At 68.9% G+C, this 55,644-nt stretch carries 54 protein-coding genes (2 of these 54 running past the window's edge); 17 read left to right on the plus strand and 37 right to left on the minus strand.

What is annotated here, in order from left to right:
* The 4 genes in view from RTA_RS15825 to RTA_RS15840 are tightly spaced (at most 29 nt apart) and all read left to right on the plus strand, a layout consistent with a single transcriptional unit that may run on beyond the window.
* A protein-coding gene (locus RTA_RS15825; RefSeq protein WP_013902435.1) for a Bug family tripartite tricarboxylate transporter substrate binding protein crosses the window boundary here: on the plus strand, positions 1-55 show its end. 902 nt of this gene lie to the left of the window's left edge; only the last 55 of its 957 coding nucleotides appear in the window; its start codon lies off the left edge, out of view; its stop codon occupies positions 53-55.
* 19 nt (positions 56-74) lie between these two features.
* Positions 75-1,061, plus strand: a complete 987-nt coding sequence (locus tag RTA_RS15830) for a Bug family tripartite tricarboxylate transporter substrate binding protein (protein ID WP_013902436.1) — start codon at positions 75-77, stop codon at positions 1,059-1,061.
* Between the two features lie 29 nt (positions 1,062-1,090).
* The gene (locus RTA_RS15835; protein WP_013902437.1) at positions 1,091-2,050 is read left to right on the plus strand and encodes a Bug family tripartite tricarboxylate transporter substrate binding protein; all 960 of its coding nucleotides are present in this window, start codon (positions 1,091-1,093) and stop codon (positions 2,048-2,050) included.
* Positions 2,047-3,366: a sulfatase family protein gene (locus tag RTA_RS15840; protein ID WP_013902438.1), complete on the plus strand. Its 1,320-nt coding sequence runs from the start codon at positions 2,047-2,049 to the stop codon at positions 3,364-3,366. The genes RTA_RS15835 and RTA_RS15840 overlap by 4 nt, the downstream gene beginning before the upstream one ends.
* A 24-nt stretch (positions 3,367-3,390) precedes the next feature.
* Here RTA_RS15840 and RTA_RS15845 read toward each other — a convergent pair whose 3' ends face one another.
* Entirely contained in the window at positions 3,391-4,305 is a 915-nt protein-coding gene (locus tag RTA_RS15845; RefSeq protein WP_013902439.1) for an AraC family transcriptional regulator, read from the minus strand.
* Positions 4,306-4,406: 101 nt separating this feature from the next.
* On the opposite strand from RTA_RS15845, the gene RTA_RS15850 reads away from it, so the two are divergent.
* Positions 4,407-5,156, plus strand: coding sequence for an SDR family oxidoreductase (locus tag RTA_RS15850; protein WP_013902440.1), 750 nt, complete (start codon positions 4,407-4,409; stop codon positions 5,154-5,156).
* A gap of 81 nt (positions 5,157-5,237) precedes the next feature.
* Positions 5,238-6,893: a SulP family inorganic anion transporter gene (locus RTA_RS15855; RefSeq protein WP_013902441.1), complete on the plus strand. Its 1,656-nt coding sequence runs from the start codon at positions 5,238-5,240 to the stop codon at positions 6,891-6,893.
* A 10-nt stretch (positions 6,894-6,903) separates the two neighbouring features.
* On the opposite strand, the gene RTA_RS15860 is transcribed toward RTA_RS15855, so the two are convergent.
* The 26 genes from RTA_RS15860 to RTA_RS15985 all read right to left on the minus strand — a co-directional run bounded on the left by RTA_RS15860 (position 6,904) and on the right by RTA_RS15985 (position 33,898).
* Complete coding sequence (locus RTA_RS15860) at positions 6,904-8,505, minus strand: hybrid sensor histidine kinase/response regulator (protein ID WP_013902442.1); 1,602 nt, start codon at positions 8,503-8,505, stop codon at positions 6,904-6,906.
* A complete protein-coding gene (locus RTA_RS15865) occupies positions 8,502-8,954 on the minus strand; it encodes a response regulator (protein ID WP_013902443.1) in 453 nt (150 codons plus the stop codon). The genes RTA_RS15860 and RTA_RS15865 overlap by 4 nt, the downstream gene beginning before the upstream one ends.
* The gene (locus RTA_RS19930; RefSeq protein WP_081466300.1) at positions 8,951-11,134 is read right to left on the minus strand and encodes a sensor histidine kinase; all 2,184 of its coding nucleotides are present in this window, start codon (positions 11,132-11,134) and stop codon (positions 8,951-8,953) included. Before RTA_RS19930 ends, RTA_RS15865 begins: the two co-directional genes overlap by 4 nt.
* A gap of 133 nt (positions 11,135-11,267) precedes the next feature.
* The gene (locus RTA_RS15875) at positions 11,268-12,104 is read right to left on the minus strand and encodes a DUF429 domain-containing protein (RefSeq protein WP_041675663.1); all 837 of its coding nucleotides are present in this window, start codon (positions 12,102-12,104) and stop codon (positions 11,268-11,270) included.
* A complete protein-coding gene (locus RTA_RS15880) occupies positions 12,101-12,982 on the minus strand; it encodes an EamA family transporter (RefSeq protein ID WP_013902446.1) in 882 nt (293 codons plus the stop codon). The genes RTA_RS15875 and RTA_RS15880 overlap by 4 nt, the downstream gene beginning before the upstream one ends.
* A gap of 18 nt (positions 12,983-13,000) precedes the next feature.
* Complete coding sequence (locus RTA_RS15885; protein ID WP_013902447.1) at positions 13,001-13,423, minus strand: BLUF domain-containing protein; 423 nt, start codon at positions 13,421-13,423, stop codon at positions 13,001-13,003.
* Between the two features lie 11 nt (positions 13,424-13,434).
* Complete coding sequence (gene folE, locus RTA_RS15890; RefSeq protein ID WP_438865674.1) at positions 13,435-14,157, minus strand: GTP cyclohydrolase I; 723 nt, start codon at positions 14,155-14,157, stop codon at positions 13,435-13,437.
* A gap of 81 nt (positions 14,158-14,238) precedes the next feature.
* Entirely contained in the window at positions 14,239-16,011 is a 1,773-nt protein-coding gene (locus RTA_RS15895; protein WP_013902449.1) for an ATP-dependent DNA ligase, read from the minus strand.
* Positions 16,008-16,487 carry a DUF2269 family protein gene (locus tag RTA_RS15900; RefSeq protein WP_013902450.1) on the minus strand — a complete coding sequence of 160 codons (480 nt, stop codon included), beginning with the start codon at positions 16,485-16,487 and terminating at the stop codon, positions 16,008-16,010. The genes RTA_RS15895 and RTA_RS15900 overlap by 4 nt, the downstream gene beginning before the upstream one ends.
* Positions 16,484-17,518, minus strand: coding sequence for a ligase-associated DNA damage response exonuclease (locus tag RTA_RS15905; protein ID WP_013902451.1), 1,035 nt, complete (start codon positions 17,516-17,518; stop codon positions 16,484-16,486). The genes RTA_RS15900 and RTA_RS15905 overlap by 4 nt, the downstream gene beginning before the upstream one ends.
* Positions 17,515-18,729: a cardiolipin synthase ClsB gene (gene clsB / locus RTA_RS15910; RefSeq protein WP_013902452.1), complete on the minus strand. Its 1,215-nt coding sequence runs from the start codon at positions 18,727-18,729 to the stop codon at positions 17,515-17,517. Before clsB ends, RTA_RS15905 begins: the two co-directional genes overlap by 4 nt.
* 1 nt (position 18,730) lies before the next feature.
* Positions 18,731-19,456: an endonuclease/exonuclease/phosphatase family protein gene (locus RTA_RS15915; RefSeq protein WP_013902453.1), complete on the minus strand. Its 726-nt coding sequence runs from the start codon at positions 19,454-19,456 to the stop codon at positions 18,731-18,733.
* A gap of 3 nt (positions 19,457-19,459) precedes the next feature.
* Positions 19,460-19,942: a dihydroneopterin triphosphate diphosphatase gene (nudB, locus tag RTA_RS15920; protein ID WP_013902454.1), complete on the minus strand. Its 483-nt coding sequence runs from the start codon at positions 19,940-19,942 to the stop codon at positions 19,460-19,462.
* Positions 19,942-20,262 carry a CcdB family protein gene (locus tag RTA_RS15925; RefSeq protein ID WP_013902455.1) on the minus strand — a complete coding sequence of 107 codons (321 nt, stop codon included), beginning with the start codon at positions 20,260-20,262 and terminating at the stop codon, positions 19,942-19,944. Before RTA_RS15925 ends, nudB begins: the two co-directional genes overlap by 1 nt.
* 9 nt (positions 20,263-20,271) lie before the next feature.
* A complete protein-coding gene (locus tag RTA_RS15930) occupies positions 20,272-20,541 on the minus strand; it encodes a type II toxin-antitoxin system Phd/YefM family antitoxin (RefSeq protein WP_013902456.1) in 270 nt (89 codons plus the stop codon).
* Positions 20,542-20,611: 70 nt separating this feature from the next.
* The gene (gene aspS / locus RTA_RS15935; protein WP_013902457.1) at positions 20,612-22,414 is read right to left on the minus strand and encodes an aspartate--tRNA ligase; all 1,803 of its coding nucleotides are present in this window, start codon (positions 22,412-22,414) and stop codon (positions 20,612-20,614) included.
* A 43-nt stretch (positions 22,415-22,457) separates the two neighbouring features.
* Positions 22,458-23,078 (minus strand): DUF502 domain-containing protein, encoded by a 621-nt coding sequence (locus RTA_RS15940; RefSeq protein ID WP_013902458.1) that lies wholly within the window; start codon positions 23,076-23,078, stop codon positions 22,458-22,460.
* Positions 23,079-23,090: 12 nt separating this feature from the next.
* Positions 23,091-23,432, minus strand: a complete 342-nt coding sequence (locus tag RTA_RS15945; RefSeq protein WP_041675665.1) for an FmdB family zinc ribbon protein — start codon at positions 23,430-23,432, stop codon at positions 23,091-23,093.
* 100 nt (positions 23,433-23,532) lie between these two features.
* Positions 23,533-24,990: a high affinity choline transporter 1 gene (locus tag RTA_RS15950; protein WP_013902460.1), complete on the minus strand. Its 1,458-nt coding sequence runs from the start codon at positions 24,988-24,990 to the stop codon at positions 23,533-23,535.
* A 55-nt stretch (positions 24,991-25,045) separates the two neighbouring features.
* A complete protein-coding gene (gene ubiB / locus RTA_RS15955; protein WP_013902461.1) occupies positions 25,046-26,614 on the minus strand; it encodes a ubiquinone biosynthesis regulatory protein kinase UbiB in 1,569 nt (522 codons plus the stop codon).
* Positions 26,611-27,168 carry a hypothetical protein gene (locus tag RTA_RS15960; protein WP_013902462.1) on the minus strand — a complete coding sequence of 186 codons (558 nt, stop codon included), beginning with the start codon at positions 27,166-27,168 and terminating at the stop codon, positions 26,611-26,613. The genes ubiB and RTA_RS15960 overlap by 4 nt, the downstream gene beginning before the upstream one ends.
* 66 nt (positions 27,169-27,234) lie before the next feature.
* Positions 27,235-28,269, minus strand: coding sequence for a Tim44 domain-containing protein (locus RTA_RS15965; protein ID WP_041675666.1), 1,035 nt, complete (start codon positions 28,267-28,269; stop codon positions 27,235-27,237).
* Positions 28,270-28,297: 28 nt separating this feature from the next.
* Complete coding sequence (gene ubiE, locus RTA_RS15970; RefSeq protein WP_041675667.1) at positions 28,298-29,029, minus strand: bifunctional demethylmenaquinone methyltransferase/2-methoxy-6-polyprenyl-1,4-benzoquinol methylase UbiE; 732 nt, start codon at positions 29,027-29,029, stop codon at positions 28,298-28,300.
* 90 nt (positions 29,030-29,119) lie between these two features.
* Positions 29,120-29,530 (minus strand): gamma-butyrobetaine hydroxylase family protein, encoded by a 411-nt coding sequence (locus RTA_RS15975; protein ID WP_013902465.1) that lies wholly within the window; start codon positions 29,528-29,530, stop codon positions 29,120-29,122.
* Between the two features lie 25 nt (positions 29,531-29,555).
* Entirely contained in the window at positions 29,556-29,984 is a 429-nt protein-coding gene (locus RTA_RS15980) for an HIT family protein (RefSeq protein WP_013902466.1), read from the minus strand.
* A 2-nt stretch (positions 29,985-29,986) separates the two neighbouring features.
* Positions 29,987-33,898 carry a DUF3683 domain-containing protein gene (locus RTA_RS15985; RefSeq protein ID WP_013902467.1) on the minus strand — a complete coding sequence of 1,304 codons (3,912 nt, stop codon included), beginning with the start codon at positions 33,896-33,898 and terminating at the stop codon, positions 29,987-29,989.
* Between the two features lie 207 nt (positions 33,899-34,105).
* Between RTA_RS15985 and ugpB the strand changes: the two genes are divergently transcribed.
* The 9 genes from ugpB (at position 34,106) to RTA_RS16030 (ending at position 44,719) form a co-directional block, all read left to right on the plus strand.
* A complete protein-coding gene (gene ugpB / locus RTA_RS15990; protein ID WP_013902468.1) occupies positions 34,106-35,410 on the plus strand; it encodes a sn-glycerol-3-phosphate ABC transporter substrate-binding protein UgpB in 1,305 nt (434 codons plus the stop codon).
* Between the two features lie 56 nt (positions 35,411-35,466).
* Positions 35,467-36,351: a sn-glycerol-3-phosphate ABC transporter permease UgpA gene (ugpA, locus tag RTA_RS15995; protein WP_013902469.1), complete on the plus strand. Its 885-nt coding sequence runs from the start codon at positions 35,467-35,469 to the stop codon at positions 36,349-36,351.
* 14 nt (positions 36,352-36,365) lie between these two features.
* Positions 36,366-37,220, plus strand: coding sequence for a sn-glycerol-3-phosphate ABC transporter permease UgpE (gene ugpE, locus RTA_RS16000; protein ID WP_013902470.1), 855 nt, complete (start codon positions 36,366-36,368; stop codon positions 37,218-37,220).
* A 27-nt stretch (positions 37,221-37,247) separates the two neighbouring features.
* The gene (locus RTA_RS16005; protein WP_013902471.1) at positions 37,248-38,258 is read left to right on the plus strand and encodes a sn-glycerol-3-phosphate import ATP-binding protein UgpC; all 1,011 of its coding nucleotides are present in this window, start codon (positions 37,248-37,250) and stop codon (positions 38,256-38,258) included.
* Positions 38,259-38,341: 83 nt separating this feature from the next.
* Positions 38,342-39,103: a glycerophosphodiester phosphodiesterase gene (gene ugpQ, locus RTA_RS16010; RefSeq protein ID WP_013902472.1), complete on the plus strand. Its 762-nt coding sequence runs from the start codon at positions 38,342-38,344 to the stop codon at positions 39,101-39,103.
* 78 nt (positions 39,104-39,181) lie between these two features.
* A complete protein-coding gene (locus tag RTA_RS16015) occupies positions 39,182-39,799 on the plus strand; it encodes a VOC family protein (RefSeq protein ID WP_013902473.1) in 618 nt (205 codons plus the stop codon).
* A gap of 27 nt (positions 39,800-39,826) precedes the next feature.
* The gene (locus RTA_RS16020; RefSeq protein WP_013902474.1) at positions 39,827-41,569 is read left to right on the plus strand and encodes an FAD-dependent oxidoreductase; all 1,743 of its coding nucleotides are present in this window, start codon (positions 39,827-39,829) and stop codon (positions 41,567-41,569) included.
* The gene (locus RTA_RS16025) at positions 41,566-41,766 is read left to right on the plus strand and encodes a DUF2783 domain-containing protein (protein WP_013902475.1); all 201 of its coding nucleotides are present in this window, start codon (positions 41,566-41,568) and stop codon (positions 41,764-41,766) included. The genes RTA_RS16020 and RTA_RS16025 overlap by 4 nt, the downstream gene beginning before the upstream one ends.
* 58 nt (positions 41,767-41,824) lie before the next feature.
* Entirely contained in the window at positions 41,825-44,719 is a 2,895-nt protein-coding gene (locus tag RTA_RS16030) for a valine--tRNA ligase (protein ID WP_013902476.1), read from the plus strand.
* 15 nt (positions 44,720-44,734) lie between these two features.
* Here the strand turns inward: RTA_RS16030 and RTA_RS16035 are convergent, their stop codons facing one another.
* The 9 genes from RTA_RS16035 to RTA_RS16075 are packed head-to-tail and all read right to left on the minus strand — an operon-like array spanning position 44,735 to position 52,999.
* Positions 44,735-45,910: a PLP-dependent transferase gene (locus RTA_RS16035; protein ID WP_013902477.1), complete on the minus strand. Its 1,176-nt coding sequence runs from the start codon at positions 45,908-45,910 to the stop codon at positions 44,735-44,737.
* A gap of 32 nt (positions 45,911-45,942) precedes the next feature.
* The gene (locus tag RTA_RS16040; protein WP_041675668.1) at positions 45,943-46,782 is read right to left on the minus strand and encodes an EamA family transporter; all 840 of its coding nucleotides are present in this window, start codon (positions 46,780-46,782) and stop codon (positions 45,943-45,945) included.
* A gap of 3 nt (positions 46,783-46,785) precedes the next feature.
* Complete coding sequence (locus RTA_RS16045) at positions 46,786-47,538, minus strand: SDR family oxidoreductase (RefSeq protein WP_013902479.1); 753 nt, start codon at positions 47,536-47,538, stop codon at positions 46,786-46,788.
* Positions 47,539-47,543: 5 nt separating this feature from the next.
* On the minus strand, positions 47,544-48,350 hold the full coding sequence (locus tag RTA_RS16050; protein ID WP_013902480.1) for a gamma-glutamyl-gamma-aminobutyrate hydrolase family protein: 807 nt from the start codon (positions 48,348-48,350) through the stop codon (positions 47,544-47,546).
* A complete protein-coding gene (locus RTA_RS16055; protein WP_013902481.1) occupies positions 48,347-49,381 on the minus strand; it encodes a hypothetical protein in 1,035 nt (344 codons plus the stop codon). The genes RTA_RS16050 and RTA_RS16055 overlap by 4 nt, the downstream gene beginning before the upstream one ends.
* Positions 49,374-50,369, minus strand: a complete 996-nt coding sequence (locus RTA_RS19935) for a nucleoside-diphosphate kinase (protein WP_013902482.1) — start codon at positions 50,367-50,369, stop codon at positions 49,374-49,376. Before RTA_RS19935 ends, RTA_RS16055 begins: the two co-directional genes overlap by 8 nt.
* Complete coding sequence (locus RTA_RS16065; RefSeq protein ID WP_013902483.1) at positions 50,366-51,133, minus strand: guanylate kinase; 768 nt, start codon at positions 51,131-51,133, stop codon at positions 50,366-50,368. Before RTA_RS16065 ends, RTA_RS19935 begins: the two co-directional genes overlap by 4 nt.
* Positions 51,126-52,094 carry a transketolase family protein gene (locus RTA_RS16070; protein WP_013902484.1) on the minus strand — a complete coding sequence of 323 codons (969 nt, stop codon included), beginning with the start codon at positions 52,092-52,094 and terminating at the stop codon, positions 51,126-51,128. The genes RTA_RS16065 and RTA_RS16070 overlap by 8 nt, the downstream gene beginning before the upstream one ends.
* Positions 52,091-52,999, minus strand: a complete 909-nt coding sequence (locus RTA_RS16075; protein WP_013902485.1) for a transketolase — start codon at positions 52,997-52,999, stop codon at positions 52,091-52,093. Before RTA_RS16075 ends, RTA_RS16070 begins: the two co-directional genes overlap by 4 nt.
* Positions 53,000-53,180: 181 nt before the next feature.
* Here RTA_RS16075 and RTA_RS20425 point away from each other — a divergent pair, with 181 nt between their 5' ends.
* A complete protein-coding gene (locus RTA_RS20425; protein ID WP_013902486.1) occupies positions 53,181-53,762 on the plus strand; it encodes a class I SAM-dependent methyltransferase in 582 nt (193 codons plus the stop codon).
* 303 nt (positions 53,763-54,065) lie between these two features.
* Here RTA_RS20425 and RTA_RS16080 read toward each other — a convergent pair whose 3' ends face one another.
* Positions 54,066-55,061, minus strand: coding sequence for an NAD(P)-dependent oxidoreductase (locus RTA_RS16080; protein ID WP_013902487.1), 996 nt, complete (start codon positions 55,059-55,061; stop codon positions 54,066-54,068).
* A gap of 105 nt (positions 55,062-55,166) precedes the next feature.
* Here RTA_RS16080 and galU point away from each other — a divergent pair, with 105 nt between their 5' ends.
* Positions 55,167-55,644 carry the 5' portion of a UTP--glucose-1-phosphate uridylyltransferase GalU gene (galU, locus tag RTA_RS16085; RefSeq protein ID WP_041675669.1) on the plus strand. The gene runs 410 nt beyond the window's last position, so 478 of the gene's 888 nt are visible here — the first part of the coding sequence; it begins with the start codon at positions 55,167-55,169; its stop codon lies off the right edge, out of view.

Raw genomic sequence — 55,644 nt, forward strand, 5'->3', positions numbered from 1 at the left:
CGACCTCGCGCGCTGGGAAAAGCCCATCAAGGCCACTGGCGTGAGCCTCGATTGACCGCATGACGGAGAACCCCATGTCCGCAAGTCCCCTCACCCGCGGGCGCCTCGGCGTCCTGGCCGCCACGATGATGGCCCTGGCGGGAAGCGCCCTGGCCCAGGCACCGTCCTGGCCCACCAAGCCCGTGAAGATCCTGGTCGGCTCGCCGCCGGGCGGGCCGTCCGACATCACCGCGCGGGTGTTCGCCGAGCAGCTCGGCAAGCGCTACAGCCAGCCGGTGGTCGTCGAGAACCGCCCGGGCGCCGGCAACAACCTCGCGGCCGGCGTCGCCGCGAAGGCCGAACCGGACGGCCACACGCTGGTGCTCAGCCCCGACACGGTGCTGACCGTGAACCCGCTGGTCTATGGCAGCCAGAACTTCGATGCGCGCGCCGACCTGGTGTCGGTGTCCGTGCTGAGCAGCTTCACGCAGATGCTGGTGTGCCACCCCTCGACGGGCGCGAAGACCGTGCCGGAGCTGGTCGCCAGGGCACGCAATGCGAACCTCACCTACGCCTCGGGCGGGCCGGGCGTGCCGGGGCACCTGGCGTCGGAGATGTTCCTGCAGGGCGCGGGCATCAGGATGCAGCACATTCCCTACCGCGGGCCGGCGCCGGCGACGCAGGCGGTGCTGGCCGCCGAGGTGAACTGCGGCTTCCTGGCCACGCCGACCGTGCTGCCGCACGTGAAGGCCGGCACGCTGCTAGCCCTGGCCGTGTCCTCGGCCGCGCCGTCGCCGCTGGCGCCCGACGTGCCCACGCTGGCCACCGCCCTCCGGCAGCCCGGGCTGGACGCGAGCTTCCGGCTGGTGCTGCAGGCGCCCAAGGACACGCCGGCGGCCGTGGTGCGCGAACTCGAGCGCGCTGCCGCGGAGATCATGAAGGACCCGGCCGTGCGCACCCGCCTGCAGGGTGCCGATCTGCTGGCCCAGGGCACGACCAGTGCGCAGGCGCGGGAGCTGATGCAAACCGAGATGGCCCGCTGGGAGCCGCTGGTGCGGCGCCTGGGTCTGAAGGCCGATTGATGCCGTCGCCATCGACCAGGAGGACCCCCATGCAACGCCGCCTCGTGGCCACGGCACTCGCCCTTTGCGCCGCCTGCGCGCCCGCGCTGGCGCAGGACGCCTGGCCCGCGCGGCCGGTCCGCTTCGTCGTCAACTTCCCGGCGGGCGGGCCGCTGGACCTGCTGGCCCGCGCCGTCGGGGACACGCTGCAGCGCGAACTGAAGCAGCCCTTCGTCGTGGAGAACAGGCCCGGCGCCGCCGGCAACATCGGCGCGGATGCCGTCGCCAAGGCTGCGGCGGACGGCCACACCGTGCTGTTCACCATCGACTCGACCTCCACCGTCAACCCGCACATCTACCAGGGCATGCCGTTCAAGCCGGCCGACCTGCAGCCGCTGGTGATCATGGGCTCCTCGGGACTGCTGGTGGGCGTGCATCCGTCCAATGGCTTCAAGACCCTGGCCGACCTCGTCGCCGCCGGGAAAACCAGGGGCGTCACCTTCAGCAGCGCCGGCAACGGCAGCCCGGGCCACCTGGCCGCGGAGATGGCCACGCAAGCGACGGGCATCAGGATCACGCACGTGCCCTACAAGGGCAATGCGCCGGCGGTGCAGGCCGTGCTGTCCGGCGAGGTGACCGGCGGCGTGCTCGCCACGCCCGGCATGCTGCCGCACGTGAAGGCCGGCAAGATGACGGCGCTGGCCGTCACCAGCAGCAGGCGCTCGACGCTGGCGCCCGAGGTGCCCACGGTGCGGGAAGCGGGCATGCCGCAGCTGGAGCAGGAGGTGCTGTACCTGGCGATGGTGCCGGCCGCCACGCCGGCGCCCGTCGCGCAGGCCATCCAGAACGCCATCGAGGGCGCCCTGGCGCGCCAGGAGATCCGGTCACGGCTGGGCAGCCTGGATATGCATCACGAAGGCACGGCCGGCACCGCCGCGGCCAGGCGGTTGGCGAACCTGTCCGAACGCTACGGCCAGGTGATCCGCGCCACCGGGATGAAGGTCGAATGAACGGGCGCCCCAACGTCGTCTTCATCGTCGCCGACGACCTCGGCTTCGCCGACCTGGGTTGCTATGGCGGGCGCGAGGCCGGGTTCAGCCGCGTGTCGCCGGTCCTGGACGGCCTGGCCGCCAAGGGCCTGCGGTTCACGCAGGGCTACGCCAATTCGCCGGTGTGCTCGCCCACCCGCTTCGCCCTGATGACGGCGCGCTACCAGTACCGGCTGCGCGGCGCGGCCGAGGAGCCCATCAACAGCCGCAGCCGCGGCAGCACCACCCTGGGCCTGCCGCCCGAGCATCCCACCGTGCCGTCGCTGCTCAAGGCGGCGGGCTACCGCACGGCCCTGATCGGCAAATGGCATCTGGGCTACCCGCCGGCCTTCGGTCCGCTGCGCTCGGGCTACGAGGAGTTCTTCGGGCCGATGTCGGGCGGCGTCGACTACTTCAGCCACTGCAGCTCCAACGGACAGCACGACCTGTGGCTGGGCGAGCAGGAGCGCGCCGAGGAGGGCTACCTCACCGACCTGCTGTCGCGCCGGGCCGTCGACTACGTCGCCCGCATGGCGCGGCAGGACGCGCCCTTCTTCCTCAGCCTGCACTACACCGCGCCGCACTGGCCCTGGGAGACGCGCGAGGACGCCGGCAAGGTGGCCGAGGTGAAGGACAACCTGTTCCACCTGCACGGCGGCAACGTCGAAACCTACCGCCGCATGATCCACCACATGGACGAGGGCATCGGCTGGGTGATGGACGCGCTGCGGCGGCACGGCCTGGAGCGCGACACCCTGGTCGTCTTCACCAGCGACAACGGCGGCGAGCGCTTCTCGGACAACTGGCCGCTGGTGGGCGGCAAGATGGACCTGACCGAGGGCGGCATCCGGGTGCCCTGGATCGCGCACTGGCCCGCCGTCATCGCGCCCGGCGGCGCCAGCGCCCAGCCCTGCATGACCATGGACTGGTCGGCCACGGTGCTGGATGCCGCCGGCGCGGCGGCCGACCCGGCCTACCCGCTGGACGGCGTCTCGCTGCTGCCGGTGCTGCGCGATGCCTCGCGCCGCTTCGCCCGCCCCATGCACTGGCGCATGAACCACCGCGGCCAGCGCGCCACCCGCGACGGCGACTGGAAGTACCTGCGGGTGGACGGGCACGACTACCTGTTCGACATCCCGGCCGACGAGCGCGAACGCGCCAACCTGGCCGGCCGCGACCCGCGGCGCCTGGCGCGCATGCGCGAGGCCTGGGAGGAATGGAACGCCGGCATGCCGGCCATCCCGCCCGACGCCACCGTCAGCCTGGGCTATGGCGCCAAGGACATGCCGCAGCGCTAGGGGCGCGGCGGCAATTGCGCGGGCTCATGCGGCGTTCGCGGCTGCCTGCTCGCGCGCGTATCGCGTCGGCGACCGGCCGACGTGCCGCGCGAAGGCGGTGCTGAACGTGCTGGCGGAGTTGTAGCCGACGCGCTCCGCGATCTCGGCGACGCCGCCCGCGTTGCGGCGCAGCAGGTCCTTCGCGAGTGCCATGCGCCAGGCAAGCAGGTACTCCATCGGCGCGACCCCCACCGTGCGGCCGAAGCGCTCGAAGAAGGTCGAGCGCGAGAGCGCGGCCTCGTTGGCGAGCTCGGCCACCGTCCAGTCGTACATCGGGCGTTCGTGCATCCCGCGGATCGCGGCCGCGAGACGGCCGTCGGCAAGCCCGCGCACGAGACCCGGCGACGCGTTCGTGCCTGCGGCGGATCGCAGCGCCTCGATGAGCAGCACCTCCAGCAGCCGCGCGAGCACGACCTCGCGCGCGGGCCGCTGCTCGCGCGACTCCTCGCGCACGAGTTGCACCAGCGTGGCCAGCCGCTGCTCGCCGCGGACATGCACGAGCTGCGGCAGCAGCGAGACCAGCAGGGACGCATCCGGTGAACCGAAGCTGCAGTGGCCCACCAGCATCCGCACGTCGATCGGGCCGTCCTGGGCGCCGACCCTGAATTCGCCGTTGCCCAGCGCGAGGGGCGCCGGCGTCTCGACGCCCGTCGGAGGCGGCTCGAGGCTGGAGACCGTGACGCCATAGGCCGCAGGAACCAGGATGAAGTCTCCCGGAAGGAGCTCGGTCGGCTCATGCCCATCGATCGCGATGCGGCAGCCGCCCTCGAGGACCACGCAATAGAAGGGCTGGCCGGCATCCGAGCGGCTGACGCGCCAGGGGCTGGCGCCGAAGACGAGCTTGGAGAACCGCGCGCTCGGCTGCAGCAGGGTGACCACCTCGGCCAGCGGATCGACCATGATCGGACTATTTCACATGAGAGTCGGACTCCCGATTGTAGTGAGTCCGGCCCGGACGACCTATCGTTTGGCCCCGACCAACCATCCCCCAAGGAGTCCTCATGAAAACCGTTCTGATCACCGGCTGCTCGTCCGGCTTTGGCCTCGAGATCGCCCGCCACTTCCTGGCGCGCGATTGGCAGGTCGTCGCCACCATGCGCACGCCGCGCAACGACGTGCTGCCGCCCTCCGAGCGCCTGCGCGTGCTCGCGCTCGACGTCACCGATCCGCAGAGCATCCGCAAGGCTGTGGAGGCCGCGGGGCCGATCGACGTGCTCGTCAACAACGCCGGCTTCGGCGTCGCGTCCCCGGCCGAACTCACCCCGCTGGCGACGGTGCGCGAGGTCTTCGAGACCAACACCTTCGGCACGATCGCACTGACGCAGGCGGTGCTGCCCCAGTTCCGTCTGCGCGGGGCCGGCGTCGTGGTCAACGTCACGTCGAGCGTGACGCTGAAGGCGCTGCCCTTGATCGCCTCGTACCGCGCGAGCAAGGCGGCGGTGAACGCGTTCACCGAGTCGATGGCGCTCGAGCTCGAACCGTTCGGCGTGCGCGCGCGGCTGGTGCTGCCCGGCCGCTCGCCCGAGACACGCTTCGGCGACAACGCGCGGCCCCGCATGCGCGGCCTCGACCACGAGGCCTATGCAGACCTGGTGAGGAAGGTCTTCGCAGAGTTGCAGGACACGTCAACCCCGACGACCCGGGCTCTGGACGTCGCCGAAGCGGTGTGGCGCGCGGCGACCGATCCGGCGGCCCCGATGCGCATCCCGGCCGGCGCCGATGCCGAGGCCTGGGCGATCGACGCTTCCTGAATTGCCAGAGACGGCACGCTCGGCATCGAAGTGAGGTGCGCCAGGCGGATCGCATCGCGCGCTCTGGCGTAAGCTCGGCCGATGCCCTCCAAGCTCTCCCGCTGGCTCCCCTTCCTCAACTGGCCGCGGCCCGACGCGGCCCTGCTGCGCGGCGAGGTCGCCGCCGCGCTGACGGTGGCCGTGGTGATGATCCCGCAATCGGTGGCCTATGCCGGCCTGGCGGGCATGCCGCTGGTCACGGGCCTGTACGCCACCTTCCTGCCGGCCCTGCTGGCCGTGCTGTTCAGCAGCTCCACCCGGCTGTCGGTCGGGCCCTCGGCGCTGAGCAGCGTGCTGGTGGGCGCCTCGCTGGTGGGCCTGGCCGAGCCGGGCAGCGCGCAATGGGTGGCACTGGCTGTGTGGCTGGCGCTGCTGGCAGGCATGCTGCAGCTGGCGGTGGGCGCCAGTGGCGCGGCCTGGGTGCTCAACCTGGTCAGCTCGCCGGTGCTGACGGGCTTCAGCCAGGCGGCGGCCTTCCTCATCATTGCCTCGCAGTTGCCCGCCCTGCTCGGCCTGCAAGGCCCGCTGTCCGGCCTGCTGGAGGCACCGCGCTTCGACCTGGAAGCCCTGGGCTACGGCCTGGGCGCGCTGGCGCTGTTCGAGCTCGGCAAGCGCCGGCTGCCGCGGCTGCCCATGGTGCTGCTGGTGCTGGCCGCCGCCGCCGCGCTGAGCGCGATCACCGGCTACGCGGCGCGCGGCGCGGTGGTGGGCGCCCTGCCGGTGGGCCTGCCCTCGCCCTACTGGCCCGGGCTGCCGGGGTGGGAGCGCTTCCTGGCCCTGGTGGCGCCGGCGCTGGTGATCGCGCTGGTCAGCTCGCTGGAGATGGCGGCCAGCGCCAAGATCGAGGCGCAGCGCGACGGCCGCCGCTGGGACGCCAACCAGGACCTGATCGGCCAGGGCGTGGGCAAGCTGGCCTCGGCATTCTCGGGCAGCTTTCCCACCAGCACCTCGTTCTCGCGCTCGGCCATCACGCTGTACGCCGGCGCCCGCACCGGCTGGGCCACGGTGGCCACCACGGCGCTGGTGCTGCTGGTGCTGCTGTTCCTCACGCCCGCCCTGTACCACGTGCCCTCGGCGGTGCTGGCCGCCGTGGTGGTGGCCGCGGTGCTGGGCCTGGTCAAGCCGCGCAGCCTGCTGGGGCTGTGGCGCATCCAGCCGATGGAGGCGGTGACCGCCGGCGTCACCTTCGCGGTCACCCTGCTGTCGGCGCCGCGCATCTACTGGGGCGTGCTGGCCGGGGTGGTGCTGGGCCTGGCGCATTTCCTGTACCACCGGCTGCACCCGCGCATCATCGAGGTCGGCCTGCACCCCGACGGCAGCCTGCGCGACCGGCACCTGTGGAAGCTCGCTCCGCTGGCCGACCGCATGTACGCGCTGCGCATGGACGACGAGCTGGATTTCGCCTCGGCCAGCGCCTTCGAGCGCGCCATCGTGGACCACCTGGCGGCCCACCCGGACGTGCAGCACGTGTGCCTGTTCGCCCAACCCATCAACCGCATCGACGCCACCGGCGTGGAGGTGTTCACCCAGCTGCGCAAGACGCTGGAGGCGCGCGGCATCACCCTGCACATCAGCGGCCTCAAGCTGCCGGTGGAACAGGTGCTGCGGCGCGCCGGCGCGCTGCACGACAGCCCGCTGCTGCGCATGTACCGCACCGACGTGGAGGCGCTGCTGGCGTTCGGCCGGCTCAGCCCCTGAGGACGCAGGCTCAGGCGCCGGTGCGGCCCAGCTGGCTGGCGACGGCCACCACCAGCTCGTCGGCCTCCACCGGCTTGGCCAGGTGCAGCTGGAAGCCGGCCAGCAGCGCGCGCCGGCGGTCCTCGGCCCGGGCGAAGGCGGTGAGCGCGATGGCCGGCACGCGCGGCGCGTCGCCTTCGAGCTTGCGCACCTGGCTGATCAGCGCATAGCCGTCCTCGGCCGGCATGCCGATGTCGCAGACCAGGATGTCCGGGCTGGACTCGGCGAACAGCGCCAGCGCCTCGCGGGCCGACGCGGCCACCTGGACCTGGGCGCCGCAGTCCTCCAGCACCTTGCGCAGCAGGTCGCGGGCATCCGGCTCGTCGTCGACGGCCAGCACGCGCACACCCGCCAGCGAGACGCAGCCGACCCCGGCTTCCGCGGACGACGGCTCGGGCGCCACGCGGCGGCGCTCGGCCACCGGCGCCAGCGGCAGGCGGACCACGAAGGATGCGCCCTGCCCGGGACCGGGGCTGTCGCCGTGCACGGTGCCGCCATGCAGCTCCACCAGGTGCTTGACGATGGACAGGCCCAGGCCCAGCCCGCCATGCCGGCGCGTGGTCGAGCCGTCGGCCTGGCGCAGCCGGTCGAACATGTGGGGCAGGAAGTCGGGGGAGATGCCCTCGCCGGTGTCGGTGATGGTGACCTGCGCCATCTCGCCCACCCGCTCGAGGGCCACCCGCACCCGGCCGCCCGAGGGCGTGAACTTGACCGCGTTGACCAGGATGTTCCAGAACACCTGCTGCAGCCGGGTGGCGTCGCCCAGCACCGGCCCGGCGCCGGTGTCCAGCCGGCGCTCCAGGCGCACGCCCTTGGACTGGGCCGTGGGCGCCACCGCCTCCAGCGCGGCCTCGACCACCGGCAGCAGCTCCACCGGCATGGTCTCCAGCCGCAGCTTGCCGGAGATGATGCTGGAGACGTCCAGCAGGTCCTCGATGAGGCGGGCCTGGGTCTTGACGTTGCGCTCGATCACCCGCGCGCCCTGCGCCACGGTCTCGGCGTTCTCGGGCGCACGCTGCAGCACCTGGGTCCAGCCCAGGATGGCGTTGAGCGGCGTGCGCAGCTCGTGCGACAGCGTGGCCAGGAACTCGTCCTTCAGGCGGTCGGCGCGCTCGGCGCGCTCGCGGGCCTCGCGCTCGCTCGCCAGCGCGGCCTGCAGCGCCGCCTGCTGCTCGCGCACCACGCGCCGCGCATTCACCACCGCCAGCCCGGTGCGCACCGCGGCGGGCAGCATGACGTAATGGTTGGCCTTCTTCAGGATGTAGTCGTGCGCGCCCTCGCGCATGGCCGCGGCGCACACCTCCTCGGTGCCGGTGTTGGTGAACATCACCACCGGCACCTCGGGATAGCTGCGGCGTATCGCCTTGAGCACCTGCAGGCCGTCGGACCACTTGAGCTGGTAGTCGGTGACCACCGCGTCGAACCCGCCCTGCGCGAACGCCTGGTGGAAGCCCGATTCCGTGCCCACTTCCAGGTAGCGCGCCTCCGGGAACTCGGCGCGCAGCGCCCGCACCGCCAGGGCTCGGTCGTCCGGGTTGTCGTCCAGTACAAGAATGAGCGCCGGCGAGATCATGGTGCTTCCTGTCGTGGAGGATATTCGTTCAAGCCCAGCCAGTACAGGTCCAGCGTCTTGACCATGTCCAGCAGCCGGTCGAACTCGACCGGCTTGACCAGGAAGGAATTGACGCCCAGGGCGTAGGCGCGCTCCAGGTCGCGGCTTTCGCTGGAACTGGTGAGCACCACCACCACCAGCCCGCTGAACGCCGGACGCCCGCGGATCCAGGCCAGCACCTCCAGGCCGGAGCGGCAGGGCAGCTTGAGGTCCAGCAGGACCAGGCGCGGCAAGGGGTGCAGCGAGCGGTCGGCGTACGGGCCCTCGCCGGCCAGGTAGGCCACCGCGGCGTCGCCGTCGCCCACCACCGACAGCGGCGTGGTGATGCCGCTGCGGCGGAAGGCGCGGCGGATCAGCAGCACGTCGTCCGGATTGTCCTCGACCAGCAGGATGGCGGGCGCGCCGGTCATGCCGCGCCCCCCGGCGCCGCGGTCAGCTCGAACCAGAAGCGGCTGCCACCGCCCGGCGCCGACAGCACGCCGCAGCGGCCGCCCATGCGCTCGCAGCCCTTGCGCACGATGGCCAGGCCGACGCCGGTGCCCGGGTAGGACTCCTGGCCGTGCAGGCGCTCGAACACGTGGAAGATGCGCTCCTGGTGCTCGGGCCTGACGCCGATGCCCTGGTCCTCCACCCAGGTGCGCACGCCGTCGCCCAGCCGCTCGGCGCGGATGCGCACCCGCGGCACGGCGCCGGGCGCCACGAACTTGACGGCATTGCCCACCAGGTTGGCCAGCACCTGCATCAGCACGGCGGGGTGGGCCATCACGGCCCGCAGCGGCTCCTGCACCGACACCACGGCGTGGCGCCGCTCGATCTCGGACGCCAGCTGGCCCAGCGCCTCGGCCACGGCGGTGGACAGGTGGACTGGCCGCAGCCGCAGCTCCTCGCGCGCCAGCCGGCCGTAGTCCAGCAGGTCCTGGATCAGGCCCTCCATGCGCCGCGCGGCGGCGATGATGCGGTCCAGGTAGTCGCGGCCCTCGGGGTCCAGCCGCTCGCCGTAATCCTCGTGCACGGCCTGGGCGAAGCCCTGCAGCCCGCGCAGCGGCGCCCGCAGGTCGTGCGAGACGGTGTAGCTGAAGGCCTCCAGCTCCTGGTTGGCCTCGGACAGCTGGCGCGTGCGCTCGGCCACCCGCTGCTCCAGCTGGGTGTTCAGCCGCTGCACCTCGCGCTGCGCGGCCTTGAGCTCGGTCACCTCGGCGGACACGCCGCACACGGCATAGAGGGTGCCGTCGGCCTCGCGCAGCGGGAACTTGCTGGTCAGGTAGGTGCGGCTGCGCCCGGCGATCACCACCACCTCCTCGGTGACCACGGTCTCGCCGGATTCGAGCACCTGCCGGTCGATCTCGCGCAGGCGCTGCGCCACCACGGGGCCGAAGACATGCACGTCGTCGGTGCCCTCGGCCTCCTCGGGGGTCAGGTGCACCAGCGAACGCCAGGCCCGGTTGGTCAGGAAGTAGCGGCCCTGCAGGTCCTTGGCATAGACCAGCGCGTTGGCGCCCTCGATGATGGCCTGGGTCAGCGCCTGGCTGCGGCGCAGCGCGTCCTCCGCCTCCTTGCGCTCGGTGATCTCGTAGCGGATGGAGACGTAGCGCTCGGGCAGGCCGTGGGCATCCAGCAGCGGCACGATGGTGGTGTCCATCCAGTAGAGGCTGCCGTCCTTGCGGCGGTTGTGGATCTCGCCATGCCAGGTGCGGCCTTCGGCGATGGTGGCGTACAGGTCGTCGAAGAAGCGTCCGGGGTGGGCGCCGCTGTTGACCAGGCGGTGGTTGCGGCCCAGCAGTTCGTCCCGGCCGTAACCCGACACCTCGCAGAACTTGTCGTTGACGTAGGTGATGGTGCCCTGGGCATCGGTTACCGCGACCACGGCGGCCTGGTCCAGCGCGTACTTCTGGAAGGCGAGCTCGCGGTTGCTCTGTTCGGCGGCGACCAGGCTGCTTCGCAGCGAGCGCTCACTGGCGCGCACCTTCCGGCCGGCGCGGCGCGCCGTGACGAAGGCCGTGGCCAGCAAGGCCAGCACCAGCCCGGTGGTGAGCACCGCGAAGGTGGCGCTGCGCCGGCTGGCGGCCTTCACCTCGGCCATGCGCAGCGCCAGCAGCCGCTGCTCCTCGGCCTTCATCAGGGCCAGTTCGGCGCGGGCCGCGTCCATCACCTGCTTGCCGCGGCCGGAGTTCACCACCTGCAGCGCCCCGTCGATGTCGCCCGACCGGCGCCGCCGCACCGCTTCCTGGCTCACCGCGACCCGCCGCGCGGCTAGCGTGCGCAGCGTGGCGACGCGTTCCTGCTGCAGCAGGTTGTCCGCGGTGAGCGCCTGCGCGCTGGCTATGCGCGCCTCCAGCTGCGCGCTCGCCTCCAGGTAAGGCTGCAGGTAGGGCTCCTGCCCGGTCAGCAGGTAGCCGCGCTGGCCGGTCTCCACGTCCTTGAGCACCGACAGCACCTCTTCCAGCGCGGCCTGCACCTGGTGGGTGTGCGCCACCCGGGCGGTCGCCCGCGCCACGCCTTGCGTGTTCCAGTAGGCGCCGGCGCCGGTGGCCAGCACCGCCGCCGCAGCAAGTACCAGGGACAGCCCGAGGGGCGAGCGAAGGCCAGCCATTCCAATCAGTGGTTGATGTGTGACGTGCCGCGGATGGCGCGGCAGTGGGACCAGTATGAAGCCGTTCCAGCCCAGCAGTGTAGGACGGCTTCCCTGGGGCAGGTGCGGTGTCCGCCGCGCCGGCAGGGGGCCCTCAGGCCGTCAGGATCCAGCCTTCCAGCGGGTCCAGCGCCTCGGGCAGCCCCCAGCGCGGCGCGCCCTGCCGCTGCGCCCAGGCCGCCTGCACCAGGCACAGCACGGCGTCGAGCCGGTCGCCGCTGCCGTCCGCCGCCAGCGCGTCGCGCTGGGCGTTGCTCAGCTTGAGCCTCAGGCCCAGGCGCGTCTGGCCGTTCTCCAGCGCGGTGACCAGGTCCTTGCGGGCGATCAGCCGCTCGGGCGTGTGCTTGGCCTTGTCGTCGTTCTTGTAGCTGCGCCGGCCGATCAGCTCGCGCGCCAGCAGCCCGGGGTAGGCCTCCAGCGCGACGCGGCGCGGGTCGCCTTCGTGCAGCCCCGGGAAGTGCACGCCGGCGCGCAGCAGCGGCGGCACCGCCGCGTGCAGCATGTAGGCCACCGGTGGATTGACCCACTTCATCGACGGGCTGGAGCCGGCACGCTTGTCGAAGGCGCGGTGCGCGAACTTGGCGCCGGCCGGCCGCACAGCGCAGAACGCGGCGAAGGTGTCGCGGATCTCGCTTCGGGACAGGCGCGCGTAGTGCTCGATGCAGGCGCGCCACTCGCGCGGCCATCCCAGGTGCTCGACCAGCTCGCGCGGCAGGCCGAAGGGGACGTCGAAGCCGCCGAGCCAGTGCCCCGGCGCGGCGGCCCAGCCGGCAAAGGCCTCCAGGGTGTCCAGCGTCTCGATGCGCTCGAGCAGCACGCGGCCCGGGTCCTGGCGGCCCCAGGCCAGCACGATGGGCTTGCGCCGGCTGGGGCTGCTGGAGAAGTCGCAGCCGACCAGCGGCAGCGGAGCGTCCGCGGCCACCGCGTTCATCCCAGCGCCAGCGCCATCACGCCGGTGGCGATGAAGGCCGCTCCCAGCAGGCGCGGCAGCCGGTCGCCCTCGCCCAGCAGCTGGCCGCCGAGCAGGGCGGCGAACAGCATGGAGATCTCGCGCGCCGGCGCCACGTGCGACAGCGGTGCCACCTGCATCGCGTACAGCACCAGCACGTACGACACCGGGCTGACGATGCCGACGAACAGCGCGTAGCGCCGCTGGGCGCGCCACAGGCGGGCGGCCGCGGGCAGGTCGCGCAGCACGGCCGGCGCCAGCACCGCCAGGCGCAGCAGGTTGCCCATGTAGTCGACCAGGATGGGCGACATCAGCAGGAACTTGACGGCGTAGCCGTCGACCACCGTGTAGCCCGCGATGAAGGCGCCGCTGGCCACGCCGTAGGCGATGCCCTTGCGCACCCGTTCGCGCTGCTGCCCGTCGTGCGCGCGGCGCCACAGGCCGGGGCCGCCGGCGATCAGGAACACGCCGACCACCACGCCGGCGATGCCGACAGCGCCCAGCGCCGACAGCTGCTCGCCCAGCAGCAGCACCGCCGCCAGCGACGACAGCAGCGGCCCCGAGCCGCGGGCCAGCGGGTACACGACGGTGAGGTCGGCCTGGCGGTAGCCCCGCAGCAGGATCAGGTAGTAGGCGGTGTGCAGCAGCGCGCTGATGGCGATGAAGCCCCATTCGGTCCAGCCCCAGCCCGGCACCTGCCGCACGCCCAGCCACAGGCCCAGCGGGGCCCAGAACACCATCAGGACAACGGCGGTGAAAGCCGCGAAGCGCCCGTCGCCGCCGGCCTTCTTGGCCGCGATGTTCCAGCTGGCGTGGATCAGGCCGGCCAGGACGACCAGGGCGAAGGCGCCGGCCGGCACGTCAGGCGCGCCGGCCTCTCATGCGCGGCCGCAGATGGCGGCGGTGGCCATCAGGTCCTCCAGCAGCGCCAGCGACACCTTGCCGGAGACGGCGTAGGGGTCGAGCTCGGGCTTCTCGGAGTACTTCAGCAGGAGGGAGTGGTTCAGCTTGTTCAGGTTGACCTGACCCATGGTCCAGCCGCCGAAGCGGCGCTCGAAGATCTCTTCGTAGTGCAGCAGCGCCACGTCCTTGTGGCGCGCATCCTTCTGGATGTGGCCGAACAGCTCGGACACCTGCATGCGGCCGCCCTCGATGGCCTGCAGGAAGATGCCGCCGCCGTAGCACAGGATGCCGGTGATGCCGCTGACGGGATTGTGCTGGCGCGACTGCGCCAGGATGGACTCGATCGCCTCGGGGCTGGGGTCGACGGAGCGGCTGGCGTAGAGGAGGCGGACCAACATGGCGTGCGTGCTCAGTTCTTCGGGATCAGGGCCAGGAATTCGCGGCGCAGCGCGGAGTCCTTGAGGAACACGCCGCGCATGACGGAGTTGATCATCTTGCTGTCCATGTCCTTCACGCCGCGCCAGGCCATGCAGTAGTGGGTGGCCTCCATCACGATGGCCAGGCCGTCGGGCTGCGTCTTCTCCATGATCAGGTCGGCCAGCTGCACCACGGCTTCTTCCTGGATCTGCGGGCGGCCCATCACCCACTCGGCCAGGCGCGCGTACTTGGACAGGCCGATCACGTTGGTGTGCTCGTTGGGCATGACGCCGATCCAGACCTTGCCGATCACCGGGCAGAAGTGGTGGCTGCAGGCCGAGCGCACGGTGATCGGGCCCACGATCATCAGCTCGTTGAGGTGCTCGGCGTTGGGGAACTCGGTGATGCTGGGCGGCTTGACGTAGCGGCCCTTGAACACCTCGTTGAGGTACATCTTGGCCACGCGGCGCGCCGTGTCGCCGGTGTTGTGGTCGCTCTGGGTGTCGATCACCAGGCTGTCGAGCACGCCCTGCATCTTGGTCTCAACCTCGTCCAGCAGCGCCTCGAGCTCGCCGGGCTGCACGAAGTCGGCGATGTTGTCGTTGGCGTGGAAGCGCTTGCGGGCGGCGCGGATGCGCTCGCGGATCTTCACCGACACGGGCGTGCCAGCGTCGGCGTCGGCGGCGGTCATGGGCGGGTCGGCTTTCATGAGCATGCCGCATGCTAACACCGGGCGTTCCCCTGCCGTGTCATGAAGGTTTTTGGCCTCGGGCCGGCACCAATACTTGTCCCGCAGCTACAGATTCAGGAGCGATTCCAGGTCCTGCAGCGTGTTGGCCTCGTGCAGCGGCTTGTCGTGGCGGATGCGCAGCATGCGGGGAAAGCGCACCGCGATGCCGCTCTTGTGGCGCGGGCTGCGGTTGATGCCCTCGAAGCCCAGCTCGAACACCAGGGTGGGCCGGACGCTGCGCACCGGGCCGAACTTCTCGAGCGTGGTGCGGCGGATGACGGCGTCGACCTGGCGGAACTCCTCGTCGGTCAGCCCCGAGTAGGCCTTGGCGAAGGCGACCAGTTTCAGGGCCCCCACGCTCCCCGCTTCGCGTGGTTCGCTGCCCCCCGGGGGGGCCTTCGCGCCTTGGGGCGGCCCGGCGGCGCTCATCGCGGCAATCGCCGCATCGGCCTCGGCCTGGCCCTCGGGCTCGCGGCTCCACACGGCGAAGGTGTAGTCGGTGTAGACCGAGGCGCGCCGCCCGTGGCCGGCCTGCGCGTACACCAGCACGCAGTCGATGGTCATGGGATCGATCTTCCACTTCCACCACAGGCCGTCGGCCTTGGTTCGGCCGGTGCCGTAGGCGGCGTCCAGGCGCTTGAGCATGAAGCCCTCCACGCCGCGCTCGCGCGACTGGCGGCGGCGCTCGGCGTATTCCAGCCAGGAGGACGCGTGCTCGATCGGCGACAGCTTGAACGGGGTGCCGTCCAGCAGGGCCTCCAGCCGCGCGCGGCGCTCGCGCTGCGGCACGGCGCGGATGTCCTGGCCACCCTGCTCCAGCAGGTCGTAGGCCATGAAGGTGACCGGCGCCTCCTGCAGCACCTTCTTGGTCAGGGTCTTGCGGCCGATGCGCTGCTGCAGCAGCGAGAACGGCGCCGGCCGGCCGATCACCGTGCCGGGCGGCTCCACCGGCTCGTCCTTCCACACCATGATCTCGCCATCGAGCACCGTGCCGTCGGGCAGCGGCTGGGCCATCGCCACGATCTCGGGGAAGCGGTCCGTCACCAGCTCCTCGCCGCGCGACCAGAGCCACACGGCGCCGCCGCGCTTGACGATCTGGCCGCGGATGCCGTCGTACTTCCACTCCACCTGCCAGTCGGCCACCGGCCCGAGCTTGGCCTGGAACACCTCGGCCGGCGCGTCCAGCTGGTGCGCCAGGAAGAAGGGGTAGGGCTGGCCCTCGTCGCGCAGCTGCGCCGCGCCCTCCTCGGCCTGGGCGATCAGCGCCAGCAGCCGTTCGGCCGAGGGCTGGGCCCGGCCGTCGGTGTAGCCCATCATGCGCTGGGCCACCTGCTTGGCGTCCACGCCGCCATGGGCCGCCAGCGCCCGCTGCACCAGCAGCTTGCTCACGCCCACGCGGAAGCCGCCGCCCACCAGCTTGGTCAGCAGGAAGCGTCCCTGCGTGTCGAGCTCGGCCCAGTAGCCGCGCACGCGCTGGGCGATCTCCTGCGGCGGCAGGCCGCGCAGGGGCAGCAGCCGCTGCTCCACCCAGTCGGCCAGGCCCAGGTCCGAGGTTTCGCCGCCGCGCGGCAGCACATGGGCGATGGTCTCGGCCAGGTCGCCCACGGCCTGGTAGCACTCGTCGAACAGCCAGGGGGCTATGCGTGCCTCCTGGCAGGCCAGCTCGGCCAGCACGGCCATGGGCGCGACCTGGCGCGGCTTGCCGCCCGCCAGGAAGTACACGGCCCAGGCCGCGTCGCGCGGCGCCGCCTGCGCGAAGTAGCGCTGCAGGGCCTCGACCTTGGCGTTGGTCGAGGTGGTGGCGTCCAGCTCGGCGAACAGGCGCGAGAACAGCTTCATAGAAAAAAACCGCGTCCCAGCATCAGCGCGAACAGCACCAGCACGCCGGCAAAGGCCGGCCAGCCGAGCAGGAACCAGATGCGGAACTGCCGGTGGAAACGCGCGTCCAGCGCCTGCACCGAGGGCGCGGCCCGCGCGCCGTCGCGCAGCTGGATCTGCAGCCACACCACCGGCAGCCAGCACAGGCCCACGAACACGTAGGTGGCGGCCACCCAGGCGATCCAGGGGCTGCGCCAGCTGCCGCCCGCCAGGTGCCACAGCAGCGCACCGGTGACCGGCTGGATCGCCGCCCAGACCGCTGTGAAGACGGTGTCGGCCACCACCGTGAGCGTCAGCACGCCGCGCAGCAGGCCGATGTCCTGGTGGCGCAGCGCCATGCGATAACCGAACCAGGCAAAGAAGGCGATGCCCAGGCCGGTGCCGAACAGGATGGCCGAGCCGATCAGGTGCAGGTACTTGAGGGCCAGGTAGGTCATGCACCCTCCCCCGCCGGCTCGGTGTCGGCCTCGATCCGGTCGTCGCCGTACTCGGTCTGGAACGCCTGCGCCTGCAGGCCCTGCTCGGCCAGGTAGCGCACCATCACCGGCACGCTGCCATGGGTGACGATGACGCGCTGCGCACCGGTGGCGCCGATCGCGTCCAGCAGGCCCGGCCAGTCGGCATGGTCGGACAGCACGAAGCCGCGGTCGTAGCCGCCGCGCCGGCGCGCGCCGCGCAGCTGCATCCAGCCGCTGGCGAAGGCGGTGCTGCATTCCCCGAAGCGGCGCAGCCAGGTGCTGGCCGTCGCGCTGGGCGGGCACAGCACCAGGCAGCGCCGCAGCTCGGCCTTGTCGGCCACCTCGCTGACCAGGCGCGTGGGCGGCAGCTCCACCCCGGCGGCCCGGTAGGCGCGGTTGAGCGGTTCCACCGCGCCGTGCACGATGATCGAACCGATGGACGGGTCCACGCCGCTGAGGATGCGCTGCGCCTTGCCGAAGCTGTAGCAGGCCAGCACGCTGGCGCGGCCCACCGCTGCATTGGCCGCCCACCAGGCGTTGACGTCGGCGAAGAGCTCCTCGTCCGGGCACCAGCGGTAGATCGGCAGGCCGAAGGTCGATTCGGTGATGAAGACGTCGCAGCGCACCGGCTCGAACGGCGCGCAGGTGCGGTCGGGCGCCACCTTGTAGTCGCCGCTGGCCACCCAGACCCGGCCGCCGTGCTCCAGCCGCACCTGGGCCGATCCCAGCACGTGGCCGGCCGGGTGCAGCGACACCGTGACGCCGTGGTGCGTGATGCGCTCGCCGTACGGCAGGGTCATCAGGTCGATCTCGCCCAGCCGCGCGCGCAGCACGCCCTCGGCCGGCGCCGCTGCCAGGTAGCGGCCGTGGCCGACGCGCGCATGGTCGGCATGGGCGTGCGTGACGACGGCGCGCGGCACCGGCCGCCAGGGGTCGATGTAGAAGTCGCCCGGCGGGCAGTACAGCCCCTCGGGCCTTTGCACCACCAGGTCCTGCGCGGCCGCCGTCACAGGTACCTCTTGCCCTGCACCGCCAGCGCCAGCCGCATGACGCCCAGCGCCAAGCCTTCCAGCACGCGCTGGCGCAGCGGCCGGGTGCCGTACTGCGCCGGGTCCATGGCCGCCGCCGGGTCGCCGATGGCCTGCAGCAGGCGCTGGCGCAGCTGCAGCGCGAACGGCGCGTCCTCCACCACCACGTTGGCCTCGCGCGCCAGCAGCAGGCTCAGCGGGTCGAGGTTGGACGAGCCCACGGTGGCCCAGCGGGCGTCGATCACCGCCACCTTGGCATGCAGGAAGCTGGGCGAGTACTCGTGGATGGCCACGCCGGCCTGCAGCAGCGCGCCGTAGATGGGCCGCGCGGCGTAGTACTGCATGAAGTACTCGTAGCGCCCCTGCAGCAGCAGCTTGACCTGCACGCCACGCCGCGCCGCGCTGGCCAACGCCTCGCGCAGCTTGCGGCCGGGCACGAAGTAGGCATTGGCGATGATGATCTCGCTCTGGGCCCGGCCGATGGCGCGGCGGTAGGCGCGCTCGATGCGCGCGCGGTAGCGCAGGTTGTCGCGCAGCAGCAGCGCGGCGCGGGCGCGCTGCTCGGCCGCCGGCGCAGGGTCCTGCGGCCAAGGCGGCACGGCCGTGGGCCGCGGCGGGAACAGCGCGCCGGACAGGGCCTGCCCGCGCAGGCTGTGCCGCGCGCGCAGGCGCTGCCACAGCTGCTGCGTGGCGGCGTGCACCTCGGCCACCAGCGGGCCCGTGACCTGCACCGCGAAGTCGAAGCGCGGGGCCTCCAGCGTGCCGTGGTTGGGGTCGTGCAGGTCGTCCAGGATGTTGATGCCGCCGCAGAAGGCCATCGTGCCGTCCACCACGCACAGCTTGCGGTGCAGGCGGCGCCAGCTGCCGGGCCACAGCACGCCCAGGCTGCCGACCGGGGCGTAGACCTGCCAGGCCACGCCGGCCTGCTCGAAGCGGTGCGCCCAGTCGGGCGGCACCCCGGGCGTGCCGAAGCCGTCCACCACCACCTGCACCGCGACGCCGCGCCGCGCCGCCCGCTCCAGCGCGTAGGCCACCTCGCTGCTGGCGCCGGTGAAGTCGAAGATGTAGGTTTCCAGCCGCACCTCGCGCTTCGCCTGCTCGATCGCGGCGATCAGCGCGGGGAACAGCTCGCGGCTGCCCTCCAGCAGGCGCAGCCCGTGGCCGCCGCGCAGGGGTGGCAGGCGCAGCGGCATGCTAGGCGCGGAACTCCGCGATCAGCGGCAGGTGGTCGGACATCTGGCCCCAGATGCGGCCGCGCGGGGCCTCCAGCCCGACCGGCTTGAGGCCGCGGGCGTACACGTAGTCGAGCTGGGTGAGCGGCAGGCGCGAGGGGTAGGTGCGCACGCGCTCGGCCACGAAGTCGGCCAGGCCCAGCGCGGCCATGGGCTCGCGCAGCTTGCCGCCCCAGTCGTTGAAGTCGCCGGCCACCAACAGCGGCGCCTTGCGCGGGATCTCGCGCTCGATGAAGCGGCCCAGCTGCTCGACCTGCCGCAGCCGGCTGGCCGCGATCAGGCCCAGGTGCACCACGATCACGTGCACGGTGCGCCGCTCCACCTGCACGCACACGTGCAGCAGCCCGCGCTGCTCGAAGCGGTGGTCCGACATGTCCTCATGGCCCTGGGACACCACCGGCCAGCGCGACAGCAGCGCATTGCCGTGCTCGCCGAAGCGCGTGGTGGCGTTGGTCTGGTAGACGGCCTGGTAGCCCATCGGGCACAGGAACTCGGCCTGCGGCAGCTCGGGCCAGCGGGTGAAGTAGCGCTCCTCGCGCCGGTGCAGCTTGCGCACCTCCTGCAGGCAGACGATGTCGGCGTCCAGCTGCTCGACGGCATGGCCGATGTTGTGGATTTCCAGCCGCCGCGCCGGGCCGAAGCCCTGGACGCCTTTGTGGATGTTGTAGGTCGCGACCCGGAGGATCATCGTTCAGCGCTGCGCCCGGCCATCGGCAAATTGTGGCAGCAGAAGGATGGCTTCGGCGTTGGAGGGTGAGAAGCAGGCATCGGCAGCCTCCCGCCAGGGCAGCCAGCGCCAGGCCGTGTGCTCGCACGGGCTCAGCAGCACCGGCGTGGCGGGCGGCACGCGCAGGCCGAACACGTGCTCGGTGTTGCGCGTCACGCCCGGTGCGTAGCGGTGCAGCCAGCGCGGGTAGATGTCGTACACGTTGGCCAGGCCCCAGTCGCGCAGCCCGGCATGCAGGGGCGTGCCGGGGCGGCAGTCGATGCCGGTTTCCTCCAGCACCTCGCGCGCCGCCGTGTCGGCCAGCTCTTCCTCAAAGCTGTCCTTGCTGCCGGTCACCGACTGCCAGAACCCGGGCGCATCGGCCCGGTTGATGAGCAGCACCTCGAGCTCGGCGGTATGGACCACCACCAGCACGGACTCGGGGATCTTGAATGGCTTGGCGGCCATCACACGCCGCTGATGACGGCGTCGAGGGCATCACGCAGCGCGTCTGCCTGCGCCGTGACATTCGCAACCGGCTTCTTGAGCAGCCGTGCAGGCCACGGCGCGCACTGATGCGACGCCAGGAAGAACCGTTCGCCTTCGACCTCCACCGTGAGCGCGAGCCTGCGCGGCACGTTCGCCGGCGGCGTGGCTGACAACCGTTGCAAGGGCATGACCAGCCGCGTCGGTAGATGATCGAGCTGATCGCTTTGGATGACGACGAAATAAGGGAAGCCCTGGGCCTGAGCGACGCTTGGATTGCGAAAAACGTCGAACTGGGCCATCACCACCGACTACCAGGGCCGGAACTCTTCACCGAACACGCCGTAGGTATCGAAGTGGCGGTTCTGTTCGGCAATCCAGTCCTTGTAGGTCTCGTTGAATTCCTTTTGACGCTGTGCCATCGACTTGTTGCCCGCCGCCGCCTTGAGTGCCTGGAACTCTTCGTACGACACGATGACCGAGTCCGGCCGGCCGTCTTTCTCGACGATCACCGGCTCCACTTTGGCTTGGCTGCACAGATAGCCGAACCGGTTCTTTGCTTCAGTCGCCGTGACTTGCATGGGAACTCCTCGAGTTAGTGGCCATTTTAGCCATCGATCCTCAGGATGGAACGAGCGGTTCGGGCGTCTCTCAAGCCGCCTGCGGATTCCTCAGCCGGATGTGCAGCTCGCGCAGCTGCTTCTCGTCCACCGGGCCGGGCGCGCCGGTCAGCAGGTCCTGGGCGCGCTGGGTCTTGGGGAAGGCGATCACGTCGCGCAGGCTTTCGGCGCCGGTCATCAGCATGACGAAGCGGTCCAGGCCGATGGCGATGCCGCCGTGCGGCGGGGCGCCGTACTGCAGCGCGTCCAGCAGGAAGCCGAACTTGAGCTTGGCCTCCTCGGCGTCGATCTTGAGCGCGCGGAACACCTTGCTCTGCACGTCCTCGCGGTGGATACGCACCGAGCCGCCGCCCAGTTCGATGCCGTTGAGCACGGCGTCGTAGGCCTTGGCGACGCAGCGGCCCGGATCGGTCTCCAGCCAGTCCTCGTGGCCGTCCTTGGGCGAGGTGAAGGGGTGGTGCACCGCGTTCCAGCGCTGCGCATCGTCGTCGTACTCGAACATCGGGAAGTCGACCACCCACAGCGGCTTCCACTGGCCCTCGACCAGCCCGCGCGCCTTGCCGAACTCGCTGTGGCCGACCTTGACGCGCAGCGCCCCGATGGCGTCGTTGACCACCTTGGCCTTGTCGGCGCCGAAGAACAGCAGGTCGCCCTGGATGGCGCCGGTGCGCTCCAGGATGGCGGCGACCGCCGCGTCGTGCAGGTTCTTGACGATGGGCGACTGAAGCCCGTCCCTGCCCATGGCGGGATCGTTCACCTTGATCCAGGCCAGGCCCTTGGCGCCGTAGATCTTGACGAACTCGGTGTGCGCGTCGATCTCGCCGCGGCTCATGTCGGCGCCGCCGGGAATGCGCAGCGCCACCACGCGCCCGTCCGGCTGGTTGGCCGGCCCCGAGAACACCTTGAAGTCCACGTCCTTCATCACGTCGGTGAGCTCGGTGAACGCCAGCTTGACGCGCAGGTCCGGCTTGTCCGAGCCGTACAGGCGCATCGCCTCGGCGTGCTTCATCACCGGGAAGGCCGGCAGCTCCACGCCGATGGCGTGGTCGAAGGTGCTGCGGATCATGCCCTCGAACATGGTGCGGATCTCCTCCTCGGTCATGAAGGAGGTCTCGATGTCGATCTGGGTGAACTCGGGCTGGCGGTCGGCGCGCAGGTCCTCGTCGCGGAAGCACTTGGTGATCTGGTAGTAGCGGTCGAAGCCGGCCACCATCAGCAGCTGCTTGAACAGCTGGGGCGACTGCGGCAGCGCGAAGAACATGCCGTCGTGCACGCGGGAGGGCACCAGGTAGTCGCGCGCGCCCTCGGGCGTGCTCTTGGTGAGCATGGGCGTCTCGATGTCGATGAAGCCGTTGGCGTCGAGGAACTTGCGCACCTCCATCGTCACCTTGTAGCGCAGCATCAGGTTGTTCTGCATGTACGGGCGGCGCAGGTCCAGCACGCGGTGCATCAGGCGCGTGGTCTCGGACAGGTTCTCGTCGTCCAGCTGGAACGGCGGGGTCACCGAGGGGTTGAGCACGGTCAGCTCGTGGCACAGCACCTCGATCTTGCCGCTCTTGAGGTTGTCGTTGGTGGTGCCCGCCGGGCGCGCGCGCACCAGGCCCTTGACCTGGATGCAGAACTCGTTGCGCAGGCCCTCGGCCGCCTTGAACATCTCCGGGCGGTCGGGGTCGCACACCACCTGCACGTAGCCCTCGCGGTCGCGCAGGTCCACGAAGATCACCCCGCCGTGGTCGCGCCGGCGGTTCACCCAGCCGCACAGGCTCACGGTCTGGCCCAGCAGGTCCTCGGTCACGAGGCCGCAATAGGTGGTGCGCATCTTTTGAGGGGACATGGCAGTTTCCGAGGGGAGCGCCCGCCGGGGCGGCGGGCGCGGATTACTTGAGGAGGTTGTTGACGGGCCCGCCCGGGACGACCACGCCCATGGAGATCACGTAGCGCAGGGCCTCGTCCACGGTCATGCGCAGCTCGATGCAGTCGGTCCTGCGCAGCATGACGAAGTAGCCGCCCGTGGGGTTGGGCGTGGTGGGCACGTACACGCTCAGGTACTCGCCCTGCAGGTGGTTGGTGACGTCACCGCCCGGGGTGCCCGTAACGAACCCGATGGTCCAGACGTCCGGCCGCGGCCACTGCACCAGCACCGCGGTGCGGAATGCATTGCCCGAGGGCGAGAACAGGGTGTCGGAGACCTGCTTGACGCTGGAGTAGATGGACCGCACCACCGGGATGCGGTTGAGGATGGCATCGCCCCACTCCACCAGCCGCCGGCCGACGATGTTGCTGGTGATGGCGCCCACCGCCAGCAGGATGGCCAGCGCCAGCAGCACGCCCAGGCCGGGCACGTGGTAGCCGATCAGCCGGTCCGGCTGCCAGGCCGCCGGCAGGATCAGCAGCGTCTGGTCCAGCGTGCTGATGATCCATTCGAGCACCCACACCGTGATGGCCAGCGGCACGATCACCAGCAGGCCGGCGAACAGCCATTTGCGCAAGGGGGCCATCACGTCGGCCGCTCAGTGGCAGGCGCAGGCGCTGCCGCAGCCGCCGGCCGATGCGGACGGGGCGTCGGACTTGGGCGCGGCCGCGCCCAAGTCCGGCTTGGATTCGGCCTTGTCGGCCGGCTTGGCGTCGCCGGACTTGGCCGGATCCGATGCGGGGGCGGAAGCGCCGCCGCCGTTGCGGAAGTCGGTCGCGTACCAGCCGGAGCCCTTGAGCTGGAAGCCGGCGGCGGTGATCTGCTTGCCAAAGGCGCTGGCGCCGCAGGCCGGGCACTCGGTCAGCGGGGCGTCCGAGACTTTCTGCAGGACATCCTTGGCATGGCCACAGGAGCCGCATTTGTAGGCGTAGATGGGCATGGCGTCAAAGGAAGTGTGCGGGCGCAAAGCCCGCAATTATAGGCGGCGGGCCCCGACTCAAGCCCTTCAATTGCCGGCGCCGGCCCAAGCCGGCCGGGCCTCAGGCCGTGACGGGGTGCCGGGGCTCGTGGCGGTTGCGCAGCACCTGCGGCGCGAGCGAACCGGCCACCATGCCCACCAGCGCCGCCAGCAGTCCGGCCAGCTGGCCGGGGAAGGCCTCGCCGAGGCCCTCGTTGATCTGCGGGAAGAACAGCACCCAGGTGCCTATGCCCGCCGCGATGGACGCGATGGCGCCCTGCGTGGTGGCCCGCTTCCAGTAGATGCCCATGACCAGCGGCACGAAGGCGCCGACCAGCGTCACCTGGTAGGCGGCCGAGACCAGGTCGTAGATGGGCGTGCCCTTCATCGCGATGGCGTAGGCCAGCACGATGGCGGTGAAGACCACGATGGTGATGCGCATGGCCAGCAGCTGCTGGCGGTCGCTCATGCCCGGGCGCAGGTTCTTCAGGATGTTCTCGACGAAGCTGGTCGACGGCGCCAGCAGCGTGGCGGAGGAGGTGCTCTTGATGGCCGACAGCAGCGCGCCGAAGAACAGGATCTGCATCACCAGCGGCATCTGCGTCAGCACGAAGGTGGGCAGCAGCCGCTGGTAGTCGTTCTTGGCCAGCTCCATGGCGTTGTTGCCCATCACCACCACGGCGCTGGCGACGATGAACATGGGCACGAAGGCGAACAGGATGTAGCTGACGCCGCCGATCACGGCGCCTTTCTGCGCCGTGCCCACGTCCTTGGCCGACATGACGCGCTGGAATACGTCCTGCTGGGGGATGCTGCCCAGCATCATGGTCAGGCCGGCGGCCACGAAGAAGGCGATGTCGGTGAAGGTCGGCGCGGGGAAGAAGTTCCACAGGTTCTGCGAGGTCGCCATCGCGAACACCTGGTCCGAGCCCCCCGCCAGGCTGCTGGCGAACACGGCGATGACCGACAGCCCCACCACCAGCACGATCATCTGGATGAAGTCGGTCCAGGCGATCGCCAGGAAGCCGCCGATCACCACGTAGACCAGCACGGCCAGCGTGCCCACCACCATGCCCGCCGTCTCGGACATCGCGCCGTTGGTCAGCACCGAGAACACCAGGCCCAGGGCCGTGATCTGCGCGGCCACCCAGCCCAGGTAGCTCAGGATGATGGCGACGGAGCAGAACACCTCGACGCCGCGCCCGTAGCGCGCGCGGTAGAAGTCGCCGATGGTCAGCAGGTTCTGCTTGTACAGCTTGGCGGCGAAGAACACGCCCACCAGGATCAGGCAGGTGCCCGCGCCGAACGGGTCTTCCACGACGGCGTTGAGGCCGCCCTGCACGAACTTGGCCGGGATGCCCATCACCGTCTCGGCGCCGAACCAGGTGGCGAAGGTGGTGGTCACCACCATGACGAGCGGCAGGCGCCGGCCGGCGAGCGCGAAGTCCGCCGTGGACTTGACGCGGGTGCCGGCCCAGGCGCCCAGCGCCAGCGTGCCCACCAGGTACAGGACGACAAACGAGATCAGCGTGTAGTTCATCGACGGCCACCATGCCCACCGTGGGCCGGCGCATTATGCCAAGGCACGGCCGCGCTCAGAACAGGCGGACGCGCACCACCAGCTGCATGACCACCAGCCCCAGCACGAAGCCCACGCCGCCGTACACCAGGCCCTGCAGCAACCGGTTGGTGCGGCGCTGCTCGGCCAACATGGTGTCGAGCTTGCGGCCGAGGACGACGCTGGGGTTCTGCCGCAGGAAGTCGTGCGCCAGGCGGGGCAGCTCGGGCAGCATCTTGGCGTAGCGCGGCGCCTGGTCGCGCAGCTCGGCCCACAGCTTCTGCGGGCCGACCTGCTCCAGCATCCAGCGCTCCAGGAAGGGCCGGGCGGTGGCCCACAGGTCCAGGTCGGGGTCGAGCTGCCGGCCCAGCCCCTCGATGTTCAGCAGCGTCTTCTGCAGCAGCACCAGCTGCGGCTGGATCTCGACGTTGAAGCGGCGCGAGGTCTGGAACAGGCGCATCAGCACCATGCCCAGCGAGATCTCGCGCAGCGGCCGGTCGAAGTACGGCTCGCACACGGTGCGCACCGCGCCCTCCAGCTCGTCGACGCGCGTGCCCGGCGGCACCCAGCCGGACTCGATGTGCAGCTCGGCCACCCGCTTGTAGTCGCGCCGGAAGAAGGCGGTGAAGTTCTGCGCCAGGTACTCCTTGTCGAACTCGGTCAGCGTGCCGATGATCCCGAAGTCCAGCGAGATGTAGCGGCCGAAGGTCTGCGGCGCCAGGCTGACCTGGATGTTGCCGGGGTGCATGTCGGCATGGAAGAAGCCGTCGCGGAACACCTGGGTGAAGAAGATGGTCACCCCGTCGCGCGCCAGCTGGGGGAGCTGGACGCCCGCCTCCACCAGCCGCGCCGTCTGGTTGATCGGCACGCCGTCCATGCGCTCCATGACGATGACCTCGGGATGGCAGAAGTCCCAGTACATCTCCGGGATCAGCACCAGGTCCAGGCCCGCCATGTTGCGCCGCAGCTGGGCGGCGTTGGCCGCCTCGCGCACCAGGTCCAGCTCGTCGTGCAGGTACTTGTCGAACTCGGCCACCACCTCGCGCGGCTTGAGGCGCTTGCCGTCGGCCGACAGGCGCTCGACCCAGCCGGCCATCATGCGCATCAGCGCCAGGTCCTTCTCGATGATGGGCAGCATGCCGGGGCGGCGCACCTTGACCGCGACCTGGCGCAGCTCGCCCTGGCGCGTGGCCAGGGTGGCGAAGTGCACCTGGGCGATGGAGGCGCTGGCCACCGGCTCGCGCTCGAAGCTGGCGAACACGCTGTCCACCGGCCGGCGGAAGGCGCGCTCGACGATGGCCACGGCGATCTCGGAGGGAAAGGGCGGCACCCGGTCCTGCAGCCGCGCCAGCTCGTCGGCGATGTCCGGCGGCAGCAGGTCGCGCCGAGTCGACAGGACCTGGCCGAACTTGACGAAGATCGGCCCCAGGCATTCCAGCGCCTCGCGCAGGCGCTGGCCGCGTGGCTCGTGCAGCCGCCGGCCCAGGGCCAGGACGCGCGCCAGGCGGTGCAGCCAGGGCTGCTGGAAGCTGTTGAGGACGAGCTCGTCCAGGCCATAGCGCAGGACGATCCAGAAGATGAAGGCGCCGCGCCAGTAGCGCGTCATCGGGCCGCGCCCGCTGCCGGCGACGCCGATGCCGCGCCCCTGCCGCCGGGCGCGCGGCCGACAAAGCGGCGCAGCGCCTCGCCCGCCTGCCGCAGCGCCCGGCCGGCCGCATGGGCCGGGGCGTCGCCCACCAGGCGCGACAGGTCCTCCTCCAGGTCCCAGCGCACGTGGTCCACCAGCCAGTTGATCTCGGCGGCGAACTGCACGTCGCCGGCGATGCGCACCGCCGGCTTGTCGCCGCGCAGCGCCGCCTGTGCCAGCTGCCAGGGCGACTCGTCGGTCACGGTGAGCGTGAGATCGGGCACGGTGGCCGGCGGGGCCAGGTCCAGCAGGCCGGCCGGCGTGGCCACCAGCCGCAGGCTGAACTGGCGCCAATGCGCCTCCACCACCCGGCCGGTCTGGCGCGCCAGCCGCGCGCAGGCCTCGGGCTCCTGCATCAGCACGTGGTTGAGCAGCAGCACCAGCCGGCGCTGGGTCTCCTCGACCAGCCAGGGCGGGGGCTGGAACGCCTGGGCCAGGCCGTCCAGAAAAGCAAAGGGGGACCGTGTCGCCATAGTCCCCCGATTATGAGGTTGAGCGCCGAGCGCCAGGCCGGGCCTGGGCTCAGCGAGGGCACCACGTCACTGCAAGGCCTGCACCCCCGCCACCAGCCAGCCGGTGGATCCGTTCTTGGGCTTGGTCATGTTCCAGACCTCGCGGAACGGGCTGGGCCCGGCCGAGGGCTCCTCGCGGATCATGCCGGAGAACTCCACGCTGGCCATGTAGTCGTCGCCCAGGTCCTCGATGCCCAGCAGCTGGGCCTCGAGCATGACCACGTCGGTCTTGTTCGGCTGGCCCGGCCGGTGGCTCTCGCGCTCGGCCAATTGGGCCCGGATCTCGCCCAGCATCTCGTCGGTCATCATGGAGCGCAGCGCCTGCAGGTCGGAGCGGTCCCAGGCGTCCTGCAGCGTCACGAAGTTCTGCTTGGCCGCGGTCACGAAGCCGGCGGTGTCAAAACCGGGCGGAACGCCCCAGTTCTGCGAACCGGCCAGCGCGGAACCGATCTGCACGCCGCCGCCCGCCGCACCGTACTTGCCGGCGTCGAAGGCCATGCTGCCGCGCTCCCAGGGCCGGGCGGAGGCGTCGTTGCCCACCTTGTCCGGGTCGTAGTGGGAATTCGGCGCCAGGTCCGCGTCGGCCGGGGCGCCGGCGCCCTGGAAGGCCATGGGGCGTCCCCGGACCGCAGCCGGCGCGGCGCGGCGCGACCGCATGATGAAACCGATCACCAGCATCACCACCAGCACCAGCAGCGCGATCATCAGGAACTGCGCGAACTCGGCGCCCAGGCCCAGGGCGCTGGCCAGCCAGGCCAGTCCCAGGCCGGCCGCCAGGCCGCCCAGGATGCCGCCCCAGGGCCGGCGCGGCGCCGCGGCGGCCGGGTTGGCGGCCGGCGTGCCGGGGCGTGCGGCCGGCGCCGCCTGGTTCTGCGCCGCGCCGGGCGCGGTCTGGGCGTTGCCGGGGGTGGCGGGCGCCTGCGGCGGCGTGGCGTCGCGCTGCGTCACGTTGCCCGACTGGCGGCCGAGGTTGCGCCCGCCGCCCATGCGGCGCTGGGCGTCGGCATCGAGGCTGGCCAGGGCCAGGGTGCCGGCCAGGATCATCACAGCCCAGTGTTTCATGTCGCGTCCTTCCAGAAATGAATACGAGTCAGCACTTGATTCCAACATGCAGCGCCACCACACCCCCGGAGAGGTTGTGATAGTCCACGTGGCCGAAACCACCTTTCTTCATCAGGGCCTTGAGCGCGGCCTGATCGGGATGCATGCGGATGGATTCAGCCAGGTAGCGGTAGCTGTCGGCGTCGCCGGCCACCAGCCGGCCCAGCCGCGGCAGCACCTTGAACGAGTACCAATCGTAGGCCCTGGCCAGCGGCCGCGCCACCTTGGAGAACTCCAGCACCAGCAGCTTGCCGCCCGGCCGCAGCACCCGGTGCATTTCGGCGACCGCCTGCTCCTTGTGCGTCATGTTGCGCAGCCCGAAGGCCACGCTCACCCGGTCGAAGCTGCCGTCGGCGAACGGCAGGCGCTCGGCGTCGCAGACCAGGGTGGGCAGCACCACGCCGGCGTCGAGCAGGCGGCTGCGCCCGGTGCGCAGCATGGCCTCGTTGATGTCGGTGTGCACCACCTGGCCGGAGGGGCCGGCCTTGCGGGCGAACGCCAGGGCCAGGTCGCCGGTGCCGCCGGCGATGTCCAGCACCTGGTGACCGGGCCGCACGTCGGCCACCAGCACGGTGTAGGCCTTCCAGGCGCGGTGCAGCCCCATCGACATCAGGTCGTTCATCAGGTCGTAGCGCGGCGCGACCGAATCGAAGACGTCTCGCACGCGCCTGGCCTTGTCGTGCTCGTCGACCTGCTGGTAGCCGAAGTGGGTGCTGGACATGGCCCGATGCTAGGACAAGCGGGCCGCGCGTGGCGGCTCAGCCCTGCCGCAAGCGCGGGGATTCTGTCGCGGGATGTAAAGAGTCCGGCGTCAGTGGCCGCAGGCGCCCGCCGACTTGGCCGCCATGGGGGCGTCGCGGTCCACGCCGGCGTGCGCCAGGCGCTGCTCGTAGTCCTGCCACAGCTGCTGCTGCTGCGAGCCCAGGAAGTACAGGTAGTCCCAGGAGTAGATGCCGCTGTCGTGCCCGTCGGAGAAGGTCGGCTGCACGGCATAGTTGCCCACCGGCGCCAGGCTGGCGATCGCCACCTCGCGCTTGCCGGTCTGCAGCACCTCCTGGCCCGGCCCGTGGCCCTGCACCTCGGCCGAGGGAGAGTAGACGCGCATCAACTCGAAGGGGATGCGGAAGCTGGCCCCGTCCGCGAAGGCGACTTCCAGCACGCGCGAGCGCGCATGCACCGTCATCGCCACCGGCGCGGGGGTATCGCGGTTCAGTCCTGCCATGCCACTGTCCTCGGGGAAAACCCTATTAAAACGCCAGGCGCTGGCGCAAGGCCTGGTCCAGCGCCGGCAGGCGGGCCTGCAGCGCCGCCAGCTTGTCGGCCGGCGCCGGCCGCTGCGCCGCGGCCCAGACCGGCGACGGGAAATGGCTGTCCCAGCGGAAGCGCGCGATCAGGTGCCAGTGCAGGTGCGGCACCTGGTTGCCCAGGGCCGCCAGGTTCACCTTGTCGGGCGACAGGTGCTCGCGCACCAGCCGCTCGGCGGCGGCCACGGCTTCCATGCAGTGCTGGCGCTCGTCGGCGGCCAGGTCGGAGAACTCGGCCACGTGGTCGCCCCAGACCAGGCGGTAGAAGGCCGGGAAGCCCGCCTCGTCCGCGCGGATCAGGCGAAAGTGCGCGCCGGTGGCCACCAGCTCGCCGCCGGCCGACTCGCACAAGGGACAGCCCGGCGAGCGCATGGTCAGACCAGCACCCGCTCGATGCCGCCCTGGTTGGCCGCCTGCACGTACTGCGGCATCCAGTCGGGGCCCAGCAGGCGGTTGGCCATCTCGACCACGATGTAGTCGGCCTCGAGCAGGCCGCTCGTCAGGTCGTGGCGGTAGCGGTTCAGGCCCTGCAGGCAGCTGGGGCAGCTGGTCAGCACCTTGAGGTTGCCCTGGGCGCCGGTGGCCGCGCGCAGCGCGTCCTCGTCCTTGCGCAGCTGCTCCTCCTTGCGAAAGCGCACCTGGGTGGAGATGTCGGGCCGGGTCACGCCGAAGGTGCCGGACTCGCCGCAGCAACGCTCGGACTTGCGCACGTTGTCACCCACCAGCGCCTGGACCGTCTTCATCGGCTCCTGCAGCTTCAGCGGCGTGTGGCAGGGATCGTGGTACAGGTAGGCGCCCTCGCCGGCCAGCTTGATGCCCTTTTCCAGCAGGTACTCGTGGATGTCCACGATGCGGCAGCCCGGGAAGATCTTGTCGAACTCGTAGCCCTGCAGCTGGTCGTAGCAGGTGCCGCAGCTGACCACCACGGTCTTGATGTCCAGGTAATTGAGCGTGTTGGCCACCCGGTGGAACAGCACCCGGTTGTCGGTGATGATCTTCTCGGCCTTGTCGAACTGGCCGCTGCCGCGCTGCGGGTAGCCGCAGCACAGGTAGCCCGGCGGCAGCACGGTCTGCACGCCGGCGTGCCACAGCATGGCCTGCGTCGCCAGGCCCACCTGCGAGAACAGCCGCTCGGAACCGCAGCCCGGGAAGTAGAACACCGCCTCGGTCTCGGCCGTGGTGGACCGCGGGTCGCGGATGATGGGGACGTAGTCCCGGTTCTCGATGTCCAGCAGCGCGCGGGCGGTCTTCTTGGGCAGCCCGCCCGGCAGCTTCTTGTTGACGAAGTGGACCACCTGCTCCTTGACCGGGGCGGTGCCGTGGGTCGAGGGCGGCAGCATCACCTGCTTCCTGGCGAAGCCGCGCAGCAGGCCGTTGGCCAGGCGCTGGGCCTTGAAGCCCACGCCCACCATGGCGCCGCGCACCAGCTTGATGGTCTCCGGGTTGGTGGCGTTGAGCATGAACATGGCGGCGGCGTTGCCGGGCCGGAAGCTCTTCTGCCCCATCTTGCGCAGCAGGTTGCGCATGTTCATGGAGACGTCGCCGAAGTCGATCTTGACCGGGCAGGGGTTCTCGCACTTGTGGCAGACCGTGCAGTGGTCGGACACGTCCTCGAATTCCTCCCAGTGCTTGACCGACACGCCGCGGCGGGTCTGCTCCTCGTACAGGAAGGCCTCCACCAGCAGCGAGGTGGCCAGGATCTTGTTGCGCGGGCTGTACAGCAGGTTGGCGCGCGGCACGTGCGTGGCGCACACCGGCTTGCACTTGCCGCAGCGCAGGCAATCCTTGATGGAATCCGCGATGGCGCCGATGTCGGACTGCTGCATGATCAGCGACTCGTGCCCCATCAGCCCGAAACTGGGCGTGTAGGCATTGGTCAGGTCGGCGTGCAGCCGGCGCGCCACCTCGTTGGGCTGCTCCCATTGCCGCAGCAGCTTGCCCTGGTTGAAGCGGCCCTCGGGGTCGACCTTGCGCTTGTATTCGGCGAACGGCGCCAGCTCCTCGTCGGTCAGGAACTCCAGCTTGGTGATGCCGATGCCGTGCTCGCCCGAGATCACGCCGTCCAGCGAGCGGGCCAGCGCCATGATGCGCTTGACGGCCTGGTGCGCGGCCTGCAGCATCCCGTAGTCGTCGCTGTTGACCGGGATGTTGGTGTGCACGTTGCCGTCGCCCGCGTGCATGTGCAGCGCCACCCAGACCCGGCCCTTGAGCACGCGCTGGTGGATGGCGTTCACTTCCTCCAGGATGGCGCGGAACGGCTGGCCGCCGAAGATGAGCGCGAGCGGCGCGCGGACCTGGGTCTTCCAGCTGGCGCGCAGGCGGTGGTCTTGGAGCTCGGGGAACAGGGTGTCGACCTGGTCCAGCCAGCCCTGCCACTGGGCGCGCACCTCGCGCAGCAGCGCCAGCGCCTGGCCCACGCGGTCCTCCAGCAGCTCGGCCGAGGGGATCTCGCTGGCGTCGTCCTGCCTGCCCAGCGGCAGATGGCCGCGCAGGAAGAAGGCCTCCAGTTCGTCCACCAGCTTGAGCTTGTTGGCCAGGGACAGCTCGATGTTGATGCGCTCGATGCCGTCGGTGTACTCGGCCATGCGCGGCAGCGGGATCACCACGTCCTCGTTGATCTTGAAGGCGTTGGTGTGCTTGCTGATGGCGGCCGTGCGCTTGCGGTCCAGCCAGAATTTCTTGCGCGCCTCGGGGCTGATGGCCACGAAGCCCTCGCCGCTGCGCGAATTGGCCAGGCGCACCACCTCGGAGGCGGCGCGCGCCACCGCGTCGGCATCGTCGCCGGCGATGTCGCCGATCAGCACCATCTTGGGCACGGCGGACGAGGGGCCGCCTTTGGCGTCCGTGGCCCGCTTGGCCTTGGTGGCGTAGCCCACCGCCTTGAGGTAGCGGTCGTCCAGGTGCTCCAGGCCGGCCAGCACGGTGCCCGAGCGCTTCTGCTCGGCGAACATGAAGTCCTTGATCTCGACAATGCTGGGCACCGCGTCCTTGGCGTTGCCGAAGAACTCCAGGCACACCGTGCGCGTGTGCGCCGGCATGCGGTGCACCACCCAGCGCGCGCTGGTGATCAGGCCATCCGTGCCTTCCTTCTGGATGCCCGGCAGGCCCGAGAGGAACTTGTCGGTGACGTCCTTGCCCAGGCCCTCCTTGCGGAAGGTGGAGCCGGCAATGGCCAGGCGCTCGGTGCGGATCGGCGTCCTGCCGTCGGCCTGGAAGTAGCGCAGCTCGAAGGTGGCGACCTCGGCGTCGTGGATCTTGCCCAGGTTGTGGTCCAGCCGCACCACTTCCAGCCACTGCGCCTGCGGCGTCACCATGCGCCAGGACACCAGGTTGTCCAGCGCCGTGCCCCACAGCACGGCCTTCTTGCCGCCGGCGTTCATGGCGATGTTGCCGCCTATGCAGGAAGCCTCGGCCGAGGTCGGGTCCACCGCGAAGACGTAGCCGGCGCGCTCGGCCGCGTCGGAGACGCGCTGCGTCACCACCCCGGCCTCGGTCCACACCGTGGGCAGCGGCCGGTCGTGGCCCGGCACGCTGACCAGCTCGACCTCGGTCATCGCCTCCAGCTTCTCGGTGTTGATGACCGCGCTGTTCCAGGTCAGCGGGATGGCGCCGCCGGTGTAGCCGGTGCCGCCGCCGCGCGGGATGATGGTCAGGCCCAGCTCGATGCAGCCGGCCACCAGGGCGGCCATCTCCGCCTCGGTGTCGGGCGTGAGCACGACGAACGGGTACTCGACGCGCCAGTCGGTGGCATCGGTCACGTGCGACACGCGCGACAGGCCGTCGAACTTGATGTTGTCCCTGGCGGTGAGCCGGCCCAGCACGCGCTGGGTGCGCCGGCGCAGCTCGGTCGTCCGGGTGAAGCCGGCGTCGAACGCGCGCACCGCCTGCCGGGCCGCCTCCAGCAGCTCGGCCACCAGAACGTCGCGCCCGGCGTCCGCCGGGCTGCCGGCCGGCGTGCGGCGCTTCTCCACCTCGGCCAGCCGGTGGTGCAGCGCATCGACCAGCAGGCGCCGCCGCCGGGGGTTGTCCAGCAGGTCGTCCTGCAGGTAGGGGTTGCGCTGCACCACCCAGATGTCGCCCAGCACCTCGTACAGCATGCGGGCCGAGCGGCCGGTGTGGCGCTCCTCGCGCAGCCGCCCCAGCACCTCCCAGGCGCGGGTGCCCAGCAGCCGGATCACGATCTCGCGGTCGGAGAACGAGGTGTAGTTGTAGGGGATCTCGCGCAGGCGCGGCGTTTGCGCGTCGCCGGCATGCAGGAGCTGGTTGAGCGGGGTGGGTGCGTTCATCGCGTTCGGGCTCAGCCGAAAGGATGCAGGCGCGGCTGAAAAGGGATGTTACCGCAGTGCAACAAGGCCCCGCTGACAAATGGCCGGCGGCAGCGGCGGCGAGCCTCATGGGAAACCCCGTTGCCCGGCTCGCCCCGGCTCTGTCTAATCGCGGTCACGAAACGACGGTAGAGTCACGCCCCTGTGCCCGTCCCATCAGGAGTCTTCATGAAGCTTAAGTTCGCAGCGGTGGCCATGGCCGCCGCCTTCACCCTGCCTGCCGTCGCCCAGACCGAGATCCAGTGGTGGCATTCCATGGGCGGCGCCCTGGGCGAATGGGTCAACGACCTGGCCAAGGACTTCAATGCCAGCCAGAAGGATTACAGGATCGTGCCCACCTTCAAGGGCAGCTACGACGAATCCATGACGGCGGCCATTGCCGCGTTCCGCTCCGGCAACGCCCCGCACATCCTGCAGGTGTTCGAGGTCGGCACCGCTACCATGATGGCCGCCAAGGGCGCAGTGGTGCCGGTGGGCAAGGTGATGCAGGACGCCGGCGTAAAGTTCGACTCCGACGCCTACGTGCCGGCGGTGGCGGGCTATTACACCGCGCCCAACGGCCAGATGCTGAGCTTCCCCTTCAACAGCTCGACGCCGGTCTTCCACTACAACAAGGACGCCTTCAAGGCCGCGGGCCTGGACCCGGAGAAGCCGCCGACCACCTGGCCGGAGGTGGCCCTGGCAGCCGCCAAGCTCAAGGCTTCCGGGCACAAGTGCCCGTTCACCACTGCCTGGGTGAGCTGGACCCAACTGGAGAGCTTCTCGGCCTGGCACAACGTGCTGTACGCGACCAAGAACAACGGCTTCGGCGGCCTGGACGCGCGGCTGGCCTTCAACAGCCCGCTGCACGTGCGCCATATCGACAACCTGGCCAACATGGCCAAGAATGGCCTGTTCGTCTACAAGGGTCGCGGCAACGCGGCGGATGCCACCTTCGTCTCGGGCGAATGCGCCATGTTCACCGGCACCTCGGCCGTGTACGGCAACGTCAAGCGCAATGGCAAGTTCGGCTATGGCATCGGCACCCTGCCCTACTACCCCGACGTGCCCGGGGCGCCGCAGAACACGGTCATCGGCGGCGCCAGCCTGTGGGTGATGTCGGGCAAGAAGCCGGACGAGTACAAGGGCGTGGGCCAGTTCTTCGCCTACCTGTCGCAGCCGGAGGTGGCGGCCAAGAGCCACCAGCGCACCGGCTACCTGCCGGTGACCAAGGCCTCCTTCGAGATCACCGACAAATCCGGCTTCTACAAGCAGAACCCGGGCACCGACGTGTCGGTCACGCAGATGATCCGCAAGACCACCGACAAGTCGCGCGGCGTGCGCCTGGGCAACTTCGTGCAGATCCGCGCCATCGTCGACGAGGAAATGGAGCAGGTCTGGCGCGGCGCCAAACAGCCCAAGGAGGCGCTGGACGCGGCGGTGCAGCGCGGCAACGAGCAGCTCGAGCGCTTCCAGAAGGCGAACAAGGGCTAGTACATTAGCGACCTCATCCAAAAGGACAAGGCCCCGCGGGGCCTTGTTTCACGTCCGTGACCGAAAAACGCGTTCGATTTAAGTCGGCCTGGCTGCCCTGGGTGCTGGTGGCACCGCAGATGGCCATCGTGCTGGTGTTCTTCTTCTGGCCGGCCGGCCAGGCGCTGGTCCAGAGCCTGCTCCAGCAGGATGCCTTCGGCATGAGCAGCGAGTTCGTGGGACTGGAGAACTTCCGGCGCCTGTTCAACGATCCCAGCTACCTGGAGTCGTTCAAGACCACGGCCCTGTTCTCGGCTTTGGTGGCTGTGCTGGGGCTGAGCATCGCCCTGCTGCTGGCCGTCATGGCCAACCGCGTGATCCGCGGCTCCGGCCTCTACCGGATGCTGCTGATCTGGCCCTACGCCGTCGCCCCGGTGGTGGCCGGCGTGCTGTGGCTGATGATGTTCGCATCGCCCTATGGCGTGGTGGCCTATTTCCTGCGCTACATCGGCATTCCCTGGGACCACCTGCTCAACGCCAACCACGCGATGGCGCTGATCGTCATGGCCGCGGTGTGGAAGCAGATTTCCTACAACTTCCTGTTCTTCCTGGCCGGGCTGCAGTCCATCCCGCAATCGCTGATCGAGGCCGCCACCATCGACGGCGCCACACCCTGGCGGCGCTTCTGGGGCATCGTGTTCCCGCTGCTGTCGCCTACCACCTTCTTCCTGCTGGTGATCAACGTCATCTACGCCTTCTTCGACACCTTCGCCATCGTCGACGCAACGACGCACGGCGGCCCGGGCAAGGAGACGGCGATCCTGGTCTACAAGGTCTACTACGACGGCTTCAAGGCCCTGGACATCAACGGCTCGGCCGCGCAGTCGGTCATCCTGATGGGGATCGTCATCGCGCTGACCGTGGTGCAGTTCCGCTTCGTCGAGAAGAAAGTCCAATACTGAGATGAGCGCCCGCCATGGTTGAACGCCGCCCCGTCCTCACCTTCTTCTCCCACCTCATCCTGCTGGCCGGGTTGGCCGTCATCGTCTTCCCGGTGTTCCTCACCTTCATCGGCTCGACGCAGACCGCGCAGCAGATCGCCACCAGCAATCCGCTGTCGCTCAGGCCCGGCGGCAACTTCTGGGAGAGCTACACACTGGCCCTGTTCGGCGGCAAGACCTACAGCGGCTCCACGATCGCGCCGGTGGCGCCCATGCTGTGGGTCAGCCTGGTGAGCGCGCTGACCATCTCCCTGGGCAAGATCGCCATCTCGCTGCTGTCGGCCTTCGCCATCGTCTACTTCCGCTTCCCCGCGCGCAACCTGGTGTTCTGGATGATCTTCGTGACGCTGATGCTGCCGGTGGAGGTGCGCATCGGGCCGACCTACGAGGTGGTGTCGGACCTGGGGATGCTCAACAGCTATGCCGGCCTGACGGTGCCGCTGATCGCATCGGCCACCGCCACCTTCCTGTTCCGCCAGTTCTTCCTGACGGTGCCGGACGAGCTGGTCGAGGCGGCCCGCATGGACGGCGCCGGGCCGATGCGCTTCTTCTTCGACGTGCTGCTGCCGCTGTCGCGCACCTCCATCGCGGCGCTGTTCGTCATCCAGTTCATCTACGGCTGGAACCAGTACCTGTGGCCGCTGCTGGTGACCACCAGCGAGGACATGTACCCCGTGGTGCTCGGCATCAAGCGCGCCATCTTCGGCGAGGTCTACGTCGAATGGAACGTGGTCATGGCCACGGCCATCCTGGCCATGCTGCCCCCGGCCCTGGTAGTGACGCTGATGCAGCGCTGGTTCGTCAAGGGCCTGGTCGATACCGAGAAATAAGACAGCAAGCAAGAAAGACGGAAAGCCATGGCTGCCATTTCATTTCGCAACGTCATCAAGCGCTACGGCAAGGGCAAGCAGGAGCTGCAGGTCATCCATGGCGTGAACGCCGAGATCGGCGATGGCGAGTTCATCGTGATCGTGGGGCCTTCGGGCTGCGGCAAGTCCACCCTGCTGCGCATGGTCGCCGGCCTGGAGGAGATCTCCGGCGGGGAGGTCGCCATCGGCCCCCGCGTGGTCAACGACCTGGAGCCGGCCGAGCGCGACATCGCCATGGTGTTCCAGAACTACGCGCTCTACCCGCACATGAGCGTGTTCGACAACATGGCCTACGGCCTGAAGATCCGCAAGGTGCCGGTGGCCGAGATCAAGGCCCGCGTCGACAAGGCGGCCGGCATCCTCGAGCTGAGTCACCTGCTGGAGCGCAAGCCGCGCCAGCTCTCGGGCGGCCAGCGCCAGCGCGTGGCCATGGGTCGCGCCATCGTCCGCCAGCCCCAGGTCTTCCTGTTCGACGAGCCGCTGTCCAACCTGGATGCCAAGCTGCGCGCCCAGACCCGCCTGGAGATCCAGAAGCTGCACCGTGAGCTGGGCATCACCTCGCTGTTCGTCACGCATGACCAGGTGGAGGCCATGACGCTGGCCCAGCGCATGATCGTGATGAACGCAGGCAACACGGAGCAGTTCGGCACGCCCGAGGAGGTGTACCACCGGCCGGCGTCCACCTTCGTGGCCAGTTTCATCGGTTCGCCGCCCATGAACCTGCTGAAGAACGGGCCCGGCGGCAAGGCCGGCACCATCCTGGGCATCCGGCCGGAGCACCTGGACATCGCCGAAGGCGGCTGGGCGCTGCAGGTGGAAACGGTGGAACTGCTGGGCGCCGAGCGCCTGATCTACGGCCGCCTGGGCGGTGAGCAGGTGATCGTGCGCAGCGAGGAAGGCCGCCCGCCGCCCGCCCCCGGCGCCACCTTGCACGTGCGCCCGCGCGAGGACCGGCTGCACTGGTTCGACGCCGCAAGCGGCAAGCGGATCGCTGGATGAGCGGCGGCAACGGCACCTCATCGCCCTCCCGCTTCCCCTCTCCCTCCCCTGGACAGGGGAGGGCTGGGGTGGGGTCGAGCCCCGTGCGGCCGCAGGCCACGGGGTCCGCAGGACCCGAGTGGCCTTATCCGCGCTGGATCGCCCATCGTGGAGCCGGCAAGCTGGCGCCGGAGAACACCCTGTCGGCTTTCCGGCTGGGCGCGGCCCACGGCTACCGCATGTTCGAGTGCGACGCCAAGCTGTCGGCCGACGGCGTGCCCTTCCTGCTGCACGATGCCACGCTGGAACGCACCACCAATGGCCGCGGTACGGCCGGCGACCTGCCATGGCAGCAGCTGTCGCAGCTGGACGCCGGCGGCTGGCACTCGCGGACCCACGCCGGTGAGCCGCTGCCCACGCTGGAGGGGTTGGCCCGCTGGTGCCTGGCCAATGGCCACCTGCTGAACATCGAGATCAAGCCCACGCCAGGACTGGAGCGGCGCACCGGCGAGGTGGTGGCGGCCGAGGCGGCGCGGCTCTGGCAGGGCGCGCAGATCCCGCCGCTGCTCACCTCTTTCCGGCCGGAGGCGCTGCAGGGCGCCCTGGCAATGGCACCGGTGCTGCCGCGCGGCCTGCTGCTGGACACGTTGTGGGACGACTGGTCCGGCGTGGCGCAGGCGCTGGGTTGCGTGGCCATCGTCTGCAACCATGCACTGTGGGATGCCGCGCTTGTGGCGCAGGTGCACGGCGCCAACATGCGCTGCCTCAGCTATACGGTTAACGACGAGTGGGCGGCCCAGCGGCTGCTCCAGCTCGGCACGGACGGCATCATCACCGACCGGGTCGACTTGTTTGCCCCGGTTTGAGGCGGCGCGGCCCCTGGCGGGCCCGCTTGCGATTACGCTATAGTAAACGCATTACGCAATGGTAAATCAGGAGACGCCATGGCCGCCGTACTCAAAGCCACCCAGCCCCTGCCCGCCCCCGCTCCCATCCAGCAGCTGCACCACTACGCTTGGCGGGCGCGCGATGCCGAGGAGACGCGCCGCTTCTACGAGGACATCCTGGGGCTGCCGCTCTACCACATCATCCAGAGCGACCACGTGCCCAGCACGGGGGAGTACTGCCCGTACACGCACTTCTTCTTCCGGCTGCAGGACGGCTCGTTCATCGCCTTCTTCGACCTGGGTGACGACCAGGCGGCCGAGCCCTCGCCCAACACGCCCAAGTGGGTCAACCACATCTCCTTCCGGGTGGACAGCATCCAGGCGCTGCAGGACATGAAGGCCCGGCTGGAGGCGCATGGCGTGGAGGTGCTGGGCATCACCGACCACCACATCTTCGACAGCATCTACTTCTTCGATCCCAACGGCATCCGCCTGGAGCTCACGGCCCAGCGGGCCGACGAGTTCCAGATGCTGCAGGAGAGCAGGACCGCCCATGCCCGGCTGGCCGAATGGACCGCCCGCAAGGAGCAGTGGCGGCGCGAGCGGGCCGAAGGCAAGGCCGCCGGAGCGCTCAAGCCCCAGAAGAACGACCGCCCGGAATACGGCAGCCGCTAGGCGCATCGCACGAGGAAGGAGGGCGCGATGGCCGAGCGCTACGCCGAGACAGCCTTCAGCAACGGCTACGAATTCACCCAGGGCGGCGGCTACGTGCTGCCCGAGTACCCGTTTGTCGAGCCACCCGAGATCCGCAGCGGCCAGACCGGGCACCAGCCCGTCGTCATCGTCGGCGGCGGCATCACCGGCCTGACGCTGGCCTGCGCGCTGGCCCAGCACGGCGTGCCGGCCGTGCTGCTGGACGAGGACAATACGGTGGGCGTCAAGGGCGCGTCCTCGCGCGGCATCTGCTACACGCAGAAATCGCTGGAGATCTTCCACAAGCTGGGCGTCTATCCGCACATCGCGGCCAAGGGCATCCAGTGGAGCGTGGGCCGCACCTTCGCCGGCGACGACGAGGTCTATTCCTTCGACCTGCGCCAGCAGAGCGCGTACAACCTGTCGAGCCAGCCGCCGTTCATCAACATCCAGCAGTTCTACATCGAGGCCTTCCTGGTCGACCGCATTCGCCAGCTCGGCCAGGTGGAGATCCGCTGGAACAACCGGGTCACCGCCTTCGAGCAGGACGCGGACGGCGCCACGCTTTCAGTCAGCACCCCCGCCGGCGACTACCGGCTGCGCGCCGACTGGGTGGTCGATGCCACCGGCTCGCGCACGCCGTTCCGGCAGTGGGCCGGCGTGCAGGTCACGGCCAAGAAGGGCGACGACCGCTGGTGCATCGCCGACGTGCGCTTCACCAGGCACCCGCCGGTGGAGCGCCACACCTGGGTGGAGGCGCCGTTCAACGAGAACCGCGCCGTCTGGCAGCACCTGATGGGCGACGGGGTCTGGCGCATCGACTACCAGATGGCGCCGGACGCCGACCCGGCCTACGTCAGCCGCGAGGACGTGGTGCGCGAGCGGCTGGCGCGGCAGTTCGGCCCCGACTGCGAGGTCGAGATCGTCTGGGTCGGCCCCTACGCCTACCGCAGCGAGTGCGTGGACCGCATGCGCTGCGGCCGGCTGTTCCTGATGGGCGACGCGGCCAAGGTGGTCAGCCCCTTCGGCGCGCGCGGCGGCAACACCGGCATCGCCGACGCCGACAACCTGGCCTGGAAGCTGGCGGCGGTGGTGCAGGGCCTGGCGCCGGCCAGCCTGCTGGACAGCTACCACGAGGAGCGCCACGAAGCGGCTCGGCAGAACGTGCTGGTGACCAACCGCACGGCGCGCTTCCTGCGGCCGGCCGACGGCGTGGAGCGCACCTTCCGCCAGGCGGCGCTCAGCCTGGCCAAGCAGTACCTGTTCGCGCGCCAGCTGGTCAACACCGGCCGCATGGCGGTGGCCAACCCCTATACCCGCTCCTCGGCGTGCGACGGCGGCGGCGGCCAGTCGGTGCAGAACGTGGGCTTCCAGTGGGTCGACGGCTCGCCGGGCGTGGTCAACGACCTGCTGCGCTGGGCCGGCCTGCGGCTGCTGCTGCTGGTGTTCGGCGAGGTGGACGGCGCGGCGCTGCGGCGGCTGCGCGAGCTCTGCGCATCGGCGCCGCTGCGCTGCGTGCAGGTGGTCGGCGCCGACCAGCGCGCCGCCATCCACGAGCACGTGCGCGACCTGCGCGGCCACCTGCAGGGCGCCTGCCATGTGTTCGGCCACGTTCCCGTGAAGGAACCTCGCGGTTCCTGGGCGCTGCTGCGGCCCGACAGCTACGTGGCGGCCACCGGCGGGAGCATCGACGGCACCCTGGTGCGGGCCGTCGGCAAGGCCCTCGGGCTGCAGGAGTCGGTCGCCGCATGAAGACCAGCCTGAACTTCAAGGACGCCGACGGGTTCTACGAGCAGCTGCTCGATGCACATGCGGGGCTGTCGCCGCAGCAGTCGGAGCTGCTCAACGCCCGCCTGATCCTGCTGCTGGCCAACCAGGTCGGCGACGCCCAGGTGCTGCGCGAGTGCGTGGAAGCCGCGGCCCGGCTGCCGGAGCCGCCCGCCGAATAAAATCGGGCCACCCGACCACGACGGCATCCCACGGGGTGCCGTTTTCTTTTGCCCAGCCATGAGCGACACACCCCAGCAACCCGGCCTGAACAGCCTGCCCAAATCCTTCGAGCCCGCCCCGATCGAGGCCCGCTGGGAACCGGTCTGGGAGCAGCGCGGCTACGGGCGCGCCGGCTGGCGCGGCACCGGCCAGGCCCGGGAGGGGGAGCCCTCCTTCGCCATCCAGCTGCCGCCGCCCAACGTGACCGGCACGCTGCACATGGGGCACGCGTTCAACCAGACCATCATGGACAGCCTGACGCGCTACCACCGCATGCGCGGCTTCAACACGCTGTGGGTGCCGGGCACGGACCATGCGGGCATCGCCACCCAGATCGTGGTGGAGCGCCAGCTGCAGCAGCAGGGCCTGTCGCGCCATGACCTGGGCCGCAAGAACTTCGTGGCCAAGGTCTGGGAGTGGAAGCAGCAGTCGGGCAACACCATCACCCGGCAGATGCGCCGAATGGGCGACAGCGTGGACTGGTCGCGCGAGTACTTCACCATGGACGAGCGGCTCTCGCGCATCGTCACCGAGACCTTCGTGCAGCTGTACCAGCAGGGCCTGATCTACCGCGGCAAGCGCCTGGTGAACTGGGACCCCGAGCTCAAGACGGCGGTGAGCGACCTGGAGGTGGAGAGCGAGGAGGAGGACGGCTTCCTCTGGCACATCGCCTACCCCCTGGCGGGCGACGGCGGCTCGCTGACGGTGGCCACCACGCGCCCGGAAACCCTGCTGGGCGACGTGGCCGTGATGGTGCACCCCGAAGACGAGCGCTACAAGCACCTGGTGGGCAGGCAGGTGAAGCTGCCGCTGTGCGACCGCGAGATCCCGGTCATCGCCGACGAGTACGTGGACCGCGAGTTCGGCACCGGCGTGGTCAAGGTCACGCCGGCGCACGACGCCAATGACTACGCCGTGGGCCAGCGCCACGGCCTGCCCCTGGTCGGCGTGCTGACGCTGGACGCCAGGATCAACGACAACGCGCCGGCCGCCTACCGCGGGCTGGACCGTTTCGTGGCGCGCAAGAAGGTGGTGGCCGACCTGCAGGCGCAAGGCCTGCTGGTCGAGACCCGCAAGCACAAGCTGATGGTGCCGCGCTGCGCCCGCACCGGCCAGGTGGTGGAGCCCATGCTCACCGACCAATGGTTCGTCGCCATGACCCAGGTCGGCCAGGGCGACGCCACCGGCAAGTCCATCGCGCAGAAGGCCATCGATGCCGTGCAGTCGGGCCAGGTGCGCTTCGTGCCCGAGAACTGGGTCAATACCTACAACCAGTGGATGAACAACATCCAGGACTGGTGCATCTCGCGCCAGCTCTGGTGGGGCCACCAGATCCCGGCCTGGTACGACGAGGCGGGCAAGGTCTACGTCGCGCGCAGCGAGGCCGAGGCGCAGGCCCAGGCGCCGGGGCGGCAGCTGCGCCGTGACGAGGACGTGCTGGACACCTGGTATTCCTCGGCCCTGGTGCCCTTCTCCACCCTGGGCTGGCCCGACAAGACCCAGGACCTGCAGCTGTACCTGCCTTCCAGCGTGCTGGTGACCGGCTACGACATCATCTTCTTCTGGGTCGCCCGGATGATCATGATGACCACCCATTTCACCGGCCAGGTGCCGTTCCGCGACGTGTACATCCACGGCCTGGTGCGCGATGCCCAGGGCCGCAAGATGAGCAAGTCCGAAGGCAACGTGCTGGACCCGGTTGACCTGATCGACGGCATCCCGCTGGCGCCGCTGCTGGACAAGCGCACCACCGGCCTGCGCAAGCCCGAGACCGCGCCGCAGGTGCGCAGGAACACCGAGAAGGAATTCCCCGAGGGCATCCCGGCCTACGGCGCCGACGCGCTGCGCTTCACCTTCGCCTCGCTGGCCTCGCTGGGCCGCAGCATCAACTTCGACGCCAAGCGCTGCGAGGGCTACCGCAACTTCTGCAACAAGCTCTGGAACGCCTCGCTGTTCGTGCTGATGAACTGCGAGGGCTTCGACTGCGGGCTGAAGGAGCACACCAAGGCCGAGTGCCAGCCCGGCGGGCCGGCGCACGGCTACATGCGCTTCTCGCAGGCGGACCGCTGGATCAGCTCGGCGCTGCAGAAGGCCGAAGCCGCGGTGGCGCAGGGCTTCGCCGACTACCGCCTGGACAACGTCGCCAACGCCATCTACGACTTCGTCTGGAACGAGTACTGCGACTGGTACCTGGAGATCGCCAAGGTGCAGCTGCGCGAAGCGGCCCGGGACGGCGACGAGGGCCGGCAGCGCGCCACCCGGCGCACGCTGATCCGCACGCTGGAAGCCATCCTGCGGCTGGCGCATCCCGTCATCCCCTTCATCACCGAGGAGCTGTGGCAGAAGGTGGCGCCGGTGGCCGGCCTGCCGGGCGAGTCGGTCAGCATCGCCCGCTACCCGCAGGCGCAGCCGGAGAAGATCGATGAGGCGGCCATCGCCTGGGTGGAGCGGCTCAAGGCCCTGGTGGACGGCTGCCGGCAGCTGCGAGGCGAGATGAACGTCTCGCCCGGCACGCGCCTGCCGCTGTATGCCGTCGCGGAAAGCACCACGGCGGCCGCCTTCCTGCGCGAGGCCGCGCCGGTGCTGCAGGCACTGGCCAAGCTGAGCGAAGTCCAGGTGTTCGACGACGAGGCGGCCTGGGCCGCGGCGGCCCAAGCCGCGCCGGTGGCGGTGGTCGGCGATGCGCGGCTGTGCCTGTTCATGGAGATCGACGTGGCCGCGGAGAAGGCGCGCATCGCCAAGGAGGCGGCGCGGCTGGAGGCGGAGCTGGCCAAGGCCAACGGCAAGCTGGCCAACCAGGCCTTCGTGGCCAAGGCGCCGCCGGCGGTGATCGAGCAGGAACGCCAGCGCATCGCGCAGTTCGCGGCCACGCTGGACAAGCTGAAGGGACAGCTGCTGCGGCTGGGCGCGTGAGCGGCTGGCAAGGCTTCAGTCAACGCTGGCCCACGCTTGCGCGATATCCTCCATGAGGTCCGTCGGTTCCTCAAGGCCGATCCAGAACCGTACGACCTGCCTGATCTCCGGATCAACGGCGCGCAGGCGAATGACCGCAGGATGAGACTCCTCGAAAAGCATGACCAGGCTCAACGGCCCTCCCCACGAATAGCCGATGTGGAAGAGATCGAGGCCTTCGACGATGTGCTCGGCAGGGCACGTTCCCATGGCGACGCTGATCAGACCGGGGGCGCTGGTGAAGTAGCGCTTCCAGTGCGCATGACCAGGACTGGATGCCAATGGCGGGAAGTGCACGCGGCGCACGCCCGGTTTGCCGTCGAACCATGGTGCAATCTGCTCGGCCGCGGACCTGCTGTGGCTGTAGCGCATCCTCAACGTGGGTAACCCCCGGAGCACCAGGTAGGCGTCGTCGGAGCTCACGTTGAGCCCGAGGTAGTGTCGGGTCAGCTTCAGCTGGCATATCAGTGCGGCATTGGCAGCACTGACGGAACCCAGCACGACGTCGGATCCTCCGGACTGCAACTTGGTCAAAGCCTGAACGGACACATCGGCCCCGAGTGCAAACGCTTGCAGATGCAGTCCGGCCGCATACGTGTTGTCGATTGCCACCGTCACGTTCGCGGCTTTGGCTGCAGCAATCAGCGCCCCGAGATCGGGCACTTCAAGGCTCACGGAGCCGACGGCTTCGATCCAGACGAGCCGCGTCCTTGGACCCAGTGCTGCGGCGAGGGATGACGCTTCGCCGGGTTCATACCGGCGAAGTCCGATGCCAAAACGCGCCAGGAGGGTTTCGGCCATCTGCACGGCGGAACCGTAGAAGTTGGCCGGCATGGCCACCTCGTCTCCCGCCTTCAGCAGTGCCACGCAGGTGACGTAGATCGCCGCCAATCCGGAGGGAACCAGGATGGTTTCGCCGGCGCCCTCCAGGCGCGCAAGTCGCCTTTCCAGTTCGCGGGTCGTGGGTGTTCCCTCCCTGCCATACGGCGAAGGGTCAGCATCCCAGCCAGTCCGCCGCAGCTTCTCGACGCTCTCGAGCAGCACGGTCGATGCGCGGTGGACCGCCGGCAGCGTGGCGCGGAACCCCCCCTGCTGATTGGGCTGGATCAAGTCGGTCTGGCTCGCCCGGTTCGCGCGCGAAGTCTTTGGCATCATCCCTCCTCGCACCTTCGTCCGGCCATCCCTCACCCCAGCAGGGTGAAGAACAGGCCCACGGTGACGGCCAACGTGCAAAGCATGCGCACGAAGCCAACGCTCTCCTTCAGGAACACTGCGCCGAAGATCACCCCGAAAACCACGCTTACCTCGCGTAGCGCGGAGACCAACGCGGGCTGGCTGCGCGAAAGTGCGACGATGATCAGTGCGTGCGCGGCGGACATGACGAGCCCATTGACCAGGCAGGTCCGTCCACGTGCCTTCGCGTATCGCGCCAAACGCACAGGGGACTTCAGCAAGGCTGCCATGAGCATCAGCAATCCCTCGAGAACGAACAGCCACAAGATATATGCGTAGGCGTGGCCGCTCACGCGGGCTCCTTTGCTGTCCAGCAACGTGAAGGTGGCGATGAATGCGGAGGTTCCGAGCGCAAAGCCGATGGCCGCCCTTGCATGCGACGTCGGGAAGCCGCGATCGAAAGTAAGGCCCATGATGCCGACCGCGATTGCCAAGATGCCAAGGTATTGCCACGCACTCAGGCTCAGGCCCATGGCGACCGATGCCAGAGCCACGAACAGCGGGGTAGCTCCGCGTGCGATCGGATACACCTGGCTCATCTCCCCATACTTGTAGCCGAGGCTGAGGCAGATGCGGTATCCCGCGTGCAGTATTGCCGAAACGCCGAGGATCGGCCAGGCCCGGCTGTTGACCCCAGGAAGGAGGGGGAGCGCCAATGCGCACAGCACGGCGGAGGTCGCGGCCATCAGCGTCAGGGACAGGAACTTGTCTTCATCCTTCTTCACGAAGAGGTTCCATCCTGCGTGCATGAGGGCCGAAAGCATCACGATGGAAAGCGAGATCGGGTCCATGCTTCAGATGGCGTGATCCTGAGGCAGGACGACGAGTTGCGGGATGTTGATGTGCGCAGGCTGGCACATGACCCAGTAAATCGCATCGGCCACATCTGCGGCGCTCAATGGCCGCGAGATGTTCCGTGAAACGGAGGGATGGACGTCCAGATCGCGATGAAGCTCCGTCCTGACCAGGCCCGGTGCGATGCAGGATACGCGAACGCCACTCCTTGCGAGTTCGATGCGAAGCGCTTCACAAAGCGCCTCGATGGCGTGTTTGGTTCCGGCGTAGCCGCCAGCCGTCTCGCGTACCTTGTGACCCATGACGCTCGTGGTGTGGATCAAGTGCCCGGAATTCTCCTGCTGGAAGTGCTTGAGGAACGTGTAGGTGAACCGATACGCTGCCTCGACGTTGATGCGGACCATCTGGCAGAGCAGGTCCAGGTCGATCTGATCGATCGTGCCTGTATGGTTGATTCCGGCATTGTTGATCGCGTAGTTGACGGTACCGAAGTGCTTCAGGGCCATCTCCAGGAGGCGCGAGGCCGCGTCCCCGTCCACGAGATCGCCCTCAAGCCATACGACGTCGGGGAACTTCTGTGCGGTGGCGGCCAACCTGGCTGCCCGCCTGCCGTGAAGAACGAGCTTCACGCGAGCTGCAGCCAGCTTTTCGGCGGCTGCCATGCCAATGCCGCTCGATGCGCCGGTGATCACGGCCACGCGGCCGGCCAGTGGGTACGCGGTCGCGTCGGGCAGGACGGGGCCGGTCACCATCGTGGTCACTCCGTTCTGGCGCGCAGGCGATCGGTGCACGCGGCACGGAAGGCGGCGGTGATCGCGCAGTCAAGCGGGCTGGAGCCGTCCATCCATTCGATGTGCCACTGCACTCCGAGTGCAAAGGCATGGCCCTGCACGGAGATGGCCTCTACCACCCCGTCCTCCGCGTGCGCCTGGGCAAGGACGCGGGAGCCCAGACGGGAGACGCCCTGTCCATGCAGCGAGTTGACGCGAAAGTCGCTCTCGCCAAGATGCGCGGCACGCGCCAGAGCCTCCAGTTGCGAACCCCTCGCCAAGCGCAGCGTATGCCTCGGCTGGTAACGCTGCTCGTAGGGGAGCTGCTTATCGGATCGGTGATCCATGTTTCCCGCGATTGCATGAAGCTCCTGGTGCAGATCGCCGCCGAAAGCGACGTTGAGTTCCTGCATGCCACGGCAGATCCCCAGAATCGGAACATTGCTATCGAGGCAGTCCAAGATGAGCGGCAGTGTTGTCATGTCCCGCGCGTAGTCCGCACTGCCGAGCGGCTGAGTCTTGATGAAGGATCCACCCTGCAGGCGTACCCCCACGTTGCTAGGGGAACCGGTCAGCAACAATCCGTCCAGCCGCTCGACCAGGGCGGACAGCCCGCCCGGCGCCGACGGTGCTGCCGGGACTGCCGGCAGGAGCACGGGGACGGCATCGAGCGCGTTCACCACGTAGTCCACGTACTTGTGGAAGGCGGTATGGTGGGGCGTCGGCGGATAGTCCCCGAAAGCGATGTTCCGCAGGCAGCACGACACACCGACGACGGGGCGGGCGGCGGTCATCGGAACAAAGCCCGCGTGGCCGGTGTGCGAGCGCCGTAAGCCTTCTTGCGATAGTCGATCTCCATGTCTGAGTACTCCCCATCCCCTTTTTCCATCAGCTCGTCGATTGCGCTGCATGCTGCCATGCCCGAGGGCACTTCGGCGTAGGCCCCCAGGCGGTGCGCGCCTGCCGCAAAGATGTCATCGACGAAATCCATCAGCGCAAGGATGTACTCCTTGATTTCGCTTGCAGAGAGCCCGAAGCCGGCGCTTAGCAGGCGCAGGTACCTGGCGAGGAGCTTCGGTTCCGTTGCGCAGCGTTGGGCGGACTTGATGATCCACTTGCGATGGTAGTTGGTGTTCCCGCAAAGATGCGTGTAAGCCTGGAACTGGGCAACCATGTTTTCGCGGGCGAGGTCGGCGCAGCGGACAAGGTCTCCTTCGTCCCAGGCGCCCAGGATGTCCAGGAGCACCGAGAAGTCCGACGCCTTCCACCGATAGAGAAGGTATTGAAAGCGCACCAACCCTATCCTCGCCCGCAAGTCAGCCAGGTACTCGCCTCCAGCGAGGTCCCTTGCGTGAAACAGCCGATGCACAAAAGCCATGTCCCTGACGCCGAGGTATTTCGTCAGCAGCATGAGGGACCGCGTCGCATACGCAAAAGTCTCTCCGAGCTCTCGGGCAAGCGCCTCGACTTCCGACAACGTCCGGTATTCAATATCCACCTTGACGTGCGTGCCAGGAACGACGGTGTGGATCAGGAAGACTTCGGACGCGGGGTCGGACCCCTTCAGGATGGAACGGTCAGGCGTTAGGACGCGGTAGTGCCTCCGGACGTCGATTTCGTGCCCCTGCCGCAGCCTCTCGGTGATGACGTGGACGTCGATGTCCGAGTAGGCGTTGCCGATCCCCTCGATCAGCGAGCCGCCGATGAAGGCACCATCACCCGGTCTCAGGTAGGCGTTCTCGAGCACGAAAGGTACCGGCAATCGCAGCGCCCCTTGGAGCAGAGGAATGGTCTCGTCTGCGTGCAGCAACGTTCTGTCAACCATGGAAGACCTCCCGGAGCGAGCCCCGGATCGCGGCGCCCTGGGACTTCCAAGTCTGCAAGACGTCGTCGACCGAGCGCGCGTCCAAGATCGGGGACGCGCCCGCACGGTCATGCTTGATCAGTTCGGCCGACAGCGTCAGTCCATCCCACGAATCCAGGTCGATCCGGGCGGCGCACAAGGCCGAGCGCACCACGTCCAGCGGCAATTGCGCGCCTCGCTCGACGGCCCAGGCCAACTCGGCGGCGATCGATACCTCATCCTGGTGCGTCAGGCGCCGCAACACCTCTGCGGGGTCCACACTGTGCCGCTCGCTGGAACTTTCCAACTCCGTGACCTTCTGCCCCAGTGCGCCGTCCGGCACAGGGTCGCCGCCGCACCCCGGGATGCACGCAAGCAGGAGCGGCCGGAGTTCCTCAAGCGGCAGGAGGATTCCGAGTTCACGAACCAAGTCAGCCGGCTCGTCCGGACAGTGAACGAAGCCCAGCATCCTGTTGTGCATCGCCATGGCGGTCCGCAGGTGCTCGGCGCGGCGCCGCTCGGGGTGGGCTGATCCTTTGAGAGCCCACAGGTGAACGCATGCGGGCACGGTGGCACCGGCAGGGCCGCGCAGAAGCACCAGGAGAGAGTTGCTCTTGGCATTGACGCGGTGAGTCAGCCGCACGCGGTCCAGGGTGGCTGCGTTCCACTGGAAACGCCAGATGGCATTTGCATCGGCACGCCCGATGGCCACCGGCGTGTGCCCGACCGGGATGTAACCATGACGTGTGACGAAATCCAGCGCGACCCTGGTCAATCGGCGAGCGATCGCTTCGGGCTTGATGACGAGGAACGTGTGCCCGTAGACGAAGTCGGGAATGCGCGGGCCGTGGGTCTCAAGCAGCGCCGACCAGCACTCATCGGCCGCGAATTCCGACGCATAGAGTTCGGCCTTGCGCTCCTGGACTGTCAGCATCGGCAGCGCGCTCGCGTATTCGAGACCTTGCGTCACTGTCGCGCTCCGCCCGCGGAACTTCGCGGATCATTGTTCGGGGAGATGTTCGTGACTCTCGTGCCAAGCGCATCGTAGTAGAACATCATGGTTCGCGGCGAGTGAGAACGGCAGAGTTCGCGGATCCTGCCGATCCGCTGCAGGCTGTGCCGCTCCGCCACGCGGATCGCCTTCAAAGTGGACACCGTGCCCTCGAGATCATCGTTGACCACGTGGTAATGGTGCTCGTCGATGTACCCAAGGTCCTGAAGGGCCATCTGCTCCTTGATATAAAGCTCCTCGCCCGTTTCGGTTCCGCGCCCGTGCAGCCGGCGCAACAACTCCGAGAACGTCGGCGGCACTATGAATATGCCGACCACCTGCTCCCGGAACTGCCGTCTGAGATTGATGTACAGCTGCGGCGTGTAGTCGAACACCAGGTCGCGGCCCTCCGCGATCGCAGCCTCCAGAGGTGCGATCGGCGTGCCGTAGTACTTTCCCTCCGACGGGTTGACCCACTGTGCAAAGGCTTTGGCTTCGACCAGCCGCCGGAACTCTCCGCGCGAGACGAACTGGTAAAGGCCGCTCTCGTCTGCGCGGTGTTGCGGCCGGGGCTTGCGCGTTGTGATGTTTGCCACGTAGCCAAGGTCCGAGCACTCCTGCCGCCATCTCTTGATCAGCGTGGTCTTGCCCGTGCCCCCCGGGCCCGAGAGGACATAGAAGGTCGCGCCGGGGTTGGCACGAAAGTCGATGTCAGGGACGGAACTCGTGCTGGAATCAACCATGGAGGATGGCCTCTCCCGGCCGCGAGAGGCCGCGCAGCCATGCCGCGACTCTGGTCGCGATGGCCTCGGGTTGGAGGCCGAAGAGCGCGTGAAGGTCCTCGGTACTGCCCACGGGGGCGAACACCCCCGGCACGCTGATGCTCAGCATCGGCACGGGCGTGCCGCGTACGACGACGGAGGCGACGGCGCTGAACAAGCCTCCTTCCCGCTGGTGATCCTCGACGCACACGAGGCGACGCGTCTCCCTGCAGGCCCGCGATATCGCCTTTACGTCAAGGGGCGCGAGACTGGACATGTTCAGCACGCGCGCCTCTATCCCTTCGCGTGCGAGCAGTGAAGCGGCCTCGAGCGCACCGTGCGCAGCGAAGCCCATGCTGAAGAGCGTGACGTCCTCGCCTTGCCGGAGTTCGGTAGCCTTGCCGAATTCAAAGGGCTGGGTGTGCGGTTGCAGCGAGGGGACCGGTATGCGATTGAGGCGAATGAAGACCGGGCCGACGTGTTCATGCGCGGCGCGGACCGCTTGTGCCGTCTCCGTGGCGTCTGAGGGTGCGGCGATCCGCAGACCGGGCAGCACGCGCATCCAGGCGATGTCCTCGATCGCGTGATGGGTGGGCCCCAGCGACCCGTAAGCGAAGCCTGCGCTGTTTCCGCATAGCTTGACGTTGGCATCGGACAGTGCGATGTCGACCTTGATCTGCTCGAGGGCGCGGCCGGTGAGGAAGCAAGATGCCGCACAGACAAATGGGATCATCCCTGCGTTTGCAAGGCCTGCCGCAACCCCGACCATGTTCTGCTCGGCGATTCCGGCGTCGAAGAGTCGATCCGGGAATCGTGCCAGGAAGCCGGCGGCGCTGCTGGACGAAATGGAATCGTTCACCACCATGCACACGCGAGCGTCCGTCGCCGCCAGATCCACGAGGGTGGCGGCGAAACTCGCGCGGGGATCTTCGGTAGCGTTCATTCGTGAGCAGCTGCCGCACCAAGCTCTCTAAAGGCCAGCTCCGCCTCGGCGCTGGTGGGCAGCTTGTGATGCCATGCCGCCTGCCCCTCCATGAAACTGACGCCCTTCCCTTTGCGGGTCCGGGCAAGGATGCAGCTGGGACGCCCCTTCTGCAGAGGTAGGCCGTCCAGGCACGCGAGAATCTGTTCCGCGCTGTGGCCGTCAACCTCCATCACCGACCAGCCAAACGCCCTCCACTTGTCCGCGAGCGGCTCCAAGCGGCACACCGACTCCGTGGCACGTCCCTGCTGCAGGCCGTTGCGGTCTACGATGACCGTGAGATTGTCGAGGCCATGGGTGGCCGCCAGCATAGCCGCCTCCCAGTTGCTTCCCTCCTGCAATTCGCCATCCCCGGTGAGAACGAATGTCCGGCGGTCCGAACGGTGCAGGCGCGCCGCCAGGGCTGCGCCGACCGCGAAGGGAAGCCCGTGTCCGAGCGCTCCAGTGCACGTTTCGATGCCAGGGCTGTGGGCGGACGGATGACCTGCAAGCGCACCGTCTAGGCGTCCGTAATTGTCGAGAATCGATGCCGGCCACCAACCTAGCTCAATCAGAACACTATAAAGAGCAAGTGCTGCATGTCCTTTGCTCAAAATAAACCGGTCTCGGTCGGGGTGCTCGCTTTGCACGCATGGCTTCCTAAGGACGCCTGCGTAAAGAGCGGAAATGAGGTCGGCCGCTGAGAAATCCGGACCGAGGTGGCCGAATTCGCTGCTCGAGGTAACCGCCAGGCAGCGAAGTCGGACCCGGTGTGCGATGGCGCTCGAAAATGCAGCGCGAGTTTGCAGAGATGCTTGGCGGTGCTGCTCCTGCTCTTGCTCTTGCGAATCGGTTTCCTGAAGATTTGGCGGGCTCGTCACACGCATGACATCTTCCTCCTGTATGGCAATGCAGCTCGGAGGATTTAATCTGCAGATAATCGTTGACGCAATCCTGTTAGATATGACAGGGGCTCTGCATGTGAGTCAGCATTAAGAGGAAATTGCAACCCCGAGGTTTGACCTGCAAGTTGGCCATTCGGCCGCACAAATTGAAACTACGGTTGAGATGCTATACGACCCTTGGCTTGATCGCTGGCTTCCTCTGTTAACCCAGCAGTATTCGGGCGAGCTTGTCCTCGACATTGGTTGCGGTCATGGCGACGATCTCCGGACGCTCGCACGGGCCGGGTTCCGGGTAATGGGGTTCGACCGGTCGGCCGTTGCAGTTGCTCTCGCGCGCAGGCGTGTGCCAGGGGCGCGCATAGAACACACCGACTTTCGCGAGCGCTTTGCAGTGGGTGTTCCATCCCTTGGCGTAGTGGTAGCAAGTCTCTCGCTGCACTACTATCCGTGGGAGGAAACTTTAGCTCTCGTGGCGAAAATACGGAGCGCGCTTCGTCCTGGGGGGCTTTTACTTTGCCGACTCAACTCAACCACAGACCGCCACTTCGGTGCGGGCAGGGGCGATGAGATCGAGCCGAATCTTTTCCTGATCGATGGTCACCCAAAACGGTTTTTCGACGAGGAGTCCGTATCAGCGCTCTTTTCGAAGGGATGGAAAACACTGTCAATTCAACAGCTGCACACACGTAAATACCTGCGACAGAAGGCACTGTGGGAGGTCGTCCTTGAGCGTAGCGCTAATTGACCGGTGCTAATTTACCCTGCGAATTGTCTTTCTACATAGGCATGTTGAAAGATGAGCATCATCGGTATTTTCAAAACATGCAGACGATGTCTTACGCCCTAAACTTCTATATGCCCGAGGTATCAGTCGGGGACTCACAAGCTCCGAGTTGTTTGAAAAGTTGTTTGAAAGTATTTCGCCGCACTCGGCGCCGCGACTCAGCTCCCAGATGAAGGAGCCGGCGAAAGCCGCAACCCAGCAAGCGCGGCAGCGCTGGAGACCGTCTTGGCGCCCGGTGTCTGGCTGAGGTAGCGCGACCTCTGGCTAGGGCGCCGACTCGCCAGCACCCAAGCTGTCCTCGAACGGCACGGGCTGGCTGGGAATCTGGTCGAAGATGCTGGTGCGCTGCGTGGTCAGGGTCTCGTGGATGCGGTGCGCCACGTACCAGCTGGCGCGCAGCCGGGCCTCGCGCGTGTGCGTGCCCAGACGCGGCGTCAGGTAAAGGTTGGACGCATCGTGCAGCGGCGAGCCCCGCGAGGCGAAGCCGGCCTCCGCGCCGTCCAACAGGCAAGCGTCGATGCGGCCGTCCGCCAGAGCGCGGGCCAGCGCTGCCGCATCGAACAGCTGCGAGCGGCTGATGCCCACCCACACCTGCCCGGGCTTGCAGTGCGCCAGCAGCTTGTCGTTGACGAAACCCTGGTAGCGCGAGGCATACATCACCTGCACGGACACGGCGTCGGCCTGGGACAGCACGTCGTTCAGTCCCAGCGGCTGGATGTGCAGGCGCGACCAGATCGGTGCCGTGTGGTGGATGGCCGGGTCGTAGCCGACCAGCCGCACGCCCAGCCCATGCAGCATGGGCGCGAGCGCGTGCGCCGTGGGCGCCAGGCCGACGATGCCTACCACGCTGCCGAACAGCTCGCGCCCGAGCCGCACTTCGGCATGCCGGTTGCCGCCCAAGGTGGCGCCGAGGCCGCGCCGGTACAGCAGTAGCAGGCTGGCCAGCAGGTACTCGGCGTTCGAGCGCACGTTCGCGGTACTGGCCTGTATCACCCGCACCTTGCGGTCGCGGCAGGCCTCCAGGTCGGTGTTGTCGGTGCCCACGTGCATGCGGGCGATGGCGCGCAGGCGCGGCGCGAAATCCAGGAATTCGCGCGTGACCACCACCTTGCGCGGCAGCACCACGGCCTGGGCGTTGTAGAGGGCCTTGCGCAGCAGGCTGGCATCGATGGCCAGCTCGGGCCGGCACGCCACGGTGTGACGCTCCTGCAGCCACGCCAGGGCCTCCGGCACCAGGCGCTCCGCAAGTAAGATGTCCAAGCTCGGCGTCCTTGTCTGACAGAGATATCAGCGGGTAGATGACGCAGCCGTGTGAGCGCGCCGCAGAAACTGCGCAAACTTTAGCTACAAAACTGCACGTCGTCGATGAAAAAATTCACAGGCATTAACAAAGCGGTTTTCCCGGTGGCGGGCCTGGGAACGCGATTCCTCCCGGCCACCAAGGCGCAGCCCAAGGAGATGCTGCCCATCGTCGACAAGCCTTTGATCCAGTACGCAGTCGAGGAAGCCTACGACGCCGGCATCCGCCACATGGTGTTCGTCAACGGCCGCAACAAGCGGGCCATCGAGGACCATTTCGATACCGCCTACGAGCTGGAGACCGAACTCGAGGCCGCCGGCAAGAACGACCTGCTGGCGCTGGTGAATTCCATCAAGCCCGATGACATGCACTGCTCCTACGTGCGCCAGTCCCGTGCGCTGGGCCTGGGACATGCCGTGCTGTGCGCCCAGCCGCTGGTGGGCGAAGAGGCATTCGCCGTGCTGCTGGCCGACGACCTCATGACCGGCCCGGACGGCGGCCCGTCGGTGCTCAAACAGATGGTCCAGGTGTTCGATCAGACCC

The sequence above is a fragment of the Ramlibacter tataouinensis TTB310 genome, assembly GCF_000215705.1.
Lineage (GTDB): Bacteria > Pseudomonadota > Gammaproteobacteria > Burkholderiales > Burkholderiaceae_C > Ramlibacter > Ramlibacter tataouinensis.

Excerpts from the sequence above, each read along its gene's own strand:
- RTA_RS15830 (WP_013902436.1), top strand. The coding sequence starts at position 75 with ATGTCCGCAAGTCCCCTCACCCGCGGGCGCCTCGGCGTCCTGGCCGCC.
- RTA_RS15835 (WP_013902437.1), top strand. The coding sequence starts at position 1,091 with ATGCAACGCCGCCTCGTGGCCACGGCACTCGCCCTTTGCGCCGCCTGC.
- RTA_RS15840 (WP_013902438.1), top strand. The coding sequence starts at position 2,047 with ATGAACGGGCGCCCCAACGTCGTCTTCATCGTCGCCGACGACCTCGGC.
- RTA_RS15845 (WP_013902439.1), bottom strand. The coding sequence starts at position 4,305 with ATGGTCGATCCGCTGGCCGAGGTGGTCACCCTGCTGCAGCCGAGCGCG.
- RTA_RS15850 (WP_013902440.1), top strand. The coding sequence starts at position 4,407 with ATGAAAACCGTTCTGATCACCGGCTGCTCGTCCGGCTTTGGCCTCGAG.
- RTA_RS15855 (WP_013902441.1), top strand. The coding sequence starts at position 5,238 with ATGCCCTCCAAGCTCTCCCGCTGGCTCCCCTTCCTCAACTGGCCGCGG.
- RTA_RS15860 (WP_013902442.1), bottom strand. The coding sequence starts at position 8,505 with ATGATCTCGCCGGCGCTCATTCTTGTACTGGACGACAACCCGGACGAC.
- RTA_RS15865 (WP_013902443.1), bottom strand. The coding sequence starts at position 8,954 with ATGACCGGCGCGCCCGCCATCCTGCTGGTCGAGGACAATCCGGACGAC.
- RTA_RS19930 (WP_081466300.1), bottom strand. The coding sequence starts at position 11,134 with ATGGCTGGCCTTCGCTCGCCCCTCGGGCTGTCCCTGGTACTTGCTGCG.
- RTA_RS15875 (WP_041675663.1), bottom strand. The coding sequence starts at position 12,104 with ATGAACGCGGTGGCCGCGGACGCTCCGCTGCCGCTGGTCGGCTGCGAC.
- RTA_RS15885 (WP_013902447.1), bottom strand. The coding sequence starts at position 13,423 with ATGTTGGTCCGCCTCCTCTACGCCAGCCGCTCCGTCGACCCCAGCCCC.
- folE (WP_438865674.1), bottom strand. The coding sequence starts at position 14,157 with ATGCTCATGAAAGCCGACCCGCCCATGACCGCCGCCGACGCCGACGCT.
- RTA_RS15895 (WP_013902449.1), bottom strand. The coding sequence starts at position 16,011 with ATGAAGCTGTTCTCGCGCCTGTTCGCCGAGCTGGACGCCACCACCTCG.
- RTA_RS15900 (WP_013902450.1), bottom strand. The coding sequence starts at position 16,487 with ATGACCTACCTGGCCCTCAAGTACCTGCACCTGATCGGCTCGGCCATC.
- clsB (WP_013902452.1), bottom strand. The coding sequence starts at position 18,729 with ATGCCGCTGCGCCTGCCACCCCTGCGCGGCGGCCACGGGCTGCGCCTG.
- RTA_RS15915 (WP_013902453.1), bottom strand. The coding sequence starts at position 19,456 with ATGATCCTCCGGGTCGCGACCTACAACATCCACAAAGGCGTCCAGGGC.
- nudB (WP_013902454.1), bottom strand. The coding sequence starts at position 19,942 with ATGGCCGCCAAGCCATTCAAGATCCCCGAGTCCGTGCTGGTGGTGGTC.
- RTA_RS15925 (WP_013902455.1), bottom strand. The coding sequence starts at position 20,262 with ATGGCCCAGTTCGACGTTTTTCGCAATCCAAGCGTCGCTCAGGCCCAG.
- RTA_RS15930 (WP_013902456.1), bottom strand. The coding sequence starts at position 20,541 with ATGCAAGTCACGGCGACTGAAGCAAAGAACCGGTTCGGCTATCTGTGC.
- aspS (WP_013902457.1), bottom strand. The coding sequence starts at position 22,414 with ATGTCCCCTCAAAAGATGCGCACCACCTATTGCGGCCTCGTGACCGAG.
- RTA_RS15940 (WP_013902458.1), bottom strand. The coding sequence starts at position 23,078 with ATGGCCCCCTTGCGCAAATGGCTGTTCGCCGGCCTGCTGGTGATCGTG.
- RTA_RS15945 (WP_041675665.1), bottom strand. The coding sequence starts at position 23,432 with ATGCCCATCTACGCCTACAAATGCGGCTCCTGTGGCCATGCCAAGGAT.
- RTA_RS15950 (WP_013902460.1), bottom strand. The coding sequence starts at position 24,990 with ATGAACTACACGCTGATCTCGTTTGTCGTCCTGTACCTGGTGGGCACG.
- ubiB (WP_013902461.1), bottom strand. The coding sequence starts at position 26,614 with ATGACGCGCTACTGGCGCGGCGCCTTCATCTTCTGGATCGTCCTGCGC.
- RTA_RS15960 (WP_013902462.1), bottom strand. The coding sequence starts at position 27,168 with ATGGCGACACGGTCCCCCTTTGCTTTTCTGGACGGCCTGGCCCAGGCG.
- RTA_RS15965 (WP_041675666.1), bottom strand. The coding sequence starts at position 28,269 with ATGAAACACTGGGCTGTGATGATCCTGGCCGGCACCCTGGCCCTGGCC.
- ubiE (WP_041675667.1), bottom strand. The coding sequence starts at position 29,029 with ATGTCCAGCACCCACTTCGGCTACCAGCAGGTCGACGAGCACGACAAG.
- RTA_RS15975 (WP_013902465.1), bottom strand. The coding sequence starts at position 29,530 with ATGGCAGGACTGAACCGCGATACCCCCGCGCCGGTGGCGATGACGGTG.
- RTA_RS15980 (WP_013902466.1), bottom strand. The coding sequence starts at position 29,984 with ATGCGCTCGCCGGGCTGTCCCTTGTGCGAGTCGGCCGGCGGCGAGCTG.
- RTA_RS15985 (WP_013902467.1), bottom strand. The coding sequence starts at position 33,898 with ATGAACGCACCCACCCCGCTCAACCAGCTCCTGCATGCCGGCGACGCG.
- ugpB (WP_013902468.1), top strand. The coding sequence starts at position 34,106 with ATGAAGCTTAAGTTCGCAGCGGTGGCCATGGCCGCCGCCTTCACCCTG.
- ugpE (WP_013902470.1), top strand. The coding sequence starts at position 36,366 with ATGGTTGAACGCCGCCCCGTCCTCACCTTCTTCTCCCACCTCATCCTG.
- RTA_RS16005 (WP_013902471.1), top strand. The coding sequence starts at position 37,248 with ATGGCTGCCATTTCATTTCGCAACGTCATCAAGCGCTACGGCAAGGGC.
- RTA_RS16015 (WP_013902473.1), top strand. The coding sequence starts at position 39,182 with ATGGCCGCCGTACTCAAAGCCACCCAGCCCCTGCCCGCCCCCGCTCCC.
- RTA_RS16020 (WP_013902474.1), top strand. The coding sequence starts at position 39,827 with ATGGCCGAGCGCTACGCCGAGACAGCCTTCAGCAACGGCTACGAATTC.
- RTA_RS16025 (WP_013902475.1), top strand. The coding sequence starts at position 41,566 with ATGAAGACCAGCCTGAACTTCAAGGACGCCGACGGGTTCTACGAGCAG.
- RTA_RS16030 (WP_013902476.1), top strand. The coding sequence starts at position 41,825 with ATGAGCGACACACCCCAGCAACCCGGCCTGAACAGCCTGCCCAAATCC.
- RTA_RS16035 (WP_013902477.1), bottom strand. The coding sequence starts at position 45,910 with ATGCCAAAGACTTCGCGCGCGAACCGGGCGAGCCAGACCGACTTGATC.
- RTA_RS16040 (WP_041675668.1), bottom strand. The coding sequence starts at position 46,782 with ATGGACCCGATCTCGCTTTCCATCGTGATGCTTTCGGCCCTCATGCAC.
- RTA_RS16045 (WP_013902479.1), bottom strand. The coding sequence starts at position 47,538 with ATGGTGACCGGCCCCGTCCTGCCCGACGCGACCGCGTACCCACTGGCC.
- RTA_RS16050 (WP_013902480.1), bottom strand. The coding sequence starts at position 48,350 with ATGACCGCCGCCCGCCCCGTCGTCGGTGTGTCGTGCTGCCTGCGGAAC.
- RTA_RS16055 (WP_013902481.1), bottom strand. The coding sequence starts at position 49,381 with ATGGTTGACAGAACGTTGCTGCACGCAGACGAGACCATTCCTCTGCTC.
- RTA_RS16065 (WP_013902483.1), bottom strand. The coding sequence starts at position 51,133 with ATGGTTGATTCCAGCACGAGTTCCGTCCCTGACATCGACTTTCGTGCC.
- RTA_RS16070 (WP_013902484.1), bottom strand. The coding sequence starts at position 52,094 with ATGAACGCTACCGAAGATCCCCGCGCGAGTTTCGCCGCCACCCTCGTG.
- RTA_RS16075 (WP_013902485.1), bottom strand. The coding sequence starts at position 52,999 with ATGCGTGTGACGAGCCCGCCAAATCTTCAGGAAACCGATTCGCAAGAG.
- RTA_RS20425 (WP_013902486.1), top strand. The coding sequence starts at position 53,181 with ATGCTATACGACCCTTGGCTTGATCGCTGGCTTCCTCTGTTAACCCAG.